General features: G+C 64.4%; 50 protein-coding genes and 2 pseudogenes. 22 read left to right on the forward strand and 30 right to left on the reverse strand.

The window, feature by feature from the left end; genetic code table 11:
- Positions 1–445 precede the first annotated feature (445 nt).
- Entirely contained in the window at positions 446–1054 is a 609-nt protein-coding gene (locus U5S82_18495) for a pseudouridine synthase (GenBank protein MDZ7753573.1), read from the reverse strand.
- A gap of 121 nt (positions 1055–1175) precedes the next feature.
- On the opposite strand from U5S82_18495, the gene U5S82_18500 reads away from it, so the two are divergent.
- From U5S82_18500 to U5S82_18525, 6 genes and pseudogenes are all read left to right on the forward strand, one after another.
- The gene (locus U5S82_18500) at positions 1176–1679 is read left to right on the forward strand and encodes a putative 2OG-Fe(II) oxygenase (protein MDZ7753574.1); all 504 of its coding nucleotides are present in this window, start codon (positions 1176–1178) and stop codon (positions 1677–1679) included.
- A 680-nt stretch (positions 1680–2359) separates the two neighbouring features.
- The gene (gene ltrA / locus U5S82_18505; protein ID MDZ7753575.1) at positions 2360–3673 is read left to right on the forward strand and encodes a group II intron reverse transcriptase/maturase; all 1314 of its coding nucleotides are present in this window, start codon (positions 2360–2362) and stop codon (positions 3671–3673) included.
- 519 nt (positions 3674–4192) lie between these two features.
- Positions 4193–5446, forward strand: a complete 1254-nt coding sequence (locus tag U5S82_18510; protein MDZ7753576.1) for an ISL3 family transposase — start codon at positions 4193–4195, stop codon at positions 5444–5446.
- A gap of 15 nt (positions 5447–5461) precedes the next feature.
- Positions 5462–6962, forward strand: a pseudogene (locus U5S82_18515) (ISNCY family transposase).
- Positions 6963–7755: 793 nt separating this feature from the next.
- Positions 7756–8835, forward strand: coding sequence for a group II intron reverse transcriptase/maturase (gene ltrA / locus U5S82_18520; protein MDZ7753577.1), 1080 nt, complete (start codon positions 7756–7758; stop codon positions 8833–8835).
- Positions 8811–9068 carry a group II intron maturase-specific domain-containing protein gene (locus U5S82_18525; protein MDZ7753578.1) on the forward strand — a complete coding sequence of 86 codons (258 nt, stop codon included), beginning with the start codon at positions 8811–8813 and terminating at the stop codon, positions 9066–9068. The genes ltrA (U5S82_18520) and U5S82_18525 overlap by 25 nt, the downstream gene beginning before the upstream one ends.
- A gap of 288 nt (positions 9069–9356) precedes the next feature.
- On the opposite strand, the gene U5S82_18530 is transcribed toward U5S82_18525, so the two are convergent.
- Positions 9357–9731, reverse strand: coding sequence for a FeoA family protein (locus tag U5S82_18530; protein ID MDZ7753579.1), 375 nt, complete (start codon positions 9729–9731; stop codon positions 9357–9359).
- 10 nt (positions 9732–9741) lie between these two features.
- The gene (locus tag U5S82_18535) at positions 9742–10998 is read right to left on the reverse strand and encodes a DUF2325 domain-containing protein (GenBank protein MDZ7753580.1); all 1257 of its coding nucleotides are present in this window, start codon (positions 10996–10998) and stop codon (positions 9742–9744) included.
- Positions 10999–11797: 799 nt separating this feature from the next.
- Between U5S82_18535 and U5S82_18540 the strand changes: the two genes are divergently transcribed.
- From U5S82_18540 to U5S82_18550, 3 genes are all read left to right on the forward strand, one after another.
- Positions 11798–12322, forward strand: coding sequence for a sigma-70 family RNA polymerase sigma factor (locus U5S82_18540; GenBank protein MDZ7753581.1), 525 nt, complete (start codon positions 11798–11800; stop codon positions 12320–12322).
- A complete protein-coding gene (locus U5S82_18545; GenBank protein MDZ7753582.1) occupies positions 12319–13323 on the forward strand; it encodes a FecR domain-containing protein in 1005 nt (334 codons plus the stop codon). The genes U5S82_18540 and U5S82_18545 overlap by 4 nt, the downstream gene beginning before the upstream one ends.
- 112 nt (positions 13324–13435) lie before the next feature.
- The gene (locus U5S82_18550; protein MDZ7753583.1) at positions 13436–15925 is read left to right on the forward strand and encodes a TonB-dependent receptor; all 2490 of its coding nucleotides are present in this window, start codon (positions 13436–13438) and stop codon (positions 15923–15925) included.
- Here U5S82_18550 and U5S82_18555 read toward each other — a convergent pair.
- The gene (locus U5S82_18555; protein MDZ7753584.1) at positions 15922–16596 is read right to left on the reverse strand and encodes a hypothetical protein; all 675 of its coding nucleotides are present in this window, start codon (positions 16594–16596) and stop codon (positions 15922–15924) included. The genes U5S82_18550 and U5S82_18555 overlap by 4 nt on opposite strands.
- A gap of 57 nt (positions 16597–16653) precedes the next feature.
- Positions 16654–17001: a hypothetical protein gene (locus tag U5S82_18560; GenBank protein MDZ7753585.1), complete on the reverse strand. Its 348-nt coding sequence runs from the start codon at positions 16999–17001 to the stop codon at positions 16654–16656.
- A 232-nt stretch (positions 17002–17233) separates the two neighbouring features.
- Between U5S82_18560 and U5S82_18565 the strand changes: the two genes are divergently transcribed.
- The 3 genes from U5S82_18565 to U5S82_18575 all read left to right on the forward strand — a co-directional run bounded on the left by U5S82_18565 (position 17234) and on the right by U5S82_18575 (position 19528).
- Positions 17234–18673 (forward strand): PepSY-associated TM helix domain-containing protein, encoded by a 1440-nt coding sequence (locus tag U5S82_18565; GenBank protein ID MDZ7753586.1) that lies wholly within the window; start codon positions 17234–17236, stop codon positions 18671–18673.
- Positions 18674–19053: 380 nt separating this feature from the next.
- Positions 19054–19236, forward strand: a complete 183-nt coding sequence (locus tag U5S82_18570; protein MDZ7753587.1) for a redoxin domain-containing protein — start codon at positions 19054–19056, stop codon at positions 19234–19236.
- Positions 19237–19267: 31 nt separating this feature from the next.
- A complete protein-coding gene (locus U5S82_18575) occupies positions 19268–19528 on the forward strand; it encodes a hypothetical protein (GenBank protein MDZ7753588.1) in 261 nt (86 codons plus the stop codon).
- 485 nt (positions 19529–20013) lie between these two features.
- Here the strand turns inward: U5S82_18575 and U5S82_18580 are convergent, their stop codons facing one another.
- The 22 genes from U5S82_18580 to U5S82_18685 all read right to left on the reverse strand — a co-directional run bounded on the left by U5S82_18580 (position 20014) and on the right by U5S82_18685 (position 43268).
- Positions 20014–21159 (reverse strand): DUF1513 domain-containing protein, encoded by a 1146-nt coding sequence (locus U5S82_18580; protein MDZ7753589.1) that lies wholly within the window; start codon positions 21157–21159, stop codon positions 20014–20016.
- The gene (locus U5S82_18585) at positions 21149–22192 is read right to left on the reverse strand and encodes an imelysin family protein (GenBank protein ID MDZ7753590.1); all 1044 of its coding nucleotides are present in this window, start codon (positions 22190–22192) and stop codon (positions 21149–21151) included. The genes U5S82_18580 and U5S82_18585 overlap by 11 nt, the downstream gene beginning before the upstream one ends.
- Before the next feature lie 126 nt (positions 22193–22318).
- Entirely contained in the window at positions 22319–23842 is a 1524-nt protein-coding gene (locus U5S82_18590; GenBank protein MDZ7753591.1) for a di-heme oxidoredictase family protein, read from the reverse strand.
- A 145-nt stretch (positions 23843–23987) separates the two neighbouring features.
- Complete coding sequence (locus U5S82_18595) at positions 23988–25952, reverse strand: type II secretory pathway, component PulD (protein MDZ7753592.1); 1965 nt, start codon at positions 25950–25952, stop codon at positions 23988–23990.
- Positions 25953–25970: 18 nt separating this feature from the next.
- Positions 25971–26606, reverse strand: coding sequence for a hypothetical protein (locus tag U5S82_18600; GenBank protein ID MDZ7753593.1), 636 nt, complete (start codon positions 26604–26606; stop codon positions 25971–25973).
- A gap of 4 nt (positions 26607–26610) precedes the next feature.
- Complete coding sequence (locus U5S82_18605; GenBank protein ID MDZ7753594.1) at positions 26611–27852, reverse strand: type II secretion system F family protein; 1242 nt, start codon at positions 27850–27852, stop codon at positions 26611–26613.
- Between the two features lies 1 nt (position 27853).
- On the reverse strand, positions 27854–29035 hold the full coding sequence (locus U5S82_18610) for a GspE/PulE family protein (GenBank protein MDZ7753595.1): 1182 nt from the start codon (positions 29033–29035) through the stop codon (positions 27854–27856).
- A complete protein-coding gene (locus U5S82_18615; protein MDZ7753596.1) occupies positions 28981–29484 on the reverse strand; it encodes a hypothetical protein in 504 nt (167 codons plus the stop codon). Before U5S82_18615 ends, U5S82_18610 begins: the two co-directional genes overlap by 55 nt.
- Positions 29484–30569: a PilT/PilU family type 4a pilus ATPase gene (locus U5S82_18620; GenBank protein MDZ7753597.1), complete on the reverse strand. Its 1086-nt coding sequence runs from the start codon at positions 30567–30569 to the stop codon at positions 29484–29486. The genes U5S82_18615 and U5S82_18620 overlap by 1 nt, the downstream gene beginning before the upstream one ends.
- A 5-nt stretch (positions 30570–30574) precedes the next feature.
- Positions 30575–31246, reverse strand: a complete 672-nt coding sequence (locus U5S82_18625; protein ID MDZ7753598.1) for a hypothetical protein — start codon at positions 31244–31246, stop codon at positions 30575–30577.
- A complete protein-coding gene (locus U5S82_18630; GenBank protein MDZ7753599.1) occupies positions 31243–31950 on the reverse strand; it encodes a hypothetical protein in 708 nt (235 codons plus the stop codon). The genes U5S82_18625 and U5S82_18630 overlap by 4 nt, the downstream gene beginning before the upstream one ends.
- Positions 31947–33014, reverse strand: coding sequence for a hypothetical protein (locus tag U5S82_18635; protein ID MDZ7753600.1), 1068 nt, complete (start codon positions 33012–33014; stop codon positions 31947–31949). The genes U5S82_18630 and U5S82_18635 overlap by 4 nt, the downstream gene beginning before the upstream one ends.
- Positions 33015–33020: 6 nt before the next feature.
- On the reverse strand, positions 33021–34229 hold the full coding sequence (locus tag U5S82_18640) for a prepilin-type N-terminal cleavage/methylation domain-containing protein (GenBank protein ID MDZ7753601.1): 1209 nt from the start codon (positions 34227–34229) through the stop codon (positions 33021–33023).
- Positions 34226–34834: a hypothetical protein gene (locus tag U5S82_18645; GenBank protein ID MDZ7753602.1), complete on the reverse strand. Its 609-nt coding sequence runs from the start codon at positions 34832–34834 to the stop codon at positions 34226–34228. Before U5S82_18645 ends, U5S82_18640 begins: the two co-directional genes overlap by 4 nt.
- A 4-nt stretch (positions 34835–34838) precedes the next feature.
- On the reverse strand, positions 34839–35642 hold the full coding sequence (locus tag U5S82_18650; GenBank protein ID MDZ7753603.1) for a prepilin-type N-terminal cleavage/methylation domain-containing protein: 804 nt from the start codon (positions 35640–35642) through the stop codon (positions 34839–34841).
- Positions 35643–35654: 12 nt separating this feature from the next.
- Positions 35655–36908, reverse strand: coding sequence for an ISL3 family transposase (locus tag U5S82_18655; GenBank protein ID MDZ7753604.1), 1254 nt, complete (start codon positions 36906–36908; stop codon positions 35655–35657).
- Positions 36909–37470: 562 nt separating this feature from the next.
- Positions 37471–38502 (reverse strand): prepilin-type N-terminal cleavage/methylation domain-containing protein, encoded by a 1032-nt coding sequence (locus tag U5S82_18660; GenBank protein MDZ7753605.1) that lies wholly within the window; start codon positions 38500–38502, stop codon positions 37471–37473.
- 252 nt (positions 38503–38754) lie between these two features.
- A complete protein-coding gene (locus U5S82_18665; protein MDZ7753606.1) occupies positions 38755–38979 on the reverse strand; it encodes a hypothetical protein in 225 nt (74 codons plus the stop codon).
- 236 nt (positions 38980–39215) lie between these two features.
- Positions 39216–39635, reverse strand: a complete 420-nt coding sequence (locus U5S82_18670; GenBank protein MDZ7753607.1) for a type II secretion system protein GspG — start codon at positions 39633–39635, stop codon at positions 39216–39218.
- Position 39636: 1 nt separating this feature from the next.
- Complete coding sequence (locus U5S82_18675; protein MDZ7753608.1) at positions 39637–41247, reverse strand: multiheme c-type cytochrome; 1611 nt, start codon at positions 41245–41247, stop codon at positions 39637–39639.
- Complete coding sequence (locus U5S82_18680) at positions 41244–41801, reverse strand: hypothetical protein (protein MDZ7753609.1); 558 nt, start codon at positions 41799–41801, stop codon at positions 41244–41246. Before U5S82_18680 ends, U5S82_18675 begins: the two co-directional genes overlap by 4 nt.
- 357 nt (positions 41802–42158) lie before the next feature.
- The gene (locus U5S82_18685) at positions 42159–43268 is read right to left on the reverse strand and encodes a ChuX/HutX family heme-like substrate-binding protein (protein ID MDZ7753610.1); all 1110 of its coding nucleotides are present in this window, start codon (positions 43266–43268) and stop codon (positions 42159–42161) included.
- 286 nt (positions 43269–43554) lie between these two features.
- Between U5S82_18685 and U5S82_18690 the strand changes: the two genes are divergently transcribed.
- The 8 genes from U5S82_18690 to U5S82_18725 all read left to right on the forward strand — a co-directional run bounded on the left by U5S82_18690 (position 43555) and on the right by U5S82_18725 (position 53275).
- A complete protein-coding gene (locus U5S82_18690) occupies positions 43555–43881 on the forward strand; it encodes a hypothetical protein (protein MDZ7753611.1) in 327 nt (108 codons plus the stop codon).
- A gap of 462 nt (positions 43882–44343) precedes the next feature.
- Complete coding sequence (locus U5S82_18695; GenBank protein MDZ7753612.1) at positions 44344–45051, forward strand: ABC transporter permease; 708 nt, start codon at positions 44344–44346, stop codon at positions 45049–45051.
- A gap of 10 nt (positions 45052–45061) precedes the next feature.
- Positions 45062–45805: an ATP-binding cassette domain-containing protein gene (locus U5S82_18700; GenBank protein ID MDZ7753613.1), complete on the forward strand. Its 744-nt coding sequence runs from the start codon at positions 45062–45064 to the stop codon at positions 45803–45805.
- 25 nt (positions 45806–45830) lie between these two features.
- A complete protein-coding gene (locus U5S82_18705; GenBank protein MDZ7753614.1) occupies positions 45831–46694 on the forward strand; it encodes a substrate-binding domain-containing protein in 864 nt (287 codons plus the stop codon).
- Positions 46695–47311: 617 nt separating this feature from the next.
- The gene (locus U5S82_18710; protein MDZ7753615.1) at positions 47312–48814 is read left to right on the forward strand and encodes an ISNCY family transposase; all 1503 of its coding nucleotides are present in this window, start codon (positions 47312–47314) and stop codon (positions 48812–48814) included.
- 225 nt (positions 48815–49039) lie between these two features.
- Entirely contained in the window at positions 49040–49291 is a 252-nt protein-coding gene (locus tag U5S82_18715) for an AbrB/MazE/SpoVT family DNA-binding domain-containing protein (GenBank protein ID MDZ7753616.1), read from the forward strand.
- Positions 49292–49887: 596 nt separating this feature from the next.
- On the forward strand, positions 49888–51870 hold the full coding sequence (locus tag U5S82_18720; protein ID MDZ7753617.1) for an IS91 family transposase: 1983 nt from the start codon (positions 49888–49890) through the stop codon (positions 51868–51870).
- Between the two features lie 388 nt (positions 51871–52258).
- A complete protein-coding gene (locus U5S82_18725) occupies positions 52259–53275 on the forward strand; it encodes an IS110 family transposase (protein MDZ7753618.1) in 1017 nt (338 codons plus the stop codon).
- A 516-nt stretch (positions 53276–53791) separates the two neighbouring features.
- On the opposite strand, the pseudogene U5S82_18730 reads toward U5S82_18725, so the two are convergent.
- Positions 53792–55191 (reverse strand): annotated as a pseudogene (locus U5S82_18730) (transposase).
- Positions 55192–55247: 56 nt separating this feature from the next.
- A complete protein-coding gene (locus tag U5S82_18735; GenBank protein MDZ7753619.1) occupies positions 55248–55937 on the reverse strand; it encodes a DNA methylase in 690 nt (229 codons plus the stop codon).
- Between the two features lie 131 nt (positions 55938–56068).
- Between U5S82_18735 and U5S82_18740 the strand changes: the two genes are divergently transcribed.
- On the forward strand, positions 56069–56422 hold the full coding sequence (locus tag U5S82_18740) for a hypothetical protein (GenBank protein ID MDZ7753620.1): 354 nt from the start codon (positions 56069–56071) through the stop codon (positions 56420–56422).
- Positions 56423–56616: 194 nt separating this feature from the next.
- Here the strand turns inward: U5S82_18740 and U5S82_18745 are convergent, their stop codons facing one another.
- Positions 56617–57210 (reverse strand): carboxymuconolactone decarboxylase family protein, encoded by a 594-nt coding sequence (locus U5S82_18745; protein MDZ7753621.1) that lies wholly within the window; start codon positions 57208–57210, stop codon positions 56617–56619.
- Between the two features lie 195 nt (positions 57211–57405).
- On the opposite strand from U5S82_18745, the gene U5S82_18750 reads away from it, so the two are divergent.
- On the forward strand, positions 57406–57609 hold the full coding sequence (locus tag U5S82_18750) for a hypothetical protein (protein MDZ7753622.1): 204 nt from the start codon (positions 57406–57408) through the stop codon (positions 57607–57609).
- Positions 57610–57671: the final 62 nt, after the last annotated feature.

Raw genomic sequence — 57671 nt, forward strand, 5'->3', positions numbered from 1 at the left:
TGTTTGTAGGTCGGCCTGTAGGTCGGGCTTCAGCCCGACAGCCCGTGGGTGGTTCCGCCCCGGCCCATGATGCGTGCGGCGGGCTTTCATGTCGGGATGAATCCCGACCCACATCCCGATAACGAGGCGAACTGGTGGGTCCGCTGCGCTTGACCCACCCTACGTTGCTGTGCGCTTCGACGTCATTGGAAGGTCCCTTCTCCCTTGGGGAGAAGGACAGGATGAGGGGATGTTGGGCGGGCGTCTGGGTCGAAGGGATGTCGGGATCAATCCCGACCTACATCCGTGCCGCTGGAACGGGCGGTATTTTGTCTTCGCAGGTCGGGCTCGTAGGTCGGGCTTCAGCCCGACAGCCCGTGGGTGGTTCCGCCCCGGCCCATGGTGCGTGCGGCGGGCTTTCATGTCGGGATGAATCCCGACCCACAGATCGTGATCGGGTCGGTCCTCATAATCGGCTTTGAATAGGTGTGATGGCCCATTGGCCTGATGCCAGATCACCCAATTCCCAGGGCCCGATGCGATGGCGTACCAGGCGCAGGGTAGGCAGGCCGACGGCTGCGGTCATGCGGCGTACCTGGCGATTGCGGCCCTCAGTCAAACCGATCTCCAGCCAGCTGGTGGGGATGTGGCGGCGAAAGCGTACGGGTGGATCACGAGGCCATAGGGCGGGCTCCGGGATGAGGCGAGCCCGGGTGGCGCGGGCGGGTCCGTCCTTCAGCGTCAGGCCGGTGATGAGGCGGTCCAGTTGTGTGGCGTCCGGGATGCCTTCCACCTGTACCCAATAGCGTTTCTCGAGCTTGGTGGCGGGATGGCTGATGCGGTGTTGGAGGGCCCCGTCATCGGTGAGCAGCATGAGCCCCTCGCTGTCCCGGTCCAGCCGCCCGGCGGGGTAGACGCCGGCCATATCGACGAAGTCTCCGAGGGTGGGACGGCCATCGCGGTCGGTGAACTGGCACATGACGCCGTAAGGCTTGTTGAACAGCACCAGCCGCGGTGTTGCGCCGGACCTTCGAGGGTTTCGGGGCCCGCTGGTTTTTGCTGCCCTCCGGCTCATGTTTCCGCGCGCCTGCGACCTGTGGGAGGATCCCTGGCAAATATATGGCGACGATAACCGGGATACCATGAGGAATGCGAGGCCTCCGGCTGGCAGGGTGTTGTCCGCCGATGCGGGGGACATGGTTATCCTGCGCCTGCCCCGCTGGCGTGAATGGAACCCGTCCCTGGTGCGGGCGTTCTGGCGGCAGACGGCGGCCTCCACCACCCGCCGCAGCCATTTTATCGAAGGGCGTTACGAGAACATCTATCCGGATCTCGACCGCCTGCCCGAGGCCGATGATCTCCTCGCCGAGATCCGGCGGCACGCCATGGCGATGCTGAAGGCCGGAGGCCTCCAAGGCCTGTCCATGAAGGTCTGGTTCAATGTCATGGCCCCCGGGGACGCGACCCTGCCTCACCGCCATGACATGGATGACGAGCGCCTGTCCGGCGTGTACTACCTGACGGTACCGCGGGCCTCAGGGGATCTGGTGGTGGCCACCCCGGCCGGGCGCCGTGTCCTGACCCCCTTGCCGGGGCTGCTGGTGTTGTTTCCGCCCCATTGGGAGCACGAGGTCACACCCCACCGCGGGCACGGCATCCGCCTGTCCATGGCCTTCAATGTCGGCCTTCGGGACCCGTGAGACGGCGGGTGCCTATTTGGCGGAACCGTTTGCTTTTTTAATAACTACGAAAGATGCGAAATAGGCGAAAGAACAAAGAGATGACGGTGGAAGCGCCGCCTGTAGGAGCGGCGCCCCACCGCAATTGGCGTCGGGAAATCGCGACGAGAGCGTCGTTCCTAGTGCGTCCGTGGAGGCGCATTTTCTGCACGGTGAGAGTCCGTGTCGGGGTAAGCCAAGGCCCCGTAGTCGAAGGTAACTGCGTCGTCGCGAGGCGGGGTGGAGAGCAACCGGAGGCGAACTGGCGGTCCGTAGGATGACGAACTCGATTCGGCGGTACGGGACGGCGAGCCCGCTAGGAGAAGGTGAAGCCTGAAAATCATCGGATGCGCTGGGATTGGCGTGGAAAGCGACATTCGGGTCCCCTCCGTGGTTGGAGACGGAACGCTGGGAAGGAAATGCGAGAGAAGCGGGGAGACCTGACCGCCGTGGTGACGGTGGGCAGGAGTCAGAGCCTTCGTAGTACTGAACGGTTCTGCTGCGGTCATGGCGAGGTGCTGCGGAAACGCGGACCCAAGAGCTGGAGGGCGTCCTCCGCCTAAAACCGTGGGTGGTGCCGGGAAAGCGCGAAGAACAGAAATCGCGCCGAGGGAAGGGAGGCAGGAAGGTGGATGGGTGAAGTCTGGAGGAGGTGAGCGCGTATGCAAAGGGTCGAGAGTGTCTCGCAAGAGGCTAAGCCAGACTCGTCCAACCCGGTGGAATGGCCGTGGGTGGACCGCACGATCTGGACGGAGCGCATGTTGGCGGCGCTGGGTAACGGCGTCCAAGGGACGAAGTGGTTCAGTCTGATCGACAAGGTGCATCGCCCCCAGACCCTGGAACGGGCGTGGCAGGATGTGCGGGCCAACCGGGGTTCAGCGGGGGTGGATGGCCAGAGTGTGCAGCGTTTTGAGGCCCATGCCGAGCGGTATCTGGCGGAGTTGGGAGAGGCGCTGGGAATTGGACGGTACCGACCGGATGCGGTGCGTCGGGTGGAGATTCCGAAGGGGACAGGGACGCGTCCCCTGGGCATTCCGACGGTGAAGGACCGGATTGTGCAGGCGGCGATGAAGCGGGTGCTCGAGCCGATTTTCGAGCACCAGTTTTTGCCGATGAGTTACGGGTTTCGCCCGGGTCGCGGGTGCAAGGATGCGCTGCGGGAAGTGGATGGGCTGGTTCGGGAGGGCTACACCCATGTGGTGGATGCCGACCTGGCCCAGTACTTCGACACCATCCCGCACGAAGCGTTGATGGCCCGGGTCGAGGACCGGATCAGCGATGGTCGGATCCTCGACCTGCTGCGCGCCTGGTTGCGCCAGGACGTGGCGGCGGAGATAGCGCGCTGGACGCCGACCCGGGGCTCGCCCCAAGGGGCGGTGATCAGTCCGTTACTCGCGAATCTGTACCTGCACGGGCTGGATGTACACATGACCCAGCGCGGCTATCGGATGGTTCGGTATGCTGACGACCTCGTGATCCTGTGTGCCAGTCCGGACGAAGCCCAGGAGGCGCTGCAGGAGTTGCGGCACTGGGTGGAGGCCAATGGTCTGCAACTGCACCCGGAGAAGACCCGTGTGGGGGATTGCCGGCAGCCCGGGGAAGGCTTTGAGTTTCTCGGGTACCGGTTTGAAGCGGGACGGCGGTGGGTACGCAAGAAGAGCCGCAAGGCCCTTTACGACCGGGTCCGGGCCAAAACCCGGCGCAGTCGTGGGGATTCGCTGGCGCGGATTGTGGCCGACCTGAACCCGATGCTGCGTGGCTGGTTCGTGTATTTCCAGCACGCGCACCCGTGGACCTTTCCTCGCGTGGACGGTTTTGTCCGACGTCGATTACGGGCGCTGTTGCGCAAGCAGCAGAAGCGCCCGGGAGCGGGTCATCGTCAGTCCGACCATCTCCGCTGGCCGAACGCGTTCTTCGCTGCGGCTGGGCTTTTCACCATGACCGAAGCCCGGACGTTGGCGAGCCAATCCCGATGAGGTAACCACCGACTGGAGAGCCGTGTGCGGGAGAACCGCATGCACGGTTCGGAGGGCGGGGAGGGTCACTCCTTCCCGACCCCTATCAAGGGTAATCGAAGCCCCTCCGGCCTTCCTCCTTTTCGGCGCCTACGGCTGGCTTCGATTTACGATGTAGTGCCTGCACGAGAAACTCAAAAGAGTTTATTGATCAACGGCATAAGCTAATAATCGCGACGCGAAGAATGCGACGGTTCCGTTTGCTGGATTGCAAGATAAATCTGTAACGCATTGATCTGCATTGATATAATGGCGGCGTAACCGGTGAGGGCCGGACGGTACAGGCGCACAAGGCCCTTGAGAGACGCAATCTTCGCCAGGATGAAATTCGGGCTCTTCAGGAAAATTTGTGGGTAAAAACGTAGATAACTAGCACTCCAGGGATGCAAATTTAGATTTTATTAGGGGAAGCGCATCCTGCTCCCTAACTCTGAGATGATGGAAGTACGACCAACCGTCAATCAGAAAAAAGGAGCGAGGATGCAAGTCAAGACTATCCTTAATCGAGTCCAGAAATTCAAATCTTTTGTGTACGGCGCCATCCGTTGGGTAGATGGCACGGAGGTGCCGACAATCGAGGCCGAACTCCACCCTCGCGGTAATGGGCGGCCGGAGTGCTCGAGGTGCGGCCGGCGCAGGCCGGGTTACGACACATTGCCGGTTCGAAGATTTGAGTTTATTCCGGTGTGGGGTATTAAGGTGTTTTTTCTCTATGCGCCACGCCGCGTCGACTGTCCAAGCTGTGGCATCGTGGTGGAGCGGATGCCTTGGGCCGAAGGCAAACATCGCCTGACCGAGGCCTATGCCTGGTTTCTGGCGAGCTGGGCCAAACGCCTGAGCTGGAAGGAAGTCGCTGAAGCCTTTCGCACCAGTTGGGACCATGTGTTCTGCTCGGTCGAGATGGCTGTCACCTGGGGCCGGGAACATAGAGACCTGTCGGGCATTAAAGCTATTGGTATCGATGAGATCCAATGGCAGAGGGGCCACAAGTACCTCACGCTGGTTTACCAGATCGACGTTGGCTGTAAACGGTTGCTGTGGATCGGCAAGAAACGGAAGGTCAAAACTTTGTTGGGATTCTTCCGGTGGCTTGGCAAGGAACGAACCGCCGATTTGCGCTATATCTGCAGCGATATGTGGAAGCCCTACCTGAGGGTGATCGCCAAGAAGGCGGGAGGTGCACTCCACATCCTGGACCGGTTCCACATCATGGCGCACTTGAGTAAAGCGATCGATGAGGTGCGGGCCGGGGAGGCCAAGGAGCTGAAGAAAAGAGGCTACGATCCGGTACTGACGAAGACCCGCTGGCTGCTGCTCAAGCGTCCGGAGAATCTGACGGAGAAACAGGAGACCAAACTGGCGGATCTGCTGCAGTACAATTTGAAGTCGGTCAGAAGCTATCTGCTCAAAGAGGAGTTTCAGCTCTTCTGGTCGTATCAGTCGCCCTATTGGGCCGGTGAGTTCCTGGATAAGTGGTGTACGAAAACGATGCGTTCCAAGATTGAGCCGATGAAGAAGGTGGCCCGCATGCTGAGAAACCATCGGCCCCTGCTGCTGAACTGGTTCCGGGCAAAAAAGCAGTTTTCGAGCGGCATTGTCGAAGGTTTCAATAACAAAGCGAAACTGACCACCAGAAAAGCATATGGCTTCAGGACTTATCATGCGGCAGAAATCGCTTTATATCATGCGCTTGGAGCATTACCTGTCCCGGAAACCGCCCACGAATTTTTCTGACGAGGCGAAATTCGTATGCGCAAGGTGATCGAGCCGCAAATGCAGATCGGCGAGCAGGACATCGGCGCGATTTGGCTCGATCCCAAATCGCGCGATGACATCCCGCAGCTCCTGCGGGGACTGCAGCACATCTACACCACGCCCGCGTTGCGCGAGCGGGTTTTCGCGATCCTTGAAGAGGTGCGCCCGGTACGTGATAGCGAGGCAGAAAATCTCCTGGTGGCCCCTAACGCCGGTCGGCCGGGATGTCGCAGTGGAAGATCCTGGTGCTTGGCGTACTGCGCCTGGGGCTCAGTGCCGACTACGACAGGGTCCGGGAACTGGCCAACGAGCACAACACGATCCGCCAATTCCTCGGGCACGGCGACTGGACCGACACCTATCTCTACCCGATGCAGACGCTACGGGATAATCTGCGCCTGTTCACCCCGGAGCTCCTGGACCGGATCAATCAAGAGGTGGTGCGTGCGGGGCACAAGGCGCTAAAAAAAAACCTGGAAGAAGGGCTCGTCGGGCGCTGTGACTCGTTCGTGGTGGAGACCGATGTGCATTTCCCCACCGACATCAACTTGCTGCTCGACGCCATCCGTAAGGTCATCGATTTGAGCACCGAACTGGCCGAACTCCACGCGCTGCCCGGTTGGCGTCAGCATGCCCACCATCAGCGCCAGTTTAAGCGCCAGTACCGAATCGTCCAGCGGCTCAAACACTCCACCTCCAAGGACGAAGACAAGCGTCAAGCCAAACTGCAGGATATCGCCGAGGCCCACGGCACCTACCTGGAACTGGCCGAGGACCACCTGACCCGTGCCGAGCAGATCCGCCAGAAAGTGCCGGCCTCCTGTGCGCTGAGCGAGGGGCTGCTGCGCGAGCTTGATGAATTCATGACCCACGCCAATCGGCAGATCGATCAGATCCGCCGCCGCGTGCTCCAGGGCGAGCGCATCCCCCACAATGAGAAGGTCTTCTCGTTGTTCGAGCCCCACACCGAGTGGATCAGCAAGGGCAAGGCCGGGGTGCCGGTGGAGTTGGGGTTGCGGGTGTGCGTGATGGAGGACAGCGACCGTTTCATCCTGCACCACCAGGTGATGCAGATGTGCACCGATGATCAGGTGGCCGTACCGATGGTTGAGGAGACGAAGGAGCGATTTGCGCCACTGCGCGCTGTTAGCATGGACAAGGGCTTCCACAGTCCAGCCAACCAGGCGGCCTTGGCTGAGCGTCTGGAGCGGGTGGTCCTGCCGAAGAAGGGTCGTCTCCTCAGGCCGACAAGGTGCGCGAGAGTGATGAGGAATTTCTGCGCCTGCGCCATCGCCATTCGGCGGTGGAGTCGGCCATCAATGCCCTGGAGGTTCATGGTCTGGACAAGTGTCCGGACCACGGCATCGAGGGCTTCAAGCGCTATGTGGCGCTGGCCGTGCTCGCACGCAACATTCACCGCCTTGGCGCGCTGCTGCGTCAGCAAGAACAAGAGCGGGAGCGGCGAAGGCGCGGCCCCTACCGAAAGGCTGCCTGAGCAGCGCTCCGAAGCCGATACCGCGCCACGCGGACAGGAGAGGAGCGTCTGCACATCACCATCAATGCGAAGCATTCGCATTGGATGACGCCACGCATCTCAAAACAGTCGCCAAGGTGGAACACCGGCCATCAGTACCTGAGTGTCACGCTGGGAATTTGCCGGGAAATACGGGTTTTCGTGCAGGCACGATGTAGGAGGCCAGCCCCCTGGCCGATTGGGCGATGGGGGGTGCGATGGTCGAGGGTTTATCGCCGAGGGGGCTCGGCTCCTAGTGCGTCCGTGGAGGCGCATTTTCTGCACGGTGAGAGTCCGTGTCGGGGTAAGCCAAGGCCCCGTAGTCGAAGGTAACTGCGTCGTCGCGAGGCGGGGTGGAGAGCAACCGGAGGCGAACTGGCGGTCCGTAGGATGACGAACTCGATTCGGCGGTACGGGACGGCGAGCCCGCTAGGAGAAGGTGAAGCCTGAAAATCATCGGATGCGCTGGGATTGGCGTGGAAAGCGACATTCGGGTCCCCTCCGTGGTTGGAGACGGAACGCTGGGAAGGAAATGCGAGAGAAGCGGGGAGACCTGACCGCCGTGGTGACGGTGGGCAGGAGTCAGAGCCTTCGTAGTACTGAACGGTTCTGCTGCGGTCATGGCGAGGTGCTGCGGAAACGCGGACCCAAGAGCTGGAGGGCGTCCTCCGCCTAAAACCGTGGGTGGTGCCGGGAAAGCGCGAAGAACAGAAATCGCGCCGAGGGAAGGGAGGCAGGAAGGTGGATGGGTGAAGTCTGGAGGAGGTGAGCGCGTATGCAAAGGGTCGAGAGTGTCTCGCAAGAGGCTAAGCCAGACTCGTCCAACCCGGTGGAATGGCCGTGGGTGGACCGCACGATTTGGACGGAGCGCATGTTGGCGGCGCTGGGTAACGGCGTCCAAGGGACGAAGTGGTTCAGTCTGATCGACAAGGTGCATCGCCCCCAGACCCTGGAACGGGCGTGGCAGGATGTGCGGGCCAACCGGGGTGCAGCGGGGGTGGATGGCCAGAGTGTGCAGCGTTTTGAGGCCCATGCCGAGCGGTATCTGGCGGAGCTGGGAGAGGCGCTGGGAATTGGACGGTACCGACCGGATGCGGTGCGTCGGGTGGAGATTCCGAAGGGGACAGGGACGCGTCCCCTGGGCATTCCGACGGTGAAGGACCGGATTGTGCAGGCGGCGATGAAGCGGGTGCTCGAGCCGATTTTCGAGCACCAGTTTTTGCCGATGAGTTACGGGTTTCGCCCGGGTCGCGGGTGCAAGGATGCGCTGCGGGAAGTGGATGGGCTGGTTCGGGAGGGCTACACCCATGTGGTGGATGCCGACCTGGCCCAGTACTTCGACACCATCCCGCACGAAGCGTTGATGGCCCGGGTCGAGGACCGGATCAGCGATGGTCGGATCCTCGACCTGCTGCGCGCCTGGTTGCGCCAGGACGTGGTGGCGGAGATAGCGCGCTGGACGCCGACCCGGGGCTCGCCCCAAGGGGCGGTGATCAGTCCGTTACTCGCGAATCTGTACCTGCACGGGCTGGATGTACACATGACCCAGCGCGGCTATCGGATGGTTCGGTATGCTGACGACCTCGTGATCCTGTGTGCCAGTCCGGACGAAGCCCAGGAGGCGCTGCAGGAGTTGCGGCACTGGGTGGAGGCCAATGGTCTGCAACTGCACCCGGAGAAGACCCGTGTGGGGGATTGCCGGCAGCCCGGGAAGGCTTTGAGTTTCTCGGGTACCGGTTTGAAGCGGGACGGCGGTGGGTACGCAAGAAGAGCCGCAAGGCCCTTTACGACCGGGTCCGGGCCAAAACCCGGCGCAGTCGTGGGGATTCGCTGGCGCGGATTGTGGCCGACCTGAACCCGATGCTGCGTGGCTGGTTCGTGTATTTCCAGCACGCGCACCCGTGGACCTTTCCTCGCGTGGACGGTTTTGTCCGACGTCGATTACGGGCGCTGTTGCGCAAGCAGCAGAAGCGCCCGGGAGCGGGTCATTGTCAGTCCGACCATCTCCGCTGGCCGAACGCGTTCTTCGCTGCGGCTGGGCTTTTCACCATGACCGAAGCCCGGACGTTGGCGAGCCAATCCCGATGAGGTAACCACCGACTGGAGAGCCGTGTGCGGGAGAACCGCATGCACGGTTCGGAGGGCGGGGAGGGTCACTCCTTCCCGACCCCTATCGGGTGGGTTCTGGTCACCCTCGCAATCAATCCTTCGCCAGATATGCGTGGGTTTGGACCGCCGTCGACACGGAGAATTGAGACCGGGAAATCGCGACGAGGGCGTCGCCCCACAGGGGTAATCGAAGCCCCCCTGCCTTCCCCCTTTTCGCGCCTTTTGCGTCTTTCGTGGTTACGCTTTTCGCTGTTTGAGCGCGGCGGACTACTGGTCCCGTTTCGGCGGGTCACTCCCGCCGCCCGGACTGACCCATATGGCGTGGGCCAGGTGGGCGGGGATAAAGTAGCGGGCGGCGTCGAAGCGGACGATGAGGTCGCCGGCACCACCGCGCTTCTCCACTATCACGTCCACGCCCTCTATGAGCCCGTACAGGGCCAGGCGGCGCCGGGCGGCGTGGTCCGCGGTGCGGCGAATGGTGACGCGGCGACCGATATCGATGAGGCTCAGGCGTTGTTCCGAACCCGCCGCCCCGCAGCGATAAGCCGCAGGGCGTGGGGGTGCATTCGTGTCGCCGTGGTCGGGGAAGCGGCGGGCGGCGGCGCTTCGAGTAGTGAAATGGTCTGGTGGCAAAGGCTTCATGGTGATCCCCCTATCCGGCCATGGCCTCTACGGCGCGGGTGAAGCTGGTGAGTCCTGACGATTGCAGGAAGACATGGGGCTTGCGGTGGGCCTTGCAGAAGCGCTTCAGGCGGTAATAGGCATCGTGGCTCACGCAGTCGGTGGCGCATACCACGGCATCCGCCGAGGAGAGCAGGGCCTCGAGGCGCTGGCGTCGCTCCTCTAGGCCCCCGTCGTGGTGCTCGAAGCGCCCGTTGAGGCCCGTCACGACGGCGCGGTACTGCTCCACCATCTCGATGCGGCCCCCCACGCACAGGATGCGGCGTCCGCCCAGATCGCGGGAGAGGGCGCAGGTTTCTTCGGTGCAGCCTTCGCACCCGTGCAGGGTTTCGGCAAACCCATGTTCCATGGCTGCGCCATGAAGGTCCCGGTCTCCATCGCCGGTGCCCGGGTTGGTGCGGGTGCCCAGCTTGGTCTCCCATGCCTGTTGCAGGCGGTCACGGTCCCGTTCCACGCGCAGCAGCCGGGCGGTGGCGTGCTCCGCCGTGCGCCGGGCCTCGACGACCTTCTGGTGGGCCGTCGATGCCTGCAGATCATCCACCATGGCCTGCAGGGCCTGGCGCTGGCCTTCTCCGCGCCGGCGCTCCGTGTCGGACTCCCGCAGGGCGTTCTCGAGTTCCATGATGCGCTGGTCCCGCTCCTGCAACTGGGTGCGGGTGCGGCTGTGGAGGGCGTCGAAATCGTGTCGCAGATGCTCCAGTTCGGCGCGTGCGGAGGTCAAGGCTTTGAGATCGGCACGCTGGCCCGCGCCGATCTGATGGGACAGCATGTGCACCTCTTCGTAGACGAAGGTGCGCAGGTCTTCGTCGCAGGCCGGGTGGGTGAGCGTGGCCCATAAGGCTCCGGGCACCTCGCCGCGGGCGCAGGCCTCCTCCCACAGGGCCGCCAGCTCGGTGACGGTGCGGGCCCCGGCGAAGCGCCGCAGGTGGGAGGCGAACTTGCGATCCAGGGCCTTGTGGGTGGCCACGGACAGGGCGTTCTTTTCCTCCGCGTTGGATACGAAGCACACATGGATATCGTAGTCGCTCAAGGGGCCGTCGAAACGGGCGCGGGCCTTGCGGGCCACGCGATGCAACTCGTCGACCTCGAGGCAGGTGCCGATGAGGGGGCAATGGAGATTGCGGGCCAGGTCCCATAGCTTGCGGCGGGACTTGCGCTTCAGGCCGGCGTCATCCGGTGGGGACTCCGGGATCGCCCAGGGGTGAGGGGGGGCTTTGAGAGGGCGCATAGATTGTGGTGCCGGTGCGGACTCCGGGTGCGCGGAGGACTGAGGGGATTCTTGGAGAAGGTGAAATGATCGTGATGACTGACACATGGTTCGTCTCTCCGGGATGGCGTCCTTTGTGTTGAGTTGAGTCTTCGACCTGGGAACGAGTTTAGCGCCAAAAGAAGGAAAGTCAATGAGAAGCATTCGCAACACGAATAGTAATGTTGCGACGCTGACCGTAAGTGCCGTCGGCACGGCAAGTGCACTACCGATAATAAAAACGGGTCGTTGACAACGGATGCGAACGCGTATCATTATCAATCAAGGCATATCGATTTCGGAGGTTCTCAAATGGGGCTGTGTGGTGGGAGCTACGCGAGGGGGTTACCTTGCCAGGACGGCAGAAGAGATGCCGGGACCGATCCCAAGGTCAGGATCGAATTGCGGTCCAGCCACGTACGCGCCCTGATGGAGGCGGGAAGATTGCGGGTGGAGAAGATGCGGTGCCTGGACAGGGACACCAAGCACGTCATCCGTCGCTTGTGCCTGGAATGCTGTCGGGATGACCGTGGCCGTTGAAGTGGATGCGCGTCATACCCGGTGACCCGGTTCAGCAGTCGCCGGCAAGGCGTGCGTTTCCTCGGCGTCCCGCGTGTCAAAGTATCCGGGAGCCGTCCGGTCCCGTGGTTCGACCTCGTGACCGCGCCATGACGGTGCTACGGCAAACCATCCCCCATGGACCGGCCGCGACATTGTTCCGACCAGTAAAACGAGCAATAATGAGAAAGTTTCGCATTATTGAAAAAGGTAGCCGTCCGCCGTGCCCGATTGCGCCATCCCGTTCCTCGACCAACTCTATCGCGACCACCACGGCTGGTTGCGCAGCCTGTTACGCCGCCGTTTGGGTTGTACGGAGACGGCGGCGGATCTCGCCCACGATGCCTTCCTGCGCCTGCTCGTGCGTCCGCGTCGCTTCGCCAGTCATGGCGAGGCCCGGGCCTATCTCGGGCGCATGGCCCAGGGCCTGTGCGTCGACTATTGGCGACGGCGTGAAGTGGAACGGGCGTGGCAGGAGACGCTGGCGAGCCGCGGGGATATGGTCGCGCCGTCGGAAGAGCATCAGGCCATCATCCTGGAAACCCTGGTGGAGCTGGATGCCATGCTGCGGGACCTGCCCGATAACGTGGCCCGGGCCTTCGTGATGGCCCAGTTGCACGGACTCCCCTATCGCACCATCGCCGAACGGCTCGGCGTATCGGAGCGCATGGTCAAGAAGTATATCGCCCGCGCCATGGCGCACTGCGCCTTGATCCAGGCGGAACTCGAGCTCAGCCGGCTGCCATGACCGAGGGCACTTCATGGCGCCATGGCGCTGACGTGGGCCTGGATCGCGAGGCCCTGCGGCAGGCGGGCGAATGGTTCGTGCGGTTGCGTGATGAAAATGTCTCGGATGCGGACCGCGCGGCCTGGCAGCGCTGGTTGGAGACCCGGCCGGCCCATCTTCAGGCCTGGAGGCAGGTCGAAGCGGTGGTAAAAAGCTTCCGGCGCCTCGGCAACGAGGCCGAGCGGGGAGCGGCCGATGCCACCCTGGACGCGGTACGCGGCAGCCGCATGGGACGCCGGCAGGCCTTGAAGCAGCTCTCCCTGCTGCTGGGGATCGGTACTCTGGGTTGGGTGGCCTGGCGCCACACGCCGCTGGAGGACCAGGCCCGGGCCCTGACGGCGGAACATCGCACCGGCGTCGGCGAGATCGCCGGGATCGCCCTCGAGGATGGAACCCGGGTGTGGCTCAACACCGACACTGCGTTGAATAGCGACTACGGTCCGCGTCACCGGCGCTTGATCCTGGTACGCGGGGAGATCCTCATCGAGACCGCGGTCGACCCCCATCAGCGCCCATTCCTGGTGGACACGGCCCATGGTCGTCTCCAGGCCCTGGGTACCCGCTTCGTGGTTCGTGAGCATACGACCCGGACCCGGGTGACCGTCCAGGATGGGGCGGTGGCCATCCAGCCCCAGGCCGGTGGGCGAGGCGTGGTGAGGGCCGGCCGGGAGACCTCCTTCGACGCACGGGCGGTGGCCGCCATCACAGCGGCCGCTCCGGTGGCGGATGCATGGGCCCGTGGCCAACTCGTGGCCGACCCTCTCCCCCTCGGAGAACTCGTCGCCGAGCTGGCGCGCTATCGCCGCGGTCGTCTCGCCGTGGCACCGGAAGTGGCCCACATGCCGGTGATGGGCATCTATCCCCTCACGGACACGGACCGGGCGCTCGCCATGCTCGCGGATGCCCTGCCGGTGCGCATCCGCCGCGTCCATCCCTGGTGGGTGATCATCGAGTCCCGCTGACCGCGGAGCCGCTACCTCCTGCCCGGATCACGTTGCCGGGTTCCCTTTTTGTCCGCTCGTTCGATTCTCCTGATGAAACACGACAAAACGTGCCGATTCATTGGGAGGATCCATGGCTGCAACCCACAACCCATCTCTACATGACCACCCCGGCAGGCCGTATACCCGGCGCGGCGTCCCGTGGGGCCGGGCCGGCTGCTGGGTACTGGTCGCCGCCTTGATGTCAGGGTCGCTAGTCGTGCCCGTGCCCGTGGTCGGGGCGAGCGAACGGCCGGTATCCGTGGCGACGTCACGGGTCTACGACATTCCCGCCGGTCCCCTGACTCAGGTGCTCAACCAGTTTGCAGGAAGCTCCGGTCTGTTCCTGAGTGGCGCGGGCGTCCTCACCGAGGGTCAAAGCAGCCCTGGGCTGCAGGGCCGTTACAGCACCACGGAGGCCCTTGACCGGCTGCTGGCCGGCAGCGGGCTGGTTTATCGATTCTCGGACAGCCGCACTCTGGTACTGGAGCGCGGCCCGTCCCAGCGCGTCCACTGGCTGAGGTCCATCGTCGTCACGCCCCCACGCCAGGGCGAGGCCGAGGATCCGGAACGTTTCGATCGCATCGACCCGGTGTCGCGCATGACCCGTGAGCAGTTCGAGGACCAGCCCAATAACCGGCGTCTGAGCGATGTCATCAACCGCATGCCGGGGGTGTTCTTTCGCGGCCCGGTGGGTGTCAACCGCGACATCAAGTTTCGCGGGCTCGACAAGGGATTCAACCGCCTGGAGATCGACGGCATACAACAACCCGGGCTGTCCGGCGAACGGGACTTTCGCGCCAGCCGGTTGTCGCCGCTGTCGATAGACGTGATCGAGGTGCTGCGCAATCCGGGGGCATCCTACGAGGCCGATGGCATCGCCGGCCGCATAGCCGTGACCAGCCGGCCCATCCCCGACGAGGAAGAGCAGGAGGCCCAAGCGCAGATCGGCGGCATCGATACCATCCATGGTGAGTTCCGCCAGCTGCGACTGGCTACCGGCGGCCGCCACTCGCCGCTGTTCGGTTACAACCTGTTCCTCGATACGGCACGCACCCCCCGCGAGAAGGACAAGACCAAGACCACCTTCGACGTCCAGGGGCAGTTCAAGGAGGAGGAGACCGAGGATGAGATCGTGGTGGATGACGCCGTCAACATCAGTGCGGATCTCGCCTGGTCCCTGGAGCGTGACGAGATCCACTTCAAGCCCCGTTTCGACCGCGAGGACAGCAGCAAGGACAAGACCAAGGACAAGATAAAACCCGGCAAGGCCCTGGAGCGGGAACTGGAAGACGGCACCACCGAGGCCGAGACCTACGGCTTCGTTCTGGAGCACAAGCGCAAATGGACGGGCGGCGGGCGCCTGTCATCCGATCTGAGCTTTTTCGATACCGGGCAGGACGAGGAAAAGCGCAAGCGTAAGTTGGAAGACGGGGCCCTCGACAAGACCGAGGAGGAAAGCGGTGAGATCGACGATGGCCAGTGGCAGTTGCGCTCGGCGCTGGAGATGCCCCTCGAGGCGGGCGTGCCGCAGCTGCTCAAGGCCGGTGTCCAGGCCCGTTGGCGGGACCGCGAACAGAGCAAGACCAAGATAGAGATCAAGCCCGATGGCAGCCGCAGTGACAAGACCGAGCCCGGCAGCGACTTCGAGGTGGAAGAGCGGCTTCTGGCCGCCTTCGTCGAGAGCGAGTTCATGGTGACGGAACGCTTCAGCATCAAGCCGGGGATCCGGGTAGAGAGCCTGCGGCGGGATTCCCAGGAAACGGGCCGGGACGAGGCAAGGAGCACTGAAACCGATGTCTTCCCTTCCCTGCAGGCCCGCTACAGTCCCTATGACGACATCGTGGTCAAGGCGGCCGTATCACGCAAGATCAACCGGCCGAAGTTCGAGGAGGTGGTCAACTTCCGTAAAGAGAAGGGCGACCGTTTCGAACTGGGAAATTCGGACGTGTCCTCGGCCAAGTCCTGGAACTTCGACGTGGAGCTGACCTACAACACGCCCTCCCTGCTGCTGTCGGCCATGCTGTTCCGCAATGAACTCCGGGATGTGATCGACCTGATCCCCACCGGCGACGTGATAGACGGCAAGGACGTCTTTCTCGTCGACAACATCGGTGACGGTTATGTCCAGGGCATCGAACTCGAACAGCGGATCAATGCGGGTTTGTTGCATCCCAGACTCGAAGGCCTGGTCTTGTGGGCCAACCAGGGGATCTTCGATTCCCAGCTCAAACGCGATGACACGGGGCAAAAACAGCCCTTCGACGAGCAGCGGGACCTCATCGTCAATGCGGGTCTCGACTACGTGTTCCCCAACCGCAAGACCCTGTTGACCATCGCGGCAAAATTCGAAGGGAAGCTCGAGAAGGTCAAGTCCGAGGACGAACTCGAGGTCGAGAAATCCAAGTGGCTGGTGGATATCGGGCTGCGGCACAGCCTCACGCCGAGCCTGGACCTGAGGTTCGATGCCGTCAACGTCTTCGATCCCGACCAGGACAAGGAGTTGTTCAAGGGTAGTGATACCACCTTCGATACGGAGACGCCCGGTCGCGTCTTCTTCATCGGCATCCAAACCAACTTCTAGAAGGAGAAGTCATCATGAATACACGCAGCATTACCTGGCTGTGGGGCATAACCCTGTCGGCCACCCTGCCCGGTCTCGTTTCCACCGCCGAGGCCCATAGGGATGATCGCTTCGAGCAGGCCATCGCGGCCGCCGATGTCCTGGTGCGATCCGAATACGAACAGGCCGATCTGTTGGGGCAGGTGGGCCACAAGCTGGTGGTCATTGGGCGCGCCCGGGAGGGCGAGGAGTTGTTGCGACAGGCCCTGGCGCGGGCCCAGGGTATCTCGGATCCCCTGTTGCGGGATCAGGCCATACACCACTTGGCCAACGAACTGGCCTCGACCGACGCCTTCGAGGAGGCCATGGCCCTGCGTGTACAGGTGTCCGACCTGGAACTGCGCACCAAACTGGGATGGAAACTGGTCAATAAACTGGGCAAGGCCGGCCAGCCCGAGCGGGCCCAGGCCCTGCTGGATGAGATGCTGGGGGAGGTGTTGCCGGTGGAGGACGATCTGGAGTTGCGCGCGGAGCTGCTGGCCGGTACCGGCGCCAATCACCGTTTCACGGATCCTGCCAAGGGCGTACCCCTGGTTTACGAGGCCTATGGCCTGGCCCAGGGCATCGCCTCGGCCTACGAGCGTGGCCTGTTCTTCAACGAGATCGGTGCGAACATGATGGACATCGGTCATCGCGAGCGGGCCGCGCGTTTGTTCGCCCGTTCCCGCGGCCTGCTGGCTGCCATCGAGTCACCGCTGGAGCAGGCGCGCTTTCTCGCCATGCTCGGCGGCGAGCAGGCGGAGAAGGGCCGGCGCGATGCCGCGGCGCGGGACCTCGAGCTGGGCGTTGCAGCCGCCCTGGAGATCCCCGCCGGGGAGGCGCGCAACGATGTGCTGAGCGAGCTGGCACGCAATCTCGGCCAGAGCCATCGTTTCGAACGCGGCATCGAAGTCGCCGACAGCATCCCGGATCCCTACCACCGTGCGGAGGGCTATATCCGTATCGCCAAGAACATGCATCGCCAGGGGCGGGCGGTGGCGGCTGTCGATCTGCTGGAGCAAACGGCCGAGCTGGTGGAGGACATCGACTCGCCTCATCGGCGCGGTACGGTGCTGCGCAAGCTGGCGTCGGAATGGATTCGCGCTCGAGGATCACCAGCGTGCTGCAGCGCTCCTGGACAGGGCCAGGGCGGCGGTGGAGGCGCTGGCGGCTGCAGGGGTGCCCGAACCCCGCCCCGTGGCCGTCGCGGCCCCCTGAGCAGTGAGGCTGGCGCGGTATCTTCATCCCTGGCACTCGGGGCTGGGCCTGGGGTTGGCATTGCTGGTGTTTGTGCTCTGCGTCAGTGGCGCGGTCGCGGTGTTCAAGGACGAACTGAACGACTGGGTGGATGGCATGGTCCGGGCGCCGGCCGCGGTGCCGCCCCTGGACCAGGCCATGGCCAGGCTGAGGGCGGGATTACCTGCCGGGCAGCGCCCGCGCCGGCTGGAACTGCCCACGGCCTCGCGGGGCTACGAATTGCGCAGCCAGGAGGGCCTGCGCCTGCGCCTCGATGCCGCGGGCGGGGTCGTGGTGATGGAGGCCTCCCACGGCATCGCCGACTTCCTGGTCAACTACCACACCCGCCTCTTCATGGGCCACCCCGGGCGCTGGTTCATCGGTGCGGCGGGCCTGCTGTTGCTGGCCTCCATCATCACCGGCGTATTGATGCACCGTCGTATCCTGCGCCATCTCTTCACGCTGCGGTTGCGCCCTGACAACCCCCGCCTCGCCTATGCCGACAGTCACAAGGCGGCGGGTGTCTGGGGCTTGCCTTTTCATATCCTGGTGGCCGTCACCGGGGCATGGTTGGGCCTGTATGGCCTGCTGGCCCCCGAATGGGCAGGGCCTGCGCCGCCGCCAGGGCCGGCCAAGCCCTGCGGGACGGCCCCGGGCCTGGAGTGCCTGGTGGCGGAGACACGACGCGCCATCCCCGGCTTCGTGCCGGTATTCGTGGATTTCGGCAAAGGGGGTGACACCGTCGCCGTCAGGGGCGACCTGCCGGGCCGGTTGTTCCGGCGCCACGAGGCGGGGGTCGTCTTCGATCTCGAAACGGGCAGGGCGACGGCGGTGGATGCGCCCGCCCTGGTGTCCACGGCCCGACGCGTGGACCTGGCCATGGCGCCCCTGCATTTCGGCGACTATGCCGGAGTCGCGGTGCAGGGTCTCTATGCCGTGCTGGGCTTGTTGGGGGCAGGGCTGTCCATCACCGGGGTCTTGATGTGGAGCAGGCGTGGTCATGCCCGGCAACGCCGGCGTCGCCTGGCGACGGCACGAATACTGTGTGCCGCGGCAGGAGGCAACGGGGTGGCGACCTTTGCCCTGCCGTTGCTGGCCGTCGGCGCTGCCGCCGGCATGGGTCCCGGGTTCAGCGGCAGTATGCGCCTCGGCGACCTGTTCCGGCCCGAGGTCGCACCCGTCCTGCCGGTGTTTCTCGTCCTGTGGGTTGCCGCAGGACTGTTCCTGTTACGGGCGCCCGGTCTCAGAGACATGGCCGCAAGGACCCTGGCGATCATCGGACTGTTATGCCTGGCCGCCCCCGCGGCCGCCATGGCGCTGCGCCTGCACGCAGGGTTGCCTCCTGGGGATGTGCTGCGGGACGGGGTATCGGTGGCCCTGTGGCTCGGCGGCGCGGTGGCCTTGCTGGGAGCGTGGTATCTCGGCGCAGGCAGAGAAGGACTGGGCCGGCGCGTATCATCGGTCGCACCGCCGTCCTCTACCGACTGGGCCTGAGGCCGATGGGGGCCAACCGGGGGCCAGGTGCTTTCCCCCGCGATAGGCGTGCCGGCGGATAGATACACCACGGCCGGCCGGAGATGGGTCCACGGGAAACGGGTAGCCGCAAGTGGGACAACGTTGCTGCCGGGGCAGTCATGTATATCGGTGTTGAGAACGAGAATCAGTGGTGTTACTGTTAACGTGAAAGTCGCGAAGCACGAACTCCCCTCTCCCTCTGGGAGAGGGATGGGTGAGGGAACGAATATGGCGATACGCGCTCCTCTTTCATCATTTCGGGTGGTGCGTATCGCCATGAGAGTTAACATAAAGAAGCCGCTGATAGTCGCGAGTACGACGGTTTCTTCAATCCATCATGGGTTACAGCAGGAGTGGACATGTCACGAATCAATAAGCCCATCCCCGAGTTTTCCGTCGAGGCCTTCCATAACGGCCGGTTCAAGACCATTACCAGCGAGGACGTCAAGGGCCGGTGGTCGATATTCCTGTTCTACCCGGCGGCCTGGGAACCGGGGCAGGAGACGCTGCAACCCGGCATCGAGCTGGGAGGACGGATCTGAGCGCTCCCACGCACTATCGAGGCAGGTACCCATGAAGAACCCGAATGAGGTCGAACAATTGCTGTGCGCCCTGATGTTCATGCTCACGCGCCAGGCCAACAATCCCGGCATGTCCCTGGCCACGCCGATCCGTGATCACCTGCAGTGGCTGGCCGAGCATCCCGAAACGGCAAGGCAACCGATGCTGCGCAAGACCTGCCGGCGGCTGATGCTGCAGTGGCAGGGGTATGATGAGGGAGTCGGGGAGTCCCGAGCCGCTGCCGCAACGGCGGCGCAGACCAACCTGCACTGAGCAGCGGGCCACGGGCCCCTGCCCGGTTGGACCTCCCACCCGGGTGCTGGTAGCTGGTTGGTGCCGGGGGCAGCCGCCCCGGCGGTCAAGTCTTGGGCCGGGTGCTGCCTCGCCGGTCGACACCCAGGCGCCGTTCGGGACGGAAGTTACGGGGTTTGCGGTTCTTTCTGCGCTCGCCGCGGCGTCGATCCCCGGTGGTGCTACGTTCCGGGCATGATGTCCCTGACCCGCGGGTCCCGGCGCCCTTGGCGTTGATCCGGAACCTCGGTTGCGCACCACTCCCCGCCAAGGTTCCCGCGGCACGCGTACCTGGAAGCGGTATTCCTTGCCGCTGCCCAGTAGGACCAGGCGGGTTTGGCTGTTCAACCGGCGCACGTTGATACTGATGTCACCGTAGCCTTCGTGCTCGATGATGTCCTCGAACAGCTCTACGAACTTGTTCAGAAACGCCAGCGATTCGTCGCTTGCCAGGTTGTCGCGTCGCTTCATCGTCCTGAACCTATCCACATCAGGTGATTGTCCCAGGCGCCGTCATCTGTCGCTTGCAGGCGGCGCAGGTCGGAGCCGTCCGGGGCCATGCCGAAAAGCGCGCCGTCCGCGCAACTGATGGCATAACGATGCCCGTCCGGTGCCAGTGCCGCGCCATAAGGTTTGCGCAGGTCGAAACTACGGATCAGGCGGTCGGCCTCGATATCCCAGAGGGTGATCAGATTTCCACGGGGACTGGTCACCAACGCCGTGGCACTGCGGCTGTCGGCGGCCACACTGGCGGTATACCAGTCCATGCGACGTTGAGTGGCGTCGTCGGCACGCAAGAGGCGCGGCGGCTGGCCGGGCCGGTGCACCATGACCAGGGGTGGCAGTCGGTGACGGCTGCCTTCGTACTGTTGGACGGCAACGACCTGGTCGTCGCGGGTTACCGCCAGGTGCCGGATGCTGAGCTGATGGTCGTCGAGACGTCGTCGCTCGTGCACCCGGCCGTCCCGGCGATCCAGATAGGTCAGGTCGGGTCGCATGGCATGGAGGTTCAGCTTGCGCCGTGGTTGGTCCGGATGCGTCAGGATACCGCCGTTGGCCACCACCAGGGTCTGATCATCGGACAGCAGGCGGATGTCGTGGGGACCGATGCCGGCGCTGGGAAACTCTTCGATCAACCCCAAGGTGGTGCCGTTACGCACCCCGATCATGCCGCGGCCGGCCTCATAGTCGTTTTCCGTCGTGTACAAACGGCTACCGTCCGCCGAGAACACCCCGTGTCCGAAAAAGTGCCGGCCGGGCGTTGCCGAGACGTCGTGGGTGATGCGTGCCGTGGCCAGATCGACCTCTACCAGCCGGCGCCCGGGGCGGCGCGCGAACACCACCACGTGGGACGGCTTGGCGGGATGCGGATACAGGCCATGACCACGAAAGTCGAGGGCCAGCTCGTTCCGGGCAGTGCCGTTCGGGTGACGCCAGCGCAACCGGTTGTCCATCTGCGTGCCCCGTCTCTCATAGTAGCCGGACACGAGGATCGAGGAGGGCGCTGCGGACGCGGGGCGGAGCAGGGCATCGGGCAGCAGGCCACAGAGCGCCAATGCCTGCAGCAGGCGCCGGCGGGACGGGCTGAAACATGTTGTTCTTTCAGTCGCCATCGGATTCGAACGCGATGGTCAGGCCCAACAGGGCCGCGCTGTCGAGCAGCGCGTTCTTGAGATCCTGTATGGCATCGAACAGGTCCCTGGTTCGGCCGCCGTTCAGGGCGTCGCGCAACGGGGGCGTGATGGCATCGGCCGACGCCAGCGCGGCGCGGGATGCACGCACCATCCCTCTGGCCTGACGGGGTTGTTCGGCAATCAGCAGTGATGCGATGCCGGGGGCCCCGGCGTCACCCGCGAGCAGAACTTCGATGGTCCGCAGGCTCGCTGCGATGCCGGCCAGGGACTGCCCGCTGCGCCAGGCCTCCAGCTGTTCAGGTCGGGGATCGCCGCGAAAGAAATTCGCCGGTACACCCACGCGCTGCCACAGCATGCCCTCGACGGTGTTGAGGATCTCCGCCATCACCAGGCTCAACACGGCCATCGCTTCGCCTTCGAGCAGCGCCGGGCCGTATCCCGTTTTCCAGCGGTTTGCCATCTGGTTCGTCAGGCCGGTGATCTCGGCGCCGATGTCGGCCATGTGCAGGCAACGGGCGGGTTCGGACCACTGTCCCTCGTCGGCGGGATAGTGCCGGTCTCCGAACAACAACATCTCCGCCGCGGCGAGGCCACGCGCCGACGGTTCGTTGCGGGTATGGCGATCGGCCTCGGGCCGGATGGCGGCATCGACCATCAGCTCATGGGTAGGCCAGAGGTCGATGCGGCGCAGCAGGCCGGCATCGCGGGCCGGCCCGAACATCAGGGGTCGTTGTGCGCGCCAGACGGTGTTGACTCTTCGCCAGGCCTCGCGGGCACTCGCCAGTCGCGCCGCGTCGGGGCGTTCGCAAAGGGCGGATACCGACTCTTCCAGGGTCTTCCCGGCGGCGGTCAGGTGTTCGAAGCCCGGTAGCGCGACGCCTTGCACGACGGCCTCGACGACCTGGGGCGGCGCCGCGGCCGAGAGTTCGATGGCGGGCCCCCGCTCGCAGGCGGCCAGGAGTGCGGCGACACCAAGGATTGAATGCAGGCCCGGGCGATTAAGCGTGTTCACGGATGGTCAGTCCTCTCCGATCCTGTGAGTGAGGTGATTGGCGGTGCGCGGCGTTTGCGGACGCCCGCACCGCGATGGGTCAAAGGGATTCGAGGAAGAACAGCAGGGCCTCCCGGTCCGGACTGCTCATCTCCATGAAGCGATCACGGGAGTCCTCCGCCTCGCCGCCGTGCCAGAGGATGGCCTCCTCCAGGTTCCGGGCCCTGCCGTCGTGGAGGTAGCGGCTGTGGCCATTGACTGCCGGCACCAGCCCGATCCCCACAGCGGCGTCGTGCGCCACTGCCGGCCGTCGGCCTCGTAGCTCGGACGGTCGTCGGCCAGGTCTTCACCCATGTCGTGGAGCAACAGGTCGGTGTAGGGATGGATCACCTGGCCGTTCAGGCGCGCGATGTCATGGCCGGCGGTGGTGAAGGTCTCGACGTGGCAGCCGTCGCAGCCGGCCTCACGAAACATCCGCTCACCTTGCAGGACCTGCTCCTCGCCGACCCCGCGGCGTCCCGGCACGCCAAGCAACTGCAGGTAGACGACCAACTGTTCCATCTGGTCCGGCGTGAACTCGGGATTAGCCGGTGTGCCACCATGCAATACGTTCGAGCAGTCGGTTTGGGCGCGCGTGCAGGATTCCTCGGGGAACATCGGGTTGGTCACGCCCATGTCGTTGACCGCGGCATCCATGGCCTGGTGGGCGACGCTGGCCGCCTCCGCCTTCCATCCGAAGCGTCCCAGCCGCCTGCTATTACTCTCGGGGTCCCAGACGTATTGTGCCTGCCCGGAGATGCCGTCGCCGTCGCGGTCTTGCGGGTCGGCGTGGGCCAGGATCGCCGTGTCCGGTATGGCCTCGAGCAGCCCCATACCGGGCACGGCCGGTGCCACTCGCGGCGACATCATGATGTCTTCCCCGAGGGGGCCGTAGTTCAGATCCACCAGGTCATAAGTCGGCTTGGTCAGGGTATAGCTGGTGCCATCGGAGTACCGGCCCTCGACCTCCTGGTAGCTGATCGCGACGCGCCCCTCGGGCCTGACCGCGCCTTCGCCGACGTACCGCGCCGGGTTGCCGTAGTCGTCGGCCTTCATGCCCTTGGCCGGCTGGCCGCGGTCGCCGAACTGGCCGCCGTAGACCGGGTGCGGTTTGGGCCCGCCGTGTTCGCCCGTGCCGGGCACCGACAGCCGGATCAGCAGGCCCTCCTGGGGCGCAAGGGGGTTGTCCAACTGCGGCTGGGCGCGGCCGTCGGCCACGTGGCAGGATTCGCAGGCGTCGTGGTTATAAATGGGACCCAGGCCGTCGGCGTCATAGCGGTAGCCGCTCGGCACCGCGGGGGTGACCAGGCGCTCGAATACGCCGTCGCCGTCGTCGAACAGCTTGGCCCAGCCCCAGGCGAGATTCGGGGCCTCCTGTTCGTAGGCCAGCCGGCCGAAATGGTAGTGGGTCAGGTCGCCGCCGGACAGGGAGCGCGCATCGACACGTTGCAGGTAGCTCATATCGGCGTCACCGTAGGCCGCCCACGGCGCGACGAAGGCCTTGTAAGAGGCATAGGCCAGGGCGCCCAGCGCGATGATGAGCGCGGGCATGCTGTACTTCAGTGGGATGGTCAATCGGCGCCGCGGCGCGGGGGCGTCGATGGGGCTCATGTGGTCGATTGCCGTGTTCATTCGTTTCTCCCGGGTTGTTGGTTACGGCTTGAGAACAGGAAGTGGCTTTAGCCGTAACCCCCCACGGGAACCGGTATCGCCAGCTGCGGGTCAGAATGCCGGTTGCGGGGAGCCATCCCGGCGTGCGTGTTACACCCGTGCGTACTCATGGCAGGCCTGTCACCACTCGTCCACGTCGAACGCCTGGTCCGGCTCGTCGCGGACGTGCGCCGGCGTCGCCGCTGCCGCCCCGGGCAGCCGCTCGGGTGCCGCCGGCGGCACCCTTCCCGCCGCCCTGCGGCGGGCCCGCCCGGGCGCGCGAGCGGTCGAGTTCGTGCAGGTAGATGTCTAAGGCGTGAGGATGCTCCGTCAGGGTATCGACGCGCTGGCGCGATACCGCCTCGGCCTCCTCGGGTGTGGTAAAGACGTGGGGCGTAATCAGCAGGACCAGTTCCCGCTTGTTGTCGGTGCGCTCGGTGTCGCGGAACAGCGCCCCCATCACCGGCAGATCGCCGAGGAGGGGGACCTTCTTCACGACGTCGGAGGAGGAGCGGGTGATCATGCCGCCGATCATCACGGTCAGGCCGTCTTTCGCCATCGCGGTGCCCTCGATGGTCGAGGTGTCGATGGTGTCGATGGGCACATTCGTGACGATGCCGTTGCCCACCACCGGGATCTGGCCGCCGTTGGGGTTGACCGTGGAGGCCTCCTGCAGCAGGCGCATCAGCACGGTGCGATCGGCGTTGATGCTCGGCAGGATCGTCAGCGTGTTGCCGACCTCGACTACTTCGGTCACGGGTACGGGCGTGCCGACGAAGGTGTTGTTGCCACCACCGGTGCCGGTGAACTGTTGCGAGAATCCGGTGGTCAGCACCGTCTGCTCACCGATGAAGATCTTCGCCGGCCGGTTGTTGGAAGCGAGCAGCATCGGCGTGGCCAGGATGTTCACGCGGCCTTCGCTGTCGAGCAACTGCAGGCGCGCCCGCACGTGCTCGTTCATCACTTGGAACACCAGGCTGCTGGTGTCCTTGAGCCCCGCGCCCACCAGTCCCAGCAGGGCGTTGGGACCGGTTGCAGCCGATGGATTCAGGGCATTCGGGGCCTGACCGTCCCGCGGGCCGGTGCTGTCGCCGCCGCCCGTGTAGCTGAAGTCGAAGGAGGACCTGAAGGTATCGTCGCCGAGTTCGATGGACATCACCTTCATCTCCAGCAGCACCTGGGGCGTGGGGCGGTCGGACTCACGGACGATACGCTCGACCTCTTCCATCGCCTGCTCGTCGGCGGTGCGCACGAACAGCAGGTTGTGCTCGCGGTTGATGGAAACGAAGATCGGGACGTTGTTGCGGTTGCGCACGCTGGCCAGGGTCTCCTCGGAGACCACCAGCGATTGGTCGTTGGGCCCGGCCTGGGCGCGTTCGAGCATGGCGATCTGCCCGGTCGTGAGTTCGCCGATGTCTTCCTTGGGGTCTGCGCCGCGTCGCGCCACCCGGCCAGTGTCGTTACCGACCCGCCGCGACGTGCGATCGAAACGCCGATTATCGCGACTCGTCCGTCTCGAGCCCCCGGTGCCGGAAACGCCGCCGGTGCTATCCAGTGTGGCGCCTGGCACCTCCAGATCATCGTCGAAGTCCGGCTGCAGGTCCGCCTCCACCCGGTCCGTGCCGAACATCGCCTCGATGGTGCGCGCAATCGTGACCACGTTCTGGTACCTCGTCGTGAAGACCCGTGTCCGTTCCTCCCGGAATACGATGATGTCCTTGAAGTACTCTTCGGTGGTCATCACCGTGTAGATGTCGGTCTCGCTGTTGTGGCGGTACCAGATGCCGGCTACCCGCGCGATGCTGTCTATGGCATCAGCCACCTGAATGTTGCGCAGAAAGAGCGTGAAGGTGCGGCTGCCGGCTTCGCTCGTGGCAGTGATGTTTATGCCGGTCAGTTCGGAAATGACCCGGATCGCATCGCGAACCCGGGTGTCCTTGAACTCGAGTTCTTCGATATGCCCCAATCCGTTCCTGGCGGGGTCCGCCTTGGCGAGAAAGGTGCGGCGTTCGCCGGCATGGGAAGCATTGGGCAGTTGAATCAACATGACACCGGCAAGGGCCAGGGCGATGAGGGGTATGGCTTTGTGCATGTCGGGAGTCCCCGTCTTTCAGCGCACGATGAAGAGTTGGCCCAGGGAGCCGGCCTCGACCACCAGATTGAGCCGGTTTATCTCACGCACCCGGATCACCGCGTTGGAGCCCATTTCGTACAGCCCCACCGTGTCGCCTTCGCGGACGATGTAGATGCCGGCATTCTCGATCTCCAGCAGCGCCGCCAGATCCGTGCCGTCATTGACGAGGCCGCGCAGGTGCATGCGGGGAATTGCTATCGCCTGGCGCGCCGGTTGCAGGGCCAGGTTGGCGGCGCTGCCGCCGCGACGCTCGATGGCGGCGAGGATGAGGGATGTCGGTGCGAAGGGATTGCGCCGCCCCTCCCGGTACCCGTCGCGGCGGCCCTCCATGGGGCGGGTGCGGAATACGCTGTCGAAGTCCCGGCGTGGCGGTGCCAGGGTTACGCCGGCCGGGGTGTCTTTGGCGGGATGTTCATCGGGCACAGGCGGGGCGGTGTCGGTGCCCGGATCGCCCAGCTTCTCGCGTACCTGGCTATAGTAGCCGTCGATGGTCTGGAGGCTTTCCAGCAGCGACTTGTCCTGGAGGAGACCGGTTTGGGCGCCGGCACTGCCCGCCACCAACGCTGCCAATGCCCCGAGCACCACGGGGTTGTTGACGGGGTTTCTTTTCATCGGCTTACATCCCACCGGTCGATACCTTGAGAGCGGCCTGGAAAAAGGCCAGATAGACCACCGCGACCATGCCGCCGACGATCAGGATCAGGAGCGGTTCGACCCAGGCGGCCAAGGCCTTGACCCGCGCCTGGAGGTCCTTGCGGTAGAACTCGCCGAGGCTTTCCATGACGGCATCGAGTTCGCCGCTGCGCTCGCCGATGGCCGCCATGTGGCTGACCAGCTGCGGGATCGGCGGCCGCCGCAGGGCGGCCGACAGGGGCCGCCCGCTGAGGATCTCGTCACCGGCTTGGCCGAAGGCCTCGCCCAGCGCCCGGTTGCTCGTGACATCACGGGTGATGCGCAGGGAGGCGAGCAGCGAGATGCCGCTGCGCAGCTGCATGGCCATGGTCCAGGTCGCCTGGGCGAGGCCGGAGGCGAGAATGACCTTGCCGATGACGGGCGTGCGCACCAGTACGGCGTCCATCAGGCGCGCCCCGCGATGCGTCGTCGCGGCGATGAACACGGCGAGCAGGGCAAGCAATAGTGTGGCGCCCACGGTGCCCCCCCAGGTCTCGAACCAGGTGGCGAGATCGAGCAGGAACCGCGTGATCGGCGGCAGGTCGACGCCACGACTGCTGAGGAAGCCGGCAAAGCGCGGGATCACCCAGCCCACCAGCGCGATCGATACCCCCAGGGCCATGAAAAAGACGATGGCGGGATAAGTCAGCGCCGTGGTGAGCTGGCGCTTGACGTCCTGGCGGCGCTCGAGGTCCTCGGCGAGGCGATCGAGGATGTTGTCGATCTCACCGCTGCGCTCGCCGGCCTCGAGCAGTTTGCTGACCTGGGGCGGAAACAGACCTTTCTGTGCCGCCATGGATCGTGACAGACTGGCGCCCCCTGGATGTCGTGCGCTCAGGGCGCCCAGGGCCTGGCGCAGCCGCAGCTTGGACGCCATCTCACGGTTGGCGTCCAGCGCCTGCACCACGGTATGCCCGGAACGCAACATCAACGCGAGCTGGTGGAACAGGAATACCAGATCCAGCGGGCGTACCGGCAGGTAGCGGCGTAGCGACAGCAATTCCAGCCATCCCCGCCAGCCGCGGCGTCGCCCCGAGCCGGCGCCACCCCCGCCCGCCGTGACCGAAACGACGTATACGGCCTGGTTGCGCAGCGCCGTCGCGGCTTCCCGTGGGCTGGCGGCCTCGAGCTCGCCGCTCTGCTCCTGGCCACGCTGGTCCAGGGCGACATAGGAGTAGAGTGCCATCTCAGCCGCCCGCCGCGATGATCAGGTGTTGTACTTCGGCGCGGCTGGTCAGACCCGCGCCGATCTTCTCGCGGCCGTCCTGGAGCAAGGTGTGATAGCGCTCCCCGGCCGCGCGGCGCAGCTCGTCCTCGCGCGCCCCGGCGGCGACCATCTCGCCCAGCGCGGGGTCGATCCACAGCGACTCGTAGAGGCCGACCCGGCCGAGGTAGCCGGTGCCCAGGCACAGGGGGCAGCCCTTCGGCCGGTAGGGGGCGACACCCAGGTCCGGCGCACCACGGACCGGCGGCGTATCCATCTCCGGCGGCACGGGCTCGCGGCAGTGCGGGCACAGCCTGCGCACCAGCCGTTGGGCCATCACACCGATCAGCGTCGAACCGATGAGGTAGGGCGGTACGCCGATGTCCGCGAGACGGGTGATGGCGCTGACCGCATCGTTGGTGTGCAGGGTCGACAGCACCAGATGGCCGGTCATTGCGGCCTTGAGGGCCGTTTCGGCCGTATCCAGATCGCGGATCTCACCCACCAGGATCACGTCGGGGTCGTGACGCAGGAACGAGCGCAAGGCCTGGGCGAAGCCGACCTTGGTGCTCACCTGGACCTGGGAGATCCCTTCGATCACCTGTTCGATGGGGTCCTCGACGGTCAGGACGTTGAGTTCGTCGGTGTCGAGTTCGCGCAACGCGGCATACAGCGTCGTCGACTTGCCGCTGCCGGTGGGGCCGGTGACCAGGATGATCCCGTGGGGGCGGTCGAGTGCGGCCTGGAAGGGCGCGAGGATGAACTCCGGCATGCCCAGTTGGCTCAGGTTGAAGCCACCGGTGCCCTGGCCGAGCAGGCGCAGCGTGACGCGCTCACCCCAACGGGTCGGCACGGTGGCGATGCGGATGTCGTTCGGTGGCACCTCCCACTGCTGGATCTGGTAGGTCATGCCGCCGTCCTGGGGCAGGCGCTGTTCGGCGATGTCCAGGTTGGCCAGCACCTTGATGCGGGTGACCACGGCGTCGCCCTCGGCCTCGCCGAGGGGCCGTTTGAACTCCTGCATGTGGCCGTCGACCCGCAGGCGGATGCGGTAGCCGAGTTTCTCGGGCTCGAAGTGCACGTCGGTGGCGCGGCGCAGGTGGGCGTCCTTCATGATGTCGTCGAGCAGTCCGGTCGCATCGGCCTCGCCGACCACGTTTTCCACCTCGCTCCCGGGGGAGTGGGCGCGCGTCCAGCGCCGGACCGCGGCGCGCAGTGCCTCCGGCGCGGCCAGGCCGAGTTCGAACCGCAGACCGGTCGCGCGCTGCGCCATCTCGAGACTCGTCTGGTCGTCGGGGTCGTCGAGGGCGAGGCACAGGGAGCCGTCGGGCGCCGCACCGGCAACATCGCGCGCCGCAGCAGCACGTTCCTGGGCAGTTTCTCCATGGCGTCGGGGTCCGGGCGCAGGTCCTTCGGCAGCAGGAAGGTGATGCCGCGCAGATCGGCCAGTGCCTGGTAGAGTGCGGCCTCGGGGAAGCGGCCGGCGCGCATCACCGCCTCGATCAGGCGAATACGTTCGCGGCGCGCCAGCAGTTTGAGCCCTGCGATGCTCTCGGCTTCAACCAGCCCGGCCTGCACGCCCGCATTGATCAGCGTCGCCTCGGTCACCGCCATCAGGTGTTCCTCCGGCCGTTGCGATTCAGCAGCCCCGCCATCGCGGTTGCATCGTGGCAGTGCGCCAGCGCCTCTTCGCTGCTCAGCAGGCGGTCGCGGACCAGGCTCGAGAGGGACTGGTCGAAGGTCTGCATACCCTCGCCGCTGCCGGTCTCCATCACCGAGAAGATCTGCCGGGTCTTGCTGCTGGCGATGAGGTTGGCGACCGCCGGATTGACCATCAGGATCTCGATGGCCGGCACCCGCCCGCGATCGTCGCCGACCGGTATCAGCTGCTGCGCAATCACCGCGCGCAGGGCCATGCCGATGCGGTGACGGGCGACCTCCTGTTCGTCACCGGGGAAGCTGCCCACCAGGCGCTCTATACAGCCGATGGCCTCGCCGGTATGCAGCGTCGAGAACACCAGGTGCCCGGTTTCCGCCGCCGTCAGGGCGGCGCGCATGGTCTCGATGTCCCGCATCTCGCCCACCAGGATGACGTCCGGGTCTTCCCGCAGCGCGGCGCGCACGGCCTCGGCGAAGCTCGGCACGTCGGCGTACAGTTCGCGGTGGTGGACCAATGCCCGCTTGGGGGGATGGACGAACTCCACCGGGTCCTCGATGGTGAGGATATGGCAGGCGCGGCTGCGGTTGATCTGGTCGATCAGCGCGGCGAGCGTGGTCGATTTGCCGCTGCCGGTGGTGCCGGTCACCAGCACCAGGCCGGCGCGCAGGCTGGCCAGGGCGCCGAGCGCCGGCGGCAGGCGCAGTTCCTGCAGCGACAGCATGCGCTGGTCGAGGTGCCGTGCCGCGAGGGCGGGGCGACCGAGTTCGCAATAGGCATTGATGCGAAAGCGTTCGCCATCCGGCGTGCCGTAACCGATGTCGACGGTGCGCCGCTCGGCGAACTCCTGCCATTGCGACGGGCTGCAGATATGCTGCAGCATGCCGTGGATGCTGTCCGGCGCGAGTGCGACGTCGTCCAGGCGTCGCAGCTCGCCGTGGATCCGCAGGCAGGGCGGGGCGCCGCAACTCAGATGCAGATCGGAGGCACCCTGTTCCACGAGTCGGCGCAGCAATTGGTCGAGGTGTTCGGCGGCTTGCATCGCGTTCACAGGGTCAGGGTCAGGGTGACGTCCAGGGTGCTGCGCAGGGCGGGCGTGGTCTGCCCGTCCGTGTCGGCAGAGCCGGGCGGTGGGGTCTCCGCGGGCACGATCTGCAGCCCGATGGGCGCGCTGAGGCGGTCGAGGCGTTTCAGGCCCTCGAGGAAGTCCAGCAGTTCCCAGTAGCCGCCGTGGACCCGCAGAGTCACGATCGGCCGCTTCGAGAGGTGATCGCGCCGCTTTGCCGGCTGCTGGCCCGAACCGGCGGTGCTGTTGTCGGCGGCGCTGCCCTGGCTGTGGACGGTGAGGCCGGCACGCTGAGCCAGGGCCGAGATGTCGAGCAGCAGGGCCTGCTCGCTGGCGTCGCCTGCGGCCGCGAAGCGCGCCTCCAGTGCCGCCAATTCGGCCTTCAGGGTCTCGCGGCTCTGCTCCAGTGACTTCAAGCGGGTCGTCAGGCCGGCGGTGTCGGTGTCCAATTCGGGTATCTCCGACGCCCTCAGCTCGATGCGGTTCTGCTTGCGCTTGACCATGTTCTCGGCATGCTCCATCTCCTTGAAGGTCTGGGGATACAGCAACATTCCGTAGAGTCCCGCCGGCAGCATGGTGAGGACGATGATCCAGGTGATGCGCTCGCGGAAGGACAGGGACCTCCAGCGCTGCATGAAGGCCGTGCCTGTCATGTCTCGTCTCCCCCTTGCTGCCGTGCCTGTTGCAGCCACACCTCGATCTCGTAACCGCGACCGTTGAAGCGGTTGGTGCCGGTGCTGATGCGGTGGTCCTGTACGCGCAAACCCCAGGGCTGGAGATGTCGCCCCAGATTGTTGATGAACAGCTGCCCGGCGGTATTGGTCAGGGCCCAGGCCGAGACGTAGTACAGGGTGTCGTCCTTGCGGTCATGGACAAAGCGGTCGAGCATCACCTCGTCGGTGACCGCATCCCGCATCGCCTCGAGCATGCCGGGCGCCGATTGCCGGCGTTGCAGCAGCCGGTCGAGGGCGTGCTTGCGCCGCTGCAGGGTGTCGACCTCGGCGTCCAGGGTGTCGACCTCTGCGGCGATCCGCCTGCTCTCGGAGGTGACGGCCTGCGCGGTGTTGGCCAGGCGTACCCGCTCCTCGAACTCGGCGTCCAGCTCCACCAGCCGTTGTGCGCTCAGGTGCGTCTGGATCCGCATCGACACCTCGAGCCCCGCCAGCCCGAGCACCACCACCACGGCGAAGGCATAAGGCAACAGGTCGGTGCGCCTCCACAGGGGCGGCGGTGGCGGCTGTGCCTGCAGCGGCGCCGCGCCCTGGGATTCGGCACGCCCCATGGCGTGCCGGCTGGCGGTCAGGATGCCGCCCCGGTGGTGCGGGGCGATGCCGCCCGTGACGGGTTGTTTCTTCATGCGGCCTTGTCCTGGGGGCCATGGGCCTCGACCGGATTCACCACGGATCTATCGAGGCGTTCCGCCAGCAGCGGCGCGAGGGTCTCGAAGGTGGCCGGGGGGGCGTTGAGGAGGACGCGGCCGATATCCGGGCGCAGCTCTTCCTGGCACAGGCCGGCGATCTGCTCGGGCGCGGGCGCGCCGTCATGGGTGTTTTCCACCCGGTAGGCGCGCAGGGCCCCGGGCAGGCCGCGCAATACGGCCACTTGCTCCTGGTGGACATCGATATACAGCTCTTCGCGGTTCTCGGTGTGCTCCAGGGTCCCGAAACCACAGCCGAGGGCGGGGTAAATGGCGGTGAGATACAGCTTGTTGCGCTGGCAGGCCTTGACCCACTGCCGGCGCAGGCCGTCGCCGATGCCGCTGGCCAGCCACGGGTAGCGCGGGGCCTCGTCGTCGATCTCGAAATCCTCGGGCATACGCTGCGCCGCCCAGCCGCAGAAGACCTCGTCGTCGAGCTGGACCAGCTTTTCCTGCAGCGCCAGGCCCTCGTCGATGTGGGCGCGTTTGACATGCCCCAGGTTCTGCGCGACCTCGCCGAAGCGAACGGTCAGGCGGTTGTTCGAGGCCGCGTTGCGCGCCAGGGCCTCGCGCATCACCTCGGCGCGTTGCTGCTGCGTCAGGTAGCCACGGCCCATCAGCAGCGAGCCGATGCACCAGCGCTCGTGGTGCTGGGCGAACAGGGGCTCGAGTTCCCAGCGCACCAGTTCGCGCATCTGCTCGGGCGGACGCGGCCGCTCCGGGTTGACCGGCAGGTCGAGCAAGGCCGACAGCGCCGAGCCACTGACCAGGATGGCCTTGCGCGGCGGCTTCTTCACCCCGGCCGAGCGGATCCGTTCCAGCACCTCGCCCACCGCGGTCACCCAGTCGAGGGCGCGGGACGCGCCGCTGGCCTGGACCTCCTGGTCCATCAGGCCGGCATGCACGACCGCGCCTTCAAGGGTGTAGCCGTCGTGGTGCAGCACCAGCAGGTTGTTCGGTTTGCCGAGCTGGATGTTGTTGAGGATGGTGATGGGGTTTTTCATCTGCGTTCAGTGGTCCAAAACGATCTCGACGTTGGGCAGGCTCGTCCCCGCGAAGAGCTGGACCCGCCTGGTGATGCGGCCGCTGTCGGGCGGGCATGGGCCGATGCTGGTGGCCGGGAATCCCGTCCCCGCCAAGGTGCAGCGGTAGGAGGCCTGAGTACCACCAGTCGTGTGTTTGGTGGTTGCATCGTTGTCTACGATGAGAAGCAACGGGTGTTCGCCCTGCGGCACGTTCGTATCGAGGGTCGCGTAATCCGGTGCCGTACCCCCTTCATAGTGATTTTCGGTGAACACCGCCATAGCCGAGTCCCCGTCGGCAATGGGCGTTGCGAGGCACTCAGAGGTCAAGCGGCGCCAGCGACCATTGGTGCCGTCGGTGATCTGGTTGCGGTAGACCAATAAGGCGAGTCTCAGGCACTCGGTGCCTGCATACGCGATGGGTGTCCCCGTGCGGTTGGTCACAACGACCGGCCAGTCGCGCGTCAGTACGCGCCAGTCCGTGCTGTCGATGACGATTTTAAGATCGTCGTCATAGGGCGGCTCCGTGCTGTCCGGTGCCCCGTCGCGGCCGAGACTGGCGATTTCCAGGTCGATGCCTGCGGGGCCGCCTCCCGGGTTCGTCACTTGCCATCCATGATCGGGCGCCGCGCCGGTATTGCCCCAGCCGTCGCTAAAGGTGAGTGCTACACCCGTTACACCCGGTGACAGGGGAAGGTAGGGACCGCGCCAACCCTTTTGCAACGTCTCTCCGGGTTCATCGAGTGGGCCTTCGCCGGTGCCATCGTTGTAACCGGCGGCATCAGGGACCGGGTCAAAGATCGGTTCCAAAGCGCGGTAGCGGTCCATGCATGCAGCCGTTGCCAAGCCATCGCCGCATTCGTCGTAGGTATCGGTGTTGTCGATCCGGGTGGCTTCCGCGATCAATGTCTCGACTGATTGCCCCGGGGGAGCCGCGTCATTGGGAATAAGGCCATTGTCTGCCGCATAACCAGAGAGAAGTCGTTGGCCGTTGAACACAGGGTCCGAGTGCCCCACGATGCCCCTGAGCAATGCAGTAAGGCGTGTCCTGGTGTCCTCGTAGCGCACCTGGCCGGTGTTGTCGGTCACCTGCGACAGGGTCATGAAGGCCACCGCCGAGAGAATGGTCACCACCAGCAGCAGTTCCAGCAGGGTCATGCCGGCGCAACGGTGCGGCAGGCTCGGGGGCGTGTTCATCGGGTGGTCCCGCCGGGGGTGGTCCCGCCGGATTGGTCCGCGCCCGGGGGGCGAGGGCCAACGTCGGTGGAGTACCCGGTCACGAGGATCGCCGGTCCCTTGGAGTAGTTGTACATGTGGTAGCCGTGGAAGGCGACGCGCCGGCCTTCCTCCCCCAGCCCGTCCCTGATCGCCGCGGCCGTCCGCTCCTCGACGTAGACGGGCATGATGTGGCCGCCGGGGGTGGTCACGAACATGCGGTGGTTGACCTCGGGCCTGGGATCCATCGGGAAGAATGCCAGCACCCGATACAGGTACTCGGCCTTGCGCGGGTGCGGATGTTGCTTGACCCTGGCGACGAAGCGGATGGGTGCCGGCGGCAGCAGGGAGGTGGTGCCTTCTTTGATCGGACGCTCCGCGGCCACGAAGCGGTCGATGTCGACGTGCTTAAAGGCAGCGGCATCGGGCGTGGGCTCGGCAGTGGCATCGGGCACGACAGCGGCTTGGGGTGTCGGCCTGGAGGTCGCGGCGTCGTAGGCGAGCACGGCCCCGGCGACGAAGACCACCGTGAGGCTGGCGAAGAAGACGCCGCGGGTCACGCGGCCAGCGAATAGGGGTGTGAACATCGCATTACTCCAGGTTCAGGATCACGTCGTCGCCGCCGCCGCCGGGCTCGTACGTCCCGTTGCGTCCCATGCTGACGATCGACGGGCTGTCGTCGAGACCGAACACCAGACCGAACACCAGGAAGGGTCGGCCCCAGTACTCGCGTTCGCTGCCCCCCGGGTCCGCACGCCAATCCAGCAGGGTGTTGCCACCCACGTTGACGGCCCGTCCTTCGAAGGGATCGGCGAGCCCCGGAACATCGGGGATGTTGTCACCGGCCAGAGGGTCGCCCGAGGGGTCGCCGGCCGCGGTACCATCGTTGATGTCATCACGGATATCGACGAACCCATCCTCGAAACCCCTCAGGTAAGGTCCGCGCCAGCCGCGACCGCTGTTCGCATCCCAGGTCTCCAGCCGGTGTTCGGTCCCATAGAGCGGATTGACCCAGAGCTGCTCCAGGTTGGCTGGCGAGTAGAACCAGCGTTGCCTTTCGGCGTTGTTGGTGCCCGCGTAGGATGGGAGACTGTCGATTGGCACGGCGCCCGGGGGCGTGGCCGTATCCAGATCGAACGGCCCCTGCTTCGGGTAGTAACCGGTGTCCTGGCGAAACTGGTCCATCGCCTTGGCGAGTTCCATCATCTCGGCACGCACCAGCTTGGCCTGGGCGTCCTCGTTGACGCCGGTCATGGTGCCGGTGGCGACGAAGGCCACCGTGGCCAGGATGGCCACCACCGCCAGCAGTTCCAGCAGGCTGTAGCCGCGCCGGGCGTGCGGCGCGCCGGGGCACGGGGGGTGAGTCCTCCCGGTGGATGGAGCGAAGGTGTTTATGTGTTGGCCTCGTCAGAAAAATTCGTGGGCGGTTTCCGGGACAGGTAATGCTCCAAGCGCATGATATAAAGCGATTTCTGCCGCATGATAAGTCCTGAAGCCATATGCTTTTCTGGTGGTCAGTTTCGCTTTGTTATTGAAACCTTCGACAATGCCGCTCGAAAACTGCTTTTTTGCCCGGAACCAGTTCAGCAGCAGGGGCCGATGGTTTCTCAGCATGCGGGCCACCTTCTTCATCGGCTCAATCTTGGAACGCATCGTTTTCGTACACCACTTATCCAGGAACTCACCGGCCCAATAGGGCGACTGATACGACCAGAAGAGCTGAAACTCCTCTTTGAGCAGATAGCTTCTGACCGACTTCAAATTGTACTGCAGCAGATCCGCCAGTTTGGTCTCCTGTTTCTCCGTCAGATTCTCCGGACGCTTGAGCAGCAGCCAGCGGGTCTTCGTCAGTACCGGATCGTAGCCTCTTTTCTTCAGCTCCTTGGCCTCCCCGGCCCGCACCTCATCGATCGCTTTACTCAAGTGCGCCATGATGTGGAACCGGTCCAGGATGTGGAGTGCACCTCCCGCCTTCTTGGCGATCACCCTCAGGTAGGGCTTCCACATATCGCTGCAGATATAGCGCAAATCGGCGGTTCGTTCCTTGCCAAGCCACCGGAAGAATCCCAACAAAGTTTTGACCTTCCGTTTCTTGCCGATCCACAGCAACCGTTTACAGCCAACGTCGATCTGGTAAACCAGCGTGAGGTACTTGTGGCCCCTCTGCCATTGGATCTCATCGATACCAATAGCTTTAATGCCCGACAGGTCTCTATGTTCCCGGCCCCAGGTGACAGCCATCTCGACCGAGCAGAACACATGGTCCCAACTGGTGCGAAAGGCTTCAGCGACTTCCTTCCAGCTCAGGCGTTTGGCCCAGCTCGCCAGAAACCAGGCATAGGCCTCGGTCAGGCGATGTTTGCCTTCGGCCCAAGGCATCCGCTCCACCACGATGCCACAGCTTGGACAGTCGACGCGGCGTGGCGCATAGAGAAAAAACACCTTAATACCCCACACCGGAATAAACTCAAATCTTCGAACCGGCAATGTGTCGTAACCCGGCCTGCGCCGGCCGCACCTCGAGCACTCCGGCCGCCCATTACCGCGAGGGTGGAGTTCGGCCTCGATTGTCGGCACCTCCGTGCCATCTACCCAACGGATGGCGCCGTACACAAAAGATTTGAATTTCTGGACTCGATTAAGGATAGTCTTGACTTGCATCCTCGCTCCTTTTTTCTGATTGACGGTTGGTCGTACTTCCATCATCTCAGAGTTAGGGAGCAGGATGCGCTTCCCCTAATAAAATCTAAATTTGCATCCCTGGAGTGCTAGTTATCTACGTTTTTACCCACAAATTTTCCTGAAGAGCCATGTGTTGCATGGTCTGGCTTCCCGTTACCTGGGCGGCGCGGGACGCGTGGGGAGGGTGGGACAGGCCGGCCCGGCGCGTCGCGCAGGCGTGCTGTTCGCCTGCGATACCCGTCATGGCGTGCCCATCGTGCGTACCCCGGGACTGTCGGCCCGGCGGTACGTGGTTGTGGCCGGCGGTCTGTCGCGCCGGCGCCTGGCATGTACCGTCCCCGTGACGTCTCTTGCCTTGGTTTATCGCCTTTGTCGAAGGCTCCGATCAGGCCACTGGCGCGGCACGGCCGCCGGTGGACTGATCGCAGGCATCGAAAGGGGGCCGGCCGGCGAACCGGCCGGCCCGTTGGGAATGGAAAAGCTCACGCTTCGGCCACGTCCCTGTGGCCGGCCCCGCGACGGGGCCTACGCCGTCAGTCCCTTAGATGGTGTTGCGGGTGCCGTCCCACTCACCCAGTTCCTCTTCCTTGGTGTCACCGGCGCCGTCGATGATGGTCACCAGGGCCACCTGATCCGCCGCCTCGATTCCGCCACCATTGAAGTTGCCGACATCGTAGATGGCGATGAAACGGTTGTACTCGGTCGCCGAGACATGGCGATAGACCGGCACCGAGGTCATGCCGCCGAGGTCGTTGGCATTGAACAGGGTCGATGCCGGGCCGAGACCCACGGCCAGGTAGGCCTTGCCGGTGGCAGCGGCCAGGTTGGTACCGTCAAACTCCACCGCGCCCGTCGGCTGGCCTACCAGACGCTCCTGGCCACCGGTCCAGAACATGGCGAGGGGTGCATCGTTACCGTCCAGGGTGTACGCAAAACCACAACCGTTGCCCAAAGGCGTCAAAAAGATGTTGCCGGCCACGACGGCGTTACCCCGCGAAGCGATGGTGTCTGCCAGGTTGGCGTCCGTGCACGCATCGCCGGAAGCAGTGACGAAGCCGTGAATGGCATCATTACCCTGATCCGCACCGATGTACTGCAACTGGGTAATGCCGATGTCCTGCAGGATACCCGTGGTCGCCGGTGTGGCAGTAGAGTCGCCCGCCAAGTCGGTGTTGAGGGCCACCGGTGACACATCCTCGATCGCGAGTATGCTCGCCGGTACAGCGGCCGCTACACCGGCAGCGTCCGATGTTGCGGCCACCAGCAGTGAGTCATAGTTGTTTGGCAGCGTGTTTCTGTTCAACACCCGGTAGGTCCGGATACCCTTGTTCAGCTCGTCCATCATCGCCACATGGGCCGCCGCCGAGGCGCGGGCGTCGGTGTCCTGCAGGGCGATGGTGGCGGTGCCGGCGATGGCGGCCAGGATGGCGACCACCACCAGCAGTTCGAGCAGCGTGAAACCACCCTGTTTGCGCGCTCTCTGCAGCCTGCCGACGCGGCCGGCGAGTTGGCTGTCGGGGATCGACGCGGGGTCGATGCGATCGAAGTGCTTTAAAACGGTTTTCATGTTCATTCGTGGTTCCTCTTGCAGATGTCTGTTTGGCCTGCACCTCCCCGCCCGGGGGGGCCGTGTGCCGGGTTTCGTGTCGGTTTGCTTGATTCGGCACCTGCGCGTCACGCGCATCGCACCATTTTCTGACACGGCCCCGCGCCGTCGTCTGAAAGAGTTGGCATCCCTGCCGAGGAGTCGCGATTGTCGGCCGTGGCAATCGGTGGTGCCCGGTGCGCAAGCAACCAGGACTTGGTCCGGTCGGGCCTGCTCCCGTCAGCCCGACTGTTCGGCAACCCCATTGCCGGGTTCGAAGTCCACCACGTAGCGGTACTGCTTGCCGCAGTGGATGATCACCTCCTTCTGGCCGCGGCGCAGGATACGCATCTCCACGCGCAGGTCGGCGTAGCCATCATGGGCGAACATCTCGTGGTACAGCCACTGCAACCGTTCGAGGATCTCGCTGTTAGTGGCGGTGGCCTTGGACATCACATCTTCCATCCATTGTTCCAAATCTTTGCGAGCCGTGGGGGATGCTTTTTTCCTAAACGTGGGCGTATTCTAAACAAAAAAATCGTAACGCAAATGATTTACATTAAGTTTACTAAAACCAGGCCGCTATAGTGCGCCGGTCGATGAGGTGGCGGTCAGTTCCCGCTGCGTAACTGCGCCGGATTGGCCGGCGCATCGACCAACCGGCGCTCGTACAGACCCCGTTGCGTGGGCTCGGGCCGGGTTCAAGGCATGGGCCGGCGAAAGAGGTCCCACTCCACCACGTCATCCCCGCCGATCCGGCCATCGGGGCCCAGGGAGTAGAGATCGTAGCCGCGGCCGCTCCGGGTGCCCGGCAATTCGTAACGATACTGCCGGCCCCAGGGGTCTTCGGGCAGGGTTTCGAAATAGCCTTCCTCGACCAGGGACATCAGGCTACCCGGCATGGGCCGCCCCAGGTCCAGGGCATAGGCCCCCAGGGCGCTCTTGAGCAGCAGGATGCCTTCCCGGGCTTGGCGCAAGTCCCTTTGTCCCGGGGTCTCCACCGCCATCAGGAACCGGGCCGACACCGCCGCCAGGACCAGCAGCAGGACCAGGATCACCGCCCATTCGACGAAGCCGAAGCGGGTACGGCCCGGGGTCTTGTTCCTTGTCTGTCCTGACATCTCAGCGCCCTCCAGCCAAGGCCATGGACTCGGAGCCCGCTTCCACTTCCATGGTGGTTTCAGCCATGAGCACCGGGGGGATCACCACCTGCCCGACGTCGAAGTTCAAGGCCGGGATCTGGTACTCCTCGATGTTCTGGAGGATGTCCTGCAGGGCCAGGCGATACCACAGTCTGGCCTTTACGCGCAGGGGCCCCTGGACCCCGGCGGGCAGCGGGATCCGGTAGCCCACCCGGTCGCTCTCGGCGGGACGAATCGGGGGGCGGGCGTATGCCATGCGGTCCACGTCGAAGAGGACATGGCGCGTATTGGCACTGCCATCGCCATTGGTCATGCGCTTGATGTAGAGAACGGCATCGGGGTCGATCTCCCCGGTCTTGCCATCGAACCAGCCGTTGTCATAGAGGACACGCCCCTGGGCATCCTCGAGGCTGAGCTGAAGCCACATGTGGCGTTGGTCCAGGGGGCCGGTCGGTAGGTTGTGTCCGGCGCCGCTGTTGGTCACCACCAGGTCCAGCTCCAGCGCGGCGCCTGATGCCCGCCTGGTCTCGATGGCGAGGTCCGCCGCTTCCTCGAGGAGCCCGAGAATCAGTTCATGCTGGCGTTGCAGATCGGCCAGCCATTCCTCGCCGCTCAGGAAGACGTTCCTGCCGGGTACCCAGCCGCCGCGCAGTTCCACCACCTTGCGGCCAAGCAGATCCGCGGCGGTCAAGAGGTAGTTGTTGCCGACGAAACGGTGGGAAACGGGGCGCTCGGGTTTCTCGCCGCGCTTGAGCGCCGCGATGTAAGCGGCCGGATCCGGGTGCATGTGGCAGTCCTGGCACTCGATGCCCTGGGCCGCGTACGGACTCAGGCGCCATTCGTCGAAGGTCTCCTGCATGTGCAGGGGGAAGTCGCCGTGGACCGGGCTGGGGCGGATCTCGGTGTGGCAGGCCCCGCACATCTCCGACCGGCCCATCAGGGGGTTGTGGGTCTTGGCCTGCATGGCCTTGGCGTGCTCCTGGGGTGCCGCCATGACGAGGGCAGGATCCAGGTAGCGGTGGATCTCGTTGATGGCCAGGGTCAAGGCGCCATTGCCGGCCAGGGGCTCTGTCGCCCGCACCACATGACAGGCGATGCAGGTCGCCCCCTCCTCGAGGGCCGGGTTCGGCCCCACCACCGGCAGGGGGGTGGTCGCCCCGGCCATTACCGCCAGGGGCTCGTGACAACTCTCGCACCAACGCGCCTTTTCCGTGGCCAGTTCGCCGCCCTCCCTGCTGCCGAATTCGTTGACCGCGACCGAGGTCTCATAGATGACGTCTAAACCGCTCACCGCATGGATGGACGATGCCCATTCCTTGAATTCCTTGAGATGGCATTCCGCACAGAACGTGGCAGACGGCAGGCCGCGCCAGTCCACCAGCCGGTTGCCCTCGGTTTTTAATTCGGCCGGATAGAAGGGATTGTCCTGGATCCAGGGCATGGAGTAGTGGGGCAGGTCCGTACCCGGTTCGAGGCCCGTGTTCTTCTGCCAGGGCAACAGGGCGCTGAGGGCCGCGAAGGCCGCGAGGGAAACGGCACACACCTGGAGAATCCGCAGCAGGGGGCGCGTCAGGGTGATATTGACGTTCATCGGGCATCTTCCCCCTTGCCGGCAATCCACAGCAGATGGGTGAAAAGCAACGGTAACAGCAAGACGCTGCTCCAGAGATGCAGCCAGACCAGGGATTGGACCAGGTAATAGCCCTGCATCCAGACCAACCCCAGGTAGAAAAGAAGCCCGGGCACGGCGATCAACAGGCCGCTGCCGAATACCAGTAGCAGGCACCAGGTCAGCAGATGTCCGAGACAACGCTGCCGGTACCTTTGAGCGCTCTCATCGGCTTGCGGGCGCAGGCGCCACGGGGTCAGCAGCAGGGACAAGGGCTGATCCTTGTGGCGCTGGTGCAGCACGTAGAAGGCGGGCAGCAGGATGGTGGCCATGAGGCCGGCGGCCAGGTGTAGCAGCAGTACCGTCTGCGAGGCGTTCCAATTGAGGTCCCTGGGTATCAGCCCGTACCAGAAGCCGCTGGTCAGGGCGACACCGAAGGCGATGGCGAAGCCGCCGAAGAGGGAGATCAGATTGTGGACGCCGAGGCGCTCGTGGTCCATCTCGGTCTGGGCGACGGTCAACTTGAAGTATTTCATTCCGATGCGTTCCTGAGGGGCAAACTCGTTCGAAGGCCTCGCTGGCCGGAGGTGTTGCGGGCGGCATGCAGCAGGGATCTGTCTGCGTCTTCTCCGGGCAAGCGGCGGCTTAACGTGAAAGTCGCGAAGCACGAACTCCCCCTCTCCCTCTGGGAGAGGGATGGGGTGAGGGAACGAACATGGCGATACGCGCTCCTCTTTCATCATTTCGGGTGGCGCGTATCGCCATGAGAGTTAACCGGGGGATATCGGGGATGGGGGATGACGTCCACCGCCATGTCGAATATCCCAATCATGGCGCCTCGGTCAGCACCGCTGCCGGGGCTTTTAGTGGTGGTATCGGCTCACCTGGGGCCGTTATCGTGGCGCACGGCCCGCCCCGGGCGCCGGCAACGCGGCGAGCAGATCCAGCCAGGCCGCGGACTGGGCGCACCCCGGGAGGCGCTCACCCGTCAGCACGGCCACCCGTCCGCCGGCGGCGTCGAACAACTCCAGGGAGGCGATGTCTCCGTGGATGGTGGACAGGCGCACCACCCAGGCGCTGGCCACGGCGCTGTCCCTCAGGTGCAGGCTGAACTCGGGATCGAGGACATTGAACCAGGGCCCGGTCTCCACCAGCCGTGCCACCGGGCCGCAGTGAGTCTGCACCACCCCCGGCGAAGCCACCTGGATCCTCAGCGGCAGGCCCTGTTCGGCGCAGCCCTGCAGCACCACCCGCAGACTCGCCGGACTCACCGCCTCGGCCTGGGGATGCCCCACCAGGCGCAGCGCCTGAAGGCGGTCGACACCGCTGCCGCAGAGCAGGATGTCCAGCTCATAGGCATGGCTCGTGGCATTCCAGCGCCGCCGCAGCTCGGCGACATCCACTGCCTCGTCCGCCAGCCTGAGCGGCGTCGCGGGATAGGGATGGACATACAGTTCGCCGCTCTGATCGGGGTGGCGGTGGTGCGCCACCAGCGACTCGTAGACGCCGGCGTCGCTCTTATCCGTCAGGTACACCTTGTGCACCGTGGTGCCATCGCTGTCGAAGAACTGGAAAGAACGGCGTGTGCCGGCGGCAGTGTCCTCGGTGACGGCGAAACCGTGATGCCAGCGCCGATAGAACACCCGCAGTTCGAGTCCGTCACTCGGTAACAACAGGGCCACCGCGCCGCCATTGCGCACGTCTCGGTAACAGCCGTGACGCTCGTGTACCGCATGATCACTGCGCGTCAGGGCCATGACCTCGCCGAGGTCACCGAGCCCTTCCAGGATACGCGGTAAAGGGCCTTTCAGGCGCACCGCCGTATCGCCACACCCGGCGGCCACCAATTCTGCCTCCGTGGTCCCGAGGGTGGCGGCACCTTCCCTGATACGCAGCCGCGGGCGCCCGGCACGGAGTTCGTGCCAACGCCGGCGCAGAACGGCGGGGTCCTGGGGGTGCGATGTATTGTCCTCCAGGTTCTCGGTAGCGGAACTACGCAGCATGGGCTGTCCTCCGGATGTGCAAAGCGGCCGACGGTAAGCGGACGGGGCATCGGCTGAATTTGTATTTAGAGAAAGATTAATGGTTATGACTCGCATTAACAATACTAGTCACACCGAGGCCTGAGTTCAGGGGTGGCTTTAGGGGAAGCGGGCCATGGACAGGACCGGAGCGGATCCTTGGTGTGCACCAAGATCAGACCCATTGGTGGGTCGCTCGGGTTACCCCGCTGACTGCAGGGAATGAGACGATCAAACTGGCGGGGTCGTGGCACGGGTAGGCTGTCTGATGGCAAGGGGGGGCAGCGCCGATTTCGCCACCCCCGCCCGGCGTCCGCCGGACTATGCCCCCTCCGAGGTTTACGGCCAGGCCATCAGCCTCTCGTGGCCGCTGGTAAGGTGGCGCCCGGCCGTGGACGAGGCCATCGTAGCGCCCCGTATCGAGGGCCAGGTACCCCTGCGCCACTACTTCAGGCACATCTTCGATCAGAGCCGTCCCGGGACCGAGGCCGCGGCCATCGGCACCCGGGATCTGCCTCTGGTGTGGTCCTACGGGGGCCTGGAGCACGGCATTCCGCTAATGTTCCCCGGGGTCGACGGCTATCCCGAGGTCTAAGACCCGCGCCAGTGTCCCTGGTACCGCGAGGCCCCGGACCACGCCGGCCCGGCATGGACCCGCTCCTACGTCCGACGTGGGCGGACTGGGCGGACTGGGCGGGATGTTGCCCTGCACGACGCCGTTGCGCGACGAGCAGGGCCGGTTGCTCGGCATGGCGGGCAAAGTAAAAGATACGATAGCCGCAGCCACCTCAAGGTAACCTCCGGCGCCTCGGGGTCCCTCCGAGTCCGGGCTCTTACCTCACCCTCAAGCAACATCTTTTCGCGCCCTTCGCGTTTTTCGTGTCTTTCGTGGTTAGGGTTTTTGATGTTTCGTCGCCCCGCCGGACCAGGGACAGCGCTTGGCGGTATCCCTGGCCCTAGCGAGAGGGTACTGCCGTATGGAAAAGGCGTGGTCTATACTTTTTCGGCATGTGAAATTTACGTAAATCGCGTAAATTACCCTGAAAAAGGTAGGTAAATGCAGGATTTCGGGGGTGCGTTCGAACTGGCGGTTCAGATGGTCCTGGCTGCGGACGAGGACCTGGTGGAGATCATTGGTCTCTCCTTGCGGGTCAGTCTGTCGGCGGTGGCCATCGCCTGCCTCATCGGGCTGCCCTTCGGTGCGACCGTGGCCATGGGCCGTTTCCGGGGCCGCATGGCGGTCATCATCATGCTCAATGCCCTCATGGGGCTGCCGCCGGTGGTGGTGGGGCTTCTTCTTTATCTGCTGCTCTCCAACGCCGGCCCCCTCGGCTGGCTACAACTCCTCTATACCCCCACTGCCATGATCATCGCCCAGGCGGTGCTCATCACCCCCATCGTCGCGGCCCTGTCCCGGGAAGTCATCGAGCAGCTCCACCAGGAATACTCGGAGATGTTCCGGTCCCTCGGCATATCCGTTCCCCGGGCCGTGATGGCGCTGCTGTGGGACGGCCGCTACAGCCTGCTCACGGTCGCCCTGGCCGGCTTTGGTCGCGCAGTGGCCGAGGTGGGGGCGGTCATCATCGTCGGTGGCAATATCGAACACCTCACCCGCGTCATGACCACCGCCATCGCCCTGGAGACCGCCAAGGGCGACCTCGGCCTGGCCCTGGCCCTCGGCATCGTGCTCATCACCATTGCCCTTACTGTCAACGCCGGCGTGATGGCCCTGCGCCTCACCGCTTCCCGCTATGCTTATGCTTGAGGCCGTGAAGATGCCCGCCCCGGACACGGTGCGTAGGAGTGAACCCGCGGCGCCCCTGGGCGAGGTGCGGGGTCTGGTCTACCGGGCCGGTAACGCCAATCTCATCGACGGCATTCATCTCACCCTGCAACGGCACGGTCTGACGGTGGTGATGGGGCCGAACGGGGCCGGCAAGAGCCTGTTGCTGCGCCTGCTGCACGGCATGCTCACCCCGGCGGCGGGGGAGGTGCTGTGGGATGGGTGGCCATTGGACGAAGAGGGGCGCCGGCGCCAGGCCATGGTCTTCCAACGGCCCGTTCTGCTGCGTCGCTCGGCGGCCGCCAACCTCCGCTTCGTGCTGCAGGGGACGCGTCGCAGACAACGGGAGCGCACCGCCGCGCTGCTCGATGAGGTGGGGCTCGGGCACCTGGCGGACAAGCCGGCGCGGCTGCTCTCCGGGGGCGAGCAGCAGCGCCTCAATCTCGCCCGGGCCCTCGCTCTGGAGCCCGGCGTGCTGTTCCTGGACGAACCCACGGCGAGCCTGGATCCGGCCTCCACGGCCGCCATCGAGGCAGTGGTGCGGCGCGCCCAGGGGTACGGCACCAAGATCGTCTTCGTCACCCACGATCTCGGTCAGGCACGGCGCCTGGCCGACGACGTGGTGTTTCTTAACCGCGGGCGGGTGGCGGAGCACACGCCGGCCCGGCAATTCTTCGATGATCCTGAAAGCCTGGCGGCCGCCGATTACCTCGCCGGCCGCCTCATTCTGCGTTAGCCAGCCTTAGAAGTAAGGAGGAATCATGAAGAATCGACCCTTGGCGACCCTCGCGTCCCTGACCTTGCTGGGGGGCGCTTTGGTTGCCACTGGCGTTTCCGCGGCCGGCGAGGCCATCTTCCTGCAGTCCACCACGTCCACCGCCAACTCGGGACTCTACGACCACCTCCTGCCCCGGTTCACGGAGAAGACCGGCATCAAGGTCCACGTGGTGGCGGTGGGCACCGGCCAGGCCATCAAGAACGCGAAGAACGGTGATGGCGACGTGCTGCTGGTGCACGCCAGGAGCGCCGAAGAGAAGTTCGTCGCCGAGGGCTATGGCGTGCGTCGCTACGACGTCATGTACAACGACTTCGTGTTGGTGGGCCCCCCCACCGACCCCGCGGGTATAGAGGACACGGATGATGCCGTCGCTGCCCTCCAGGCCATCGCGGGAGACGAGGCCCTCTTCGCCTCCCGCGGCGACGACTCGGGGACCCACAAGAAGGAGCGGAGCCTGTGGAAGAAGGCGGGTATCGATCCCACCGTCGCTAGCGGCAAGTGGTACCGGGAGACGGGCTCGGGCATGGGCGCGACCCTGAATGCCGCCGTGGGCATGGGTGCCTACGCCATGAGCGATCGGGGCACCTGGATCAGCTTCAAGAACAAGGGCGATCACGGGATCGTCCTGGAAGGCGACCCCGAACTCTTCAACCAGTACGGCATCATCCTCGTAAACCCCGACAAGCACCCCAACGTCGAGTCCGACGCGGGACAGGCCTTCATCGACTGGATCCTGAGCGACGAGGGCCAGGCCGCCATCGCGGCCTACGAGCTGAACGGCCAGCAGCTCTTCTTTCCCAACGCCAGGCCCAACGCCAGGCCCAACGCCAGGCCCAACGCCAAGTGATACCGGACCCCTTCCGACAGCGGTCTCCTTTCAACCACGAAACACGCGAAAGATACGAAACCGCGTAGGTTGGGATGAGGAACGAAACCCAACATGAACATGAACTCGACGGGCAATCGTTGGGGTTCGCAAGCTCACCCCAACCTACAGCTCTCACCCCCATCAGCATCCTTTCGCGCCTTTCGCGACTTTCGTAGTTACCGCTTTTTTCTTAACCACGAAACACGCGAAAGATACGAAAGTAAAAGAGTCAGGTCTTGCTTTTTGCCTTGCTTGCCGCGAGCAGTACCGAGATGGGGGCGCAAAAGACAAGACCTGATCCCCTATGATTGAGCTACGGCGATGGTAACCTGTCCTCTACTCTACTGATGCAGACTTGAAAACGGTATCAGGGAGTAATTAGTGCCTGCACGAGAAACTCAAAAGAGTTTATTGATCAACGGCATAAGCTAATAATCGCGACGCGAAGAATGCGACGGTTCCGTTTGCTGGATTGCAAGATAAATCTGTAACGCATTGATCTGCATTGATATAATGGCGGCGTAACCGGTGAGGGCCGGACGGTACAGGCGCACAAGGCCCTTGAGAGACGCAATCTTCGCCAGGATGAAATTCGTATGCGCAAGGTGATCGAGCCGCAAATGCAGATCGGCGAGCAGGACATCGGCGCGATTTGGCTCGATCCCAAATCGCGCGATGACATCCCGCAGCTCCTGCGGGGACTGCAGCACATCTACACCACGCCCGCGTTGCGCGAGCGGGTTTTCGCGATCCTTGAAGAGGTGCGCCCGGTACGTGATAGCGAGGCAGAAAATGTCCTGGTGGCCCCTAACGCCGGTCGGCCGGGGATGTCGCAGTGGAAGATCCTGGTGCTTGGCGTACTGCGCCTGGGGCTCAGTGCCGACTACGACAGGGTCCGGGAACTGGCCAACGAGCACAACACGATCCGCCAGTTCCTCGGGCACGGCGACTGGACCGACACCTATCTCTACCCGATGCAGACGCTACGGGATAATCTGCGCCTGTTCACCCCGGAGCTCCTGGACCGGATCAATCAAGAGGTGGTGCGTGCGGGGCACAAGGCGCTAAAAAAAAACCTAGAAGAAGGGCTCGTCGGGCGCTGTGACTCGTTCGTGGTGGAGACCGATGTGCATTTCCCCACCGACATCAACTTGCTGCTCGACGCCATCCGTAAGGTCATCGATTTGAGCACCGAACTGGCCGAACTCCACGCGCTGCCCGGTTGGCGTCAGCATGCCCACCATCAGCGCCAGTTTAAGCGCCAGTACCGAATCGTCCAGCGGCTCAAACACTCCACCTCCAAGGACGAAGACAAGCGTCAAGCCAAACTGCAGGATATCGCCGAGGCCCACGGCACCTACCTGGAACTGGCCGAGGACCACCTGACCCGTGCCGAGCAGATCCGCCAGAAAGTGCCGGCCTCCTGTGCGCTGAGCGAGGGGCTGCTGCGCGAGCTTGATGAATTCATGACCCACGCCAATCGGCAGATCGATCAGATCCGCCGCCGCGTGCTCCAGGGCGAGCGCATCCCCCACAATGAGAAGGTCTTCTCGTTGTTCGAGCCCCACACCGAGTGGATCAGCAAGGGCAAGGCCGGGGTGCCGGTGGAGTTGGGGTTGCGGGTGTGCGTGATGGAGGACAGCGACCGTTTCATCCTGCACCACCAGGTGATGCAGATGTGCACCGATGATCAGGTGGCCGTACCGATGGTTGAGGAGACGAAGGAGCGATTTGCGCCACTGCGCGCTGTTAGCATGGACAAGGGCTTCCACAGTCCAGCCAACCAGGCGGCCTTGGCTGAGCGTCTGGAGCGGGTGGTCCTGCCGAAGAAGGGTCGTCTCTCTCAGGCCGACAAGGTGCGCGAGAGTGATGAGGAATTTCTGCGCCTGCGCCATCGCCATTCGGCGGTGGAGTCGGCCATCAATGCCCTGGAGGTTCATGGTCTGGACAAGTGTCCGGACCACGGCATCGAGGGCTTCAAGCGCTATGTGGCGCTGGCCGTGCTCGCACGCAACATTCACCGCCTTGGCGCGCTGCTGCGTCAGCAAGAACAAGAGCGGGAGCGGCGAAGGCGCGGCCCCTACCGAAAGGCTGCCTGAGCAGCGCTCCGAAGCCGATACCGCGCCACGCGGACAGGAGAGGAGCGTCTGCACATCACCATCAATGCGAAGCATTCGCATTGGATGACGCCACGCATCTCAAAACAGTCGCCAAGGTGGAACACCGGCCATCAGTACCTGAGTGTCACGCTGGGAATTTGCCGGGAAATACGGGTTTTCGTGCAGGCACTAATTACAATGTAGTCCCGTCAAGGGGATTTCGCTATGAAGGTCAATCTGGTGCCCATCGGCAATTCGAAGGGGGTGCGCATCCCCGCTTCAATCATCAAGGAATGCGGTCTCGGCAACCAGCTTGAGATGCGGGTGGAGAACGGTGTCGTCGTGCTCGCGCCGGCGCGCGGCGTGCGCGAGGGCTGGGACGCGGCCTTCGAGAAGATGGCGGCCGCCGGCGACGATGCGCCGGTGATCCCTGATACGGTCGAAAACGATTTCGATACCGAGGACTGGACTTGGTGAAGCAGGTCCGGCGGTACGAGGTCTATCTCGTCGATTTGGATCCCACGCAAGGGTCGGAAATCCAGAAGGGCTCGTCCGCAGAATCTGTGGGTTAATGTTTCGCTCGCGGCGAGCGCCAAGCAGTGATGTGCATGGATAAATGATGGCGGCGTGGTGCACCTTCGGATTGCTTATTCCGCCACGAACAACAGGCTCTCGCCAAGAACGCGAAGAACGCCAACTTTATATAGATACACAACCACCGCGTGCTCATTTGGCATGGATGTAGGTCGGGATTCATCCCGACATTGAATCCGCCGAGCATACCTAGCGCCGGGTCGGTACCACCCGCGCGCTGTCGGACTGAAGTCCGACCTACAGCCCCACCTATACAACACTCCCACCGCCCATTCCTTCGGCACGGATGTAGGTCAGGATTTATCCCGACAATCAAACAAGTTCCTTGGCGCTCTTGGCGATGAGATGGTCTCCTCCCTCTATAATCTGTTGAACTAAACCGCTCCGCGGTAGCTCCCCTTCGATAGACGCCGGCGGTTCTTCCGTCGTCAACACTCTCAGTTGACCCGATGTGGGTCTGACGGAGAGGAGAGACGACGATGACACCCTTGCGGCAGCAGATGATTGATGCCATGCGTCAGCGTGGCTTTTCAGTGCGTACCCATCAGAGTTACCTGGCAGCGGTTACCGCCCTGGCGCGGTACTACGGGCGTTCGCCGAGTCAGTTGAGCGTCGAAGAGCTGGAGGCCTGGTTCAGGTATCTGGCCGTCGAGCGTTCGCTATCCGGTTCGACCTGCCGGGTTCACCACGGTGCGGTGCGCTTCCTCTATGTGCAGGTGCTGAAGTGGCCGTCGTTCGATGTGTCCTTCGTGGTGCCGAAGCGGGCCCAACGGATCCCCGAGTTGCTGAACCGCGATGAGGTAGGGCGGATCCTGAACGCCTGTACCAACCCCAAGCACCGCATGCTGCTTCAGACCTGCTACGGCTGCGGCCTGCGGGTAAGCGAGGTGGTGCGAGTGCGGGTGCGTGATATCGATGGCGAACGCGGGCTGCTGCGCATCGAGCAGGGCAAAGGGGCGAAGGACCGGCTGGTCACTCTTTCGCCCGGCCTGCTTCACGCGCTGCGCCGTTACTGGGCGGTTTACCGCCCCCCCACGTGGCTCTTTCCCAGCGGAAGCGATACGACGACCCCTCTCAGTATCGCCAGCGCCCAGCGGGTGTTCCGTCGCGCCAAGAACCGGGCCAGAGTGGAGAAGATCGGCGGCATCCACAGCCTGCGTCACGCCTATGCGACCCATCAACTGGAGAGCGGCCTGCCGGTGCACCGGCTGCAACGCCTGCTCGGCCACGGCAACCTGCAATCGACGATGCGCTACGTGCATTGGGTACCCGAGCAGCGCGGCGCTGCGCAGGGGGTGTCCGATCTGATCGCGGGACTGGGGTGGGTCATGACTGAGGCGGCCACTGTGCAAGGGATTCTGAACCGCTTCCTGCGCGCTGACACGCTGGATTACCAGCGGCGCAAGGTCTGTGGCCATCTGCAGGCCTGCCGAACCGAGGCGATGGGCGGGGTGCGGCTGCGCTGCGGCGCGTGCGGTGACGAAGAGGTTTGGTATCACGGTTGCCGCGACCGGCACTGCCCGCAGTGCCAGGGACGGGCGACCCGCCAATGGGCCGCGCGTCAGCAGGGGCACATCCTGCCGGTGACCTATTACCATCTGGTCTTCACCCTGCCACATATCCTCAACGGCTGGGTGGCACTGCACCCGGAGGTGATCTACCGCCTGCTCTTTCAGGCGGCCTGGTCCACCCTCAAGGCGTTCGGCCAGGATCCCAAGCGTCTGGGCGGTGAGATGGGCATGAGCGCGGTGCTGCACACCTGGGGCCAGAACCTGAGCCGCCATGTGCACCTGCACTGCCTGGTACCGGGCGGGGCGCTGGGCGGTGACGGCCAGTGGCGGGCGGCGAAGAGCACCTACCTGTTTCCGGTCAAGGCGCTCTCGCGGCACTTCCGGGGGCGGATGGTGACCCGGCTGCGCCAGGCCGCGACCCAGGGCGACCTGCACCGTGTCACGCGCGACGGCGAGGTCGATGCCGTACTCGACGCCTTGATGGCCGTTGACTGGGTGGTCTACACCAAACACTGTCTCGACCATACCGCCACCGTCGTCGACTACCTGGCCCGTTACACCCACCGCATCGCGATCACCCCAGCGCGGATCCTCGCGGTCGACGACGAACGGGTGACCATCCGGTACAAGGACTACCGCGACCGTGACCGACATAAGACATTGTCCCTGGAGGGCGAAGAGTTCGTGCGCCGCTTCCTGATGCATGTCCTGCCGAAAGGGCTGATGCGCATTCGTCACTTCGGCTTCCTGGCCAACCGCGGCCGCCGGGAGAAGCTCGCCCGGATCCGTGAGGCCCTGGCCGCCCCCGTCCCGCCGGAGACCGACGACGGCACCGCACACCACGACGGTGTCGACTATGCCTGCCCGCAGTGCCGGACCGGGCGACTGCACGTGATCGCGCAGATTGCGCCCGGTCGGTCCCTCTGGAGACCGCCCGACACGCAACACTGAGGCCGTAGAACAGGATAAAGGCCCGCGGTCTTGACCAAGGTGGGACGGCCCCGCAGCCGGGCCGCGGTTGCGCTCGTCCGGACATTGGATTTTGCGCCGAAATGGCGAGAGAATAACCACCCATCGCACATCGCAGGGACCGAAGACATGGACGAAGACGCCTCACCGGCCACGACCACCGCCCCGATCTGCGCCACCGCCGGCGCATCGCACCCACCCCGCGTAATACATTTCCCTATAGATCAGTCCGTGCCGGTCTGATGGGCGGCTTAGTCCAACAGACATTTATCCGCCATGCTGCGCACGGCGGATAAATGCTTATTAGTTCGGCATCTGATGTGCCACGATGGAAACGTTAACAACCATCGAGATGAAGAAGGAGAAGACCATGTCTGAGATTACTACTGTGGGTCTGGATCTGGCAAAGAACGTGTTTCATGTCGTGTACCTGGATCGCCATGGGCGGGAGGTAAGCAAGAAAATGCTCCGCCGCAACCAAGTGCTTGGATGGTTTGCTAATCTGCCCCCCTGCCTGGTGGGTATGGAGGCTTGTGCCGGGTCCCACTACTGGGCCCGTGAGCTGCAGGCACTGGGGCACGAGGTGCGGCTGATCCCGGCCCAGCACGTCAAGGCCTATGTGCGGGGTCAGAAGAACGACTACAACGATGCCCGAGCGATTGCCGAAGCGCTCGGGCGCCCGGGGATGCGTTTTGTGCCGCCCAAGAGCCAGGCTCAGCAGGATATCCAGGCCCTGCACCGGCTGCGTTCAGGGGTGGTGGACGACCGTACGGCGTTGTGCAACCAGTTACGCGGGCTGCTGGCCGAGTACGGGATTGTGGTGCCCCAAGGCGTGGGGCGCCTGCGCCGTCGCATCCCGGAGTTGCTCGAGGATGGCGAGAATGGGCTCAACGCCCTGTTCCGGCAGCTGCTGGAGCGTGGCTATCAGCAGTTGTGTGAACTCGATGGGCATATCAAGTACTACAGTGGACTGATCAAGCAGGGTGCGCGCGAGCGTGAGGCCGAGCGGCGTCTGTGCACGATCCCGGGGTTTGGGCCGGTGGTGGCAGGTGCGTTTTATGCCACCGTGGGTGATGGTCGAGGCTATCGCCGGGGGCGCGATGTCTCGGCCGCGTTGGGGATGGTGCCACGCCAGCACTCCAGCGGTGGCAAGGCGGTGCTGCTGGGGATCACCAAGCGCGGCGACAGGTATCTGCGCAGCCTGCTGGTGCATGGGGCCCGCTCGGTGGTGCGCCGGGCCCCCGGCAAAGAGGACCGCCTGAGCCGCTGGGTGCAGCGCCTGGTGGCCGAGCGGGGCGTGAACAAAGCCACGGTGGCGCTGGCCAACAAGCTGGCGCGCATTGGTTGGGCGGTGTTGCGCCACAACACGGTCTATCAGCCCGCCTGAGGCTAGGGCAAGCGTAGAGCACATCGAAGATGATTTTTGGAGGTTAATCCTGCCGACGATTGCGACGGCTATGTGAGCGAAGATGACAAACAGGTCAGACCGGCGTATCGAAAACCTGACCAAGCCGCGGGCCCTCTTCAGAGGCCGCCTTAGCGATAAGGACGATACGCGCGAACTTCATCGAGGCCAGAAGGCAGCCATGCCTTCATCAACAGGCCGGATATACGACCGCAATCCTGTCCCTGTCAGAACCGACCACAGAGCCTTGCAAAACGGGAGGAGACCATATACGACTTGGCGAGAGGAAATCCTTCTCATCTACACCCACGAATTCTGCTGACGAGCCGTATAAAGAGACGGCCATAGCTGCTACAGGCAAACCTTCAGCGCCTCGGAGTCCCTCCGGGCTCCGGTCCTTACCTCACCCCCATCAGCATCGCTTCGCGCCTTTCGCGTTTTTCGTAGTTACCGCTTTTGCTTTTTTTTATTAACTACCTCATGAGTCCCGACTTCTCGTCAGGACGCGAGGCGGAACATGCTGATTCTTTCAGTGTCCTGCCGTTCGGTGATGAATTTTGCCAGGGAATGGGTTTTGGCGGAACTCAAGAGAAATTCCGGCAGCGTGTTGCGTAGCGCATGAGTGACGACGAGCTCCGACGGGGGAATACCGGGTCGGATCGTCCGCAGCCACGAGCCGAAGGATTGCCAGATGAGCTGCGGGAAAACCACCGACAGATACTGAAGCAAGCCTTGAGCGACGACGCCGGCCTGCATGAAGACGTGGTAGGCGTGGATCTTGCGTTTGACGTTCTCGCGATACCTGAGCGTTTCCCGGTGCAGGTATTGATTGCCGTTGCGGCGTTTGAGCGGCTTCATGTCCTGCATCCAGAAGTGATAGGCGAAGGTGCCGATCTGTCGGACGGCCTGCTTGAAGCTGTGCTCGATCTTGAAGCGCAGGCCGTAGAGGCGAATGATCTCGACGGCGTCCAGGGCGACGTCGGTGCACATCAGCAGGCAAGAGCCTCTGGTCGGGTGGATGACGGCGACGAAGCGCACGAGCTGTCCGGCGGGCCGCCAGAGCAGGTCTCGGACCTGGTACCGAATCGTGACGTTGTCCTCGCCGTAGACGGGGCTTGGCCCGGATTGGAAGTCGTTCGTGTCGTTCAGCAGTGACCTGAGCTTGAGCTTCTTCCCGTAGCGTCTCGGCCGGCCTCTTTTCCTCGGGCCGCGCTGGCGATAGGGGGTGTAAGCGACGGCATTGGATCGGACGCGGGTGACGAGATGGTTGCCCTCGGCGATGAGGCCGCGAACCATCTTGCCGGCGGCGTAGTAGGCATCGGCAACGTAGTAGAAGGGTTCCGTGATCGCCACGGTCTGAATCAGGGCGAGCATCTTGTCGAGCAGGGTGCGCCGGTCGCGATTGGAGAAGACGAGGCCCTCGTGGATGCGCACGGCGAGGGGGACAGCGAAGACGCTTTGGTCGGCCTCAACCAGCAGGCTCACCGCCTGAAGGGAGTGTCCCATGATGTATTCGGGCTTGGTGTTGGCGTCGGACTGCTGATGCAATAGCTTCACGGCGGGCATCTTCTTGCCGCGCTTGGGGACTTTGATTCCGTCCCCGACCATGACGCGGCGGCCGTTGACGAGCAGCGGCGCGGGAAAGAGCCGCAGCACGGCTTGGGTCCACAGCGCCGCGAGCCGCTCGAGCTTGATGGCGCGGCTGTGGAACGAATCCAGCAGGTTGTCGTAGAAGCGGGGCTTGAGGGCGAGCGCCCGCACGAGGCTGGTCACGCCTAAAGATCGCCTCGCACGGTGAGACCGGCCACGGCGGTGGCGAACCACAGGAAGGTGCGCAGGCGCGAGAACGCCGGACGCAGCAGCCAGATTGCTTTCCACCAGGACTCCCATAGCGACATCGTCCACCTCCCATGAAGAGAATGAAACGGTGATTTGGCCCGCCGCGCGGGGCCGGTTATGGAGAAGGCATGCCGGGCTCGGGCTCCTGGACTTCCACGGCCATCACGGCCGCGAGCACCGCCAGGCGCTCGGCGGGCGGCATGGCCTCGTAGCGGCGGGCCCAGCTCACCGCCTTACGCTTGATGCGTTGGCGGTCCGTGAAGTTCTTGCCCGCATAGCGCGCCCAGTGCAGGCGATCGACGCTGAAGTTGAACCACAGCTTCTCGGTGACGACGCCCGCCTGGTTCATCACCTGAAGCTCGAGGCTGCGCCACCCGGCCAGCCGCTCGTCGTAGAGCGCCGAGGGGTAGCCGGAGAGGATCACGTGACAGGGCAGGCGCTTGAGCAGCTCGAGCAACGCCACGTGGTCGTGCTCTTCGTAGTCGAAACGGTATCGGCGCTCGCCGCGGCGGGTCGGCTGCAGATAGGGCGGGTCGCTGTAGATGAGCTCTCGCCCCCGATACGCATACTCGGCCAGGAATCGGTGCGCGCAGCCATGCACCAGCTCGACCGGATAGGGGCACTCGAACTTCGCGAGCGCTCGCCGATTGCGGTCGATGCCGATGTTGACGAGCGCCGGCAGCTTGCGCTGCATGATCGCCCCGCCGCCGAGGTGGCTCTCGATGTAGGTGTCGTGGGGCGGCATCAGGGCGATGATCGCCTGGCACAAGCCCGACGTCGCCTTCGATCCGAAGTAGCTACCCATCGCTGCCGATCCGTGTCCGTGACGACCAGCAGACTAGCCTCATTCAGCTAGGGTGTCAAACGACGTCGATGACTCGGGGCAGCGCCTTGCGTACCTGATGATCGAACGTCCGCCAGTGTTATGCTATCGACATGAGTGAGAAGCATCCCTTCGTCGGCGGGCTACTCGACTACATGGGCTCGCCCCAGGGCCAGCGCTCCATCGAAGTCTCAGACGCTCTCTGGGCGCTCATGGACGGCGTGCAGCTCGATCCCGGACGACGCGAGATCATCTGGCCCGAGGCCCAACGCCTCAGCTTCGATCAGTCCATCGAATGCATACAGAAGGCGTATCCGGACTTCCCTCGTGAGCGTATTACGAGCTTCCTGATCTCCTGGCTCGAGCACTACGCCCCGGAAGATTACTCCCAGGAACAACTAGACGAGCTCGATGCGCTCACCGAAGACTGGCTCGACGAGCTCGAGGGTCAGCACGGGGAGCAATAACCGCCGAGAACTCGGGACTCTTGAGTAACTACGAAAGACGCGAAATACGCGAAAGAAACAGAGGTGGGGGTCGAAGAGCCGCGTACAGCCTCCAACGGTCCGGGATTTCTCCCGGCGTATCCCGGATCCACCCGGCCAGGATCTTTTTCGCATTTTTCGGGTCTTTCGTGGTTCCCGCGTTTTTGCTCTTTTAACTACGAGATACGCGCAGTCGAACGGTATGTCGGTTTTTCCTTGCGGGCGTTGATGCGTTCCACCATGTCGTTGACGCCGAGGTAGGCGCCGTCGATGAGCTGCCTGATGGTGGCCTTGACGTACTTGGGGTCCGCATCCACCCCCAGGCCTTCCACCCAGCGGTTGAACAGGTTGAAGGCGCCGCAGGTGAGGTTGGCGTAGACCACGGCGGACTCGTCCCAGCCCGCCGCCAGGATGGCGTCCACGTCGGCCTGAGCCACGGCGGCGGGACGTTCCGTGAGCTTGCGCACGTAGCGCAGTACCGGGCGCATCCGTTCCGGCGCCGCCATGACCTCGGGGTCGTTCAGCAGTTGGCGCACGAGGCCCTCCTCGGTGCCCAGTCCCTCGGCCACGCCGATGTGGACCGTGCTGCAGAAGCCGCACTCGTTCACCCCCGAGACATAGCCGGCGAGCATCTCCCGCTCCGCGGGTGAGAAGGGTGAATCGCCGCGTAACAGGGCCTCCAGGAAGACATGGAGGGGGGCCGAGAACTGGGGATACTGCAGGAAGATGTCGAACAGGGTGCCGTCGGGCAGGGAACGCAGATAGGTCATGGAATACTCCTCCGGGTGTTGGGATGGCTGGGCGGGGTGGTCGCCGCGGGCACCTGTAAGGCCTATCGAAAGTAGACCGGTCTCGGGAGGTGTAACTTACATGGATGCTTGCGATTGATGGCGGCCCTCCAGGACGGCCAGCACTCATCCACACCTTTGATATACTTTGAAAGGAGGCTGAAGCGAGGAGAGACCATGACCGAAACCCTTACCACCAAGTTCGACTCCGCCACCCAGATGGAGAACGCCGTGGACGATCTCCTCGCCACGGGCATCCCCGACGAGAATATCCGCAGGGACTGGGAGCACAACCGCATCGCCGTGATCGTGCCCGAGACCGCACGGCCGGAGATCGAGGAGATCTTGAAACGCCATCAGCCCGCCGAGGGTCGTCCCTGAGTCCCGGAGCAGGTCACGGTGCTGAACCAGCCCGGAAATCATCGCTTCCGGCAACGGACTGA

The sequence above is a fragment of the Gammaproteobacteria bacterium genome (genome assembly GCA_034522055.1).
Taxonomy (GTDB): domain Bacteria; phylum Pseudomonadota; class Gammaproteobacteria; order JAABTG01; family JAABTG01; genus JAABTG01.

What these genes read in the sequence shown, in the direction of transcription:
- U5S82_18580 (MDZ7753589.1), bottom strand. Translation starts at nt 21,159, where the DNA reads ATGGCGACTGAAAGAACAACATGTTTCAGCCCGTCCCGCCGGCGCCTG.
- U5S82_18725 (MDZ7753618.1), top strand. Translation starts at nt 52,259, where the DNA reads ATGTCTGAGATTACTACTGTGGGTCTGGATCTGGCAAAGAACGTGTTT.
- U5S82_18500 (MDZ7753574.1), top strand. Translation starts at nt 1,176, where the DNA reads ATGGTTATCCTGCGCCTGCCCCGCTGGCGTGAATGGAACCCGTCCCTG.
- U5S82_18605 (MDZ7753594.1), bottom strand. Translation starts at nt 27,852, where the DNA reads ATGGCACTCTACTCCTATGTCGCCCTGGACCAGCGTGGCCAGGAGCAG.
- U5S82_18590 (MDZ7753591.1), bottom strand. Translation starts at nt 23,842, where the DNA reads ATGAACACGGCAATCGACCACATGAGCCCCATCGACGCCCCCGCGCCG.
- U5S82_18685 (MDZ7753610.1), bottom strand. Translation starts at nt 43,268, where the DNA reads ATGCTGCGTAGTTCCGCTACCGAGAACCTGGAGGACAATACATCGCAC.
- U5S82_18550 (MDZ7753583.1), top strand. Translation starts at nt 13,436, where the DNA reads ATGGCTGCAACCCACAACCCATCTCTACATGACCACCCCGGCAGGCCG.
- U5S82_18740 (MDZ7753620.1), top strand. Translation starts at nt 56,069, where the DNA reads ATGAGTGAGAAGCATCCCTTCGTCGGCGGGCTACTCGACTACATGGGC.
- U5S82_18710 (MDZ7753615.1), top strand. Translation starts at nt 47,312, where the DNA reads ATGCGCAAGGTGATCGAGCCGCAAATGCAGATCGGCGAGCAGGACATC.
- U5S82_18680 (MDZ7753609.1), bottom strand. Translation starts at nt 41,801, where the DNA reads ATGAAATACTTCAAGTTGACCGTCGCCCAGACCGAGATGGACCACGAG.
- U5S82_18690 (MDZ7753611.1), top strand. Translation starts at nt 43,555, where the DNA reads ATGGCAAGGGGGGGCAGCGCCGATTTCGCCACCCCCGCCCGGCGTCCG.
- U5S82_18530 (MDZ7753579.1), bottom strand. Translation starts at nt 9,731, where the DNA reads ATGAAGCCTTTGCCACCAGACCATTTCACTACTCGAAGCGCCGCCGCC.
- U5S82_18700 (MDZ7753613.1), top strand. Translation starts at nt 45,062, where the DNA reads ATGCCCGCCCCGGACACGGTGCGTAGGAGTGAACCCGCGGCGCCCCTG.
- U5S82_18575 (MDZ7753588.1), top strand. Translation starts at nt 19,268, where the DNA reads ATGAAGAACCCGAATGAGGTCGAACAATTGCTGTGCGCCCTGATGTTC.
- ltrA (MDZ7753577.1), top strand. Translation starts at nt 7,756, where the DNA reads ATGCAAAGGGTCGAGAGTGTCTCGCAAGAGGCTAAGCCAGACTCGTCC.
- U5S82_18625 (MDZ7753598.1), bottom strand. Translation starts at nt 31,246, where the DNA reads ATGACAGGCACGGCCTTCATGCAGCGCTGGAGGTCCCTGTCCTTCCGC.
- U5S82_18655 (MDZ7753604.1), bottom strand. Translation starts at nt 36,908, where the DNA reads ATGCAAGTCAAGACTATCCTTAATCGAGTCCAGAAATTCAAATCTTTT.
- U5S82_18615 (MDZ7753596.1), bottom strand. Translation starts at nt 29,484, where the DNA reads ATGGCGGTGACCGAGGCGACGCTGATCAATGCGGGCGTGCAGGCCGGG.
- U5S82_18715 (MDZ7753616.1), top strand. Translation starts at nt 49,040, where the DNA reads ATGAAGGTCAATCTGGTGCCCATCGGCAATTCGAAGGGGGTGCGCATC.
- U5S82_18735 (MDZ7753619.1), bottom strand. Translation starts at nt 55,937, where the DNA reads ATGGGTAGCTACTTCGGATCGAAGGCGACGTCGGGCTTGTGCCAGGCG.
- U5S82_18750 (MDZ7753622.1), top strand. Translation starts at nt 57,406, where the DNA reads ATGACCGAAACCCTTACCACCAAGTTCGACTCCGCCACCCAGATGGAG.
- U5S82_18645 (MDZ7753602.1), bottom strand. Translation starts at nt 34,834, where the DNA reads ATGTTCACACCCCTATTCGCTGGCCGCGTGACCCGCGGCGTCTTCTTC.
- U5S82_18745 (MDZ7753621.1), bottom strand. Translation starts at nt 57,210, where the DNA reads ATGACCTATCTGCGTTCCCTGCCCGACGGCACCCTGTTCGACATCTTC.
- U5S82_18620 (MDZ7753597.1), bottom strand. Translation starts at nt 30,569, where the DNA reads ATGCAAGCCGCCGAACACCTCGACCAATTGCTGCGCCGACTCGTGGAA.
- U5S82_18545 (MDZ7753582.1), top strand. Translation starts at nt 12,319, where the DNA reads ATGACCGAGGGCACTTCATGGCGCCATGGCGCTGACGTGGGCCTGGAT.
- U5S82_18705 (MDZ7753614.1), top strand. Translation starts at nt 45,831, where the DNA reads ATGAAGAATCGACCCTTGGCGACCCTCGCGTCCCTGACCTTGCTGGGG.
- ltrA (MDZ7753575.1), top strand. Translation starts at nt 2,360, where the DNA reads ATGCAAAGGGTCGAGAGTGTCTCGCAAGAGGCTAAGCCAGACTCGTCC.
- U5S82_18630 (MDZ7753599.1), bottom strand. Translation starts at nt 31,950, where the DNA reads ATGAAGAAACAACCCGTCACGGGCGGCATCGCCCCGCACCACCGGGGC.
- U5S82_18640 (MDZ7753601.1), bottom strand. Translation starts at nt 34,229, where the DNA reads ATGAACACGCCCCCGAGCCTGCCGCACCGTTGCGCCGGCATGACCCTG.
- U5S82_18560 (MDZ7753585.1), bottom strand. Translation starts at nt 17,001, where the DNA reads ATGAGGCGAGTCGATGTCCTCCACCAGCTCGGCCGTTTGCTCCAGCAG.
- U5S82_18635 (MDZ7753600.1), bottom strand. Translation starts at nt 33,014, where the DNA reads ATGAAAAACCCCATCACCATCCTCAACAACATCCAGCTCGGCAAACCG.
- U5S82_18535 (MDZ7753580.1), bottom strand. Translation starts at nt 10,998, where the DNA reads ATGCGCCCTCTCAAAGCCCCCCCTCACCCCTGGGCGATCCCGGAGTCC.
- U5S82_18670 (MDZ7753607.1), bottom strand. Translation starts at nt 39,635, where the DNA reads ATGTCAGGACAGACAAGGAACAAGACCCCGGGCCGTACCCGCTTCGGC.
- U5S82_18570 (MDZ7753587.1), top strand. Translation starts at nt 19,054, where the DNA reads ATGTCACGAATCAATAAGCCCATCCCCGAGTTTTCCGTCGAGGCCTTC.
- U5S82_18720 (MDZ7753617.1), top strand. Translation starts at nt 49,888, where the DNA reads ATGACACCCTTGCGGCAGCAGATGATTGATGCCATGCGTCAGCGTGGC.
- U5S82_18510 (MDZ7753576.1), top strand. Translation starts at nt 4,193, where the DNA reads ATGCAAGTCAAGACTATCCTTAATCGAGTCCAGAAATTCAAATCTTTT.
- U5S82_18555 (MDZ7753584.1), bottom strand. Translation starts at nt 16,596, where the DNA reads ATGACCGATGTCCATCATGTTCGCACCGATCTCGTTGAAGAACAGGCC.
- U5S82_18495 (MDZ7753573.1), bottom strand. Translation starts at nt 1,054, where the DNA reads ATGAGCCGGAGGGCAGCAAAAACCAGCGGGCCCCGAAACCCTCGAAGG.
- U5S82_18695 (MDZ7753612.1), top strand. Translation starts at nt 44,344, where the DNA reads ATGCAGGATTTCGGGGGTGCGTTCGAACTGGCGGTTCAGATGGTCCTG.
- U5S82_18660 (MDZ7753605.1), bottom strand. Translation starts at nt 38,502, where the DNA reads ATGAACATGAAAACCGTTTTAAAGCACTTCGATCGCATCGACCCCGCG.
- U5S82_18665 (MDZ7753606.1), bottom strand. Translation starts at nt 38,979, where the DNA reads ATGGAAGATGTGATGTCCAAGGCCACCGCCACTAACAGCGAGATCCTC.
- U5S82_18675 (MDZ7753608.1), bottom strand. Translation starts at nt 41,247, where the DNA reads ATGAACGTCAATATCACCCTGACGCGCCCCCTGCTGCGGATTCTCCAG.
- U5S82_18595 (MDZ7753592.1), bottom strand. Translation starts at nt 25,952, where the DNA reads ATGCACAAAGCCATACCCCTCATCGCCCTGGCCCTTGCCGGTGTCATG.
- U5S82_18600 (MDZ7753593.1), bottom strand. Translation starts at nt 26,606, where the DNA reads ATGAAAAGAAACCCCGTCAACAACCCCGTGGTGCTCGGGGCATTGGCA.